At 68.7% G+C, this 55,162-nt stretch carries 60 protein-coding genes (2 of these 60 only partly in view); 42 read left to right on the forward strand and 18 right to left on the reverse strand.

The genetic code is table 11. From position 1 onward, the window contains the following. Both ACWEOW_RS11135 and ychF read left to right on the forward strand, forming a co-directional pair. A protein-coding gene (locus ACWEOW_RS11135; RefSeq protein WP_452269252.1) for a thioesterase family protein crosses the window boundary here: on the forward strand, positions 1-800 show its 3' portion. Its footprint begins 40 nt before the window's first position; only the last 800 of its 840 coding nucleotides appear in the window; the start codon falls outside the window, past its left edge; it ends in the stop codon at positions 798-800. 147 nt (positions 801-947) lie between these two features. Next, positions 948-2,033, forward strand: a complete 1,086-nt coding sequence (ychF, locus tag ACWEOW_RS11140) for a redox-regulated ATPase YchF (RefSeq protein WP_452269253.1) — start codon at positions 948-950, stop codon at positions 2,031-2,033. A 19-nt stretch (positions 2,034-2,052) separates the two neighbouring features. On the opposite strand, the gene ACWEOW_RS11145 is transcribed toward ychF, so the two are convergent. Further along, positions 2,053-3,129, reverse strand: a complete 1,077-nt coding sequence (locus tag ACWEOW_RS11145; RefSeq protein WP_452269254.1) for a tyrosine-type recombinase/integrase — start codon at positions 3,127-3,129, stop codon at positions 2,053-2,055. 1 nt (position 3,130) lies between these two features. Beyond that, complete coding sequence (locus ACWEOW_RS11150; RefSeq protein WP_452269255.1) at positions 3,131-3,448, reverse strand: hypothetical protein; 318 nt, start codon at positions 3,446-3,448, stop codon at positions 3,131-3,133. A 136-nt stretch (positions 3,449-3,584) separates the two neighbouring features. On the opposite strand from ACWEOW_RS11150, the gene ACWEOW_RS11155 reads away from it, so the two are divergent. From ACWEOW_RS11155 to ACWEOW_RS11270, 24 genes are all read left to right on the forward strand, one after another. Continuing rightward, positions 3,585-3,791: a helix-turn-helix transcriptional regulator gene (locus ACWEOW_RS11155; protein ID WP_452269256.1), complete on the forward strand. Its 207-nt coding sequence runs from the start codon at positions 3,585-3,587 to the stop codon at positions 3,789-3,791. Then, positions 3,788-4,282: an HNH endonuclease gene (locus tag ACWEOW_RS11160; protein WP_452269257.1), complete on the forward strand. Its 495-nt coding sequence runs from the start codon at positions 3,788-3,790 to the stop codon at positions 4,280-4,282. The genes ACWEOW_RS11155 and ACWEOW_RS11160 overlap by 4 nt, the downstream gene beginning before the upstream one ends. Beyond that, positions 4,279-4,572, forward strand: a complete 294-nt coding sequence (locus ACWEOW_RS11165; RefSeq protein WP_452269258.1) for a hypothetical protein — start codon at positions 4,279-4,281, stop codon at positions 4,570-4,572. The genes ACWEOW_RS11160 and ACWEOW_RS11165 overlap by 4 nt, the downstream gene beginning before the upstream one ends. A gap of 14 nt (positions 4,573-4,586) precedes the next feature. Beyond that, the gene (locus ACWEOW_RS11170) at positions 4,587-5,192 is read left to right on the forward strand and encodes a helix-turn-helix domain-containing protein (RefSeq protein ID WP_452269397.1); all 606 of its coding nucleotides are present in this window, start codon (positions 4,587-4,589) and stop codon (positions 5,190-5,192) included. A gap of 21 nt (positions 5,193-5,213) precedes the next feature. Then, the gene (locus ACWEOW_RS11175; RefSeq protein WP_452269259.1) at positions 5,214-5,342 is read left to right on the forward strand and encodes a hypothetical protein; all 129 of its coding nucleotides are present in this window, start codon (positions 5,214-5,216) and stop codon (positions 5,340-5,342) included. Then, positions 5,339-5,641, forward strand: a complete 303-nt coding sequence (locus ACWEOW_RS11180) for a hypothetical protein (RefSeq protein WP_452269260.1) — start codon at positions 5,339-5,341, stop codon at positions 5,639-5,641. The genes ACWEOW_RS11175 and ACWEOW_RS11180 overlap by 4 nt, the downstream gene beginning before the upstream one ends. Further along, a complete protein-coding gene (locus tag ACWEOW_RS11185) occupies positions 5,641-5,868 on the forward strand; it encodes a hypothetical protein (protein ID WP_452269261.1) in 228 nt (75 codons plus the stop codon). The genes ACWEOW_RS11180 and ACWEOW_RS11185 overlap by 1 nt, the downstream gene beginning before the upstream one ends. A 91-nt stretch (positions 5,869-5,959) precedes the next feature. After that, positions 5,960-6,172, forward strand: a complete 213-nt coding sequence (locus ACWEOW_RS11190) for a hypothetical protein (protein ID WP_452269262.1) — start codon at positions 5,960-5,962, stop codon at positions 6,170-6,172. Beyond that, a complete protein-coding gene (locus tag ACWEOW_RS11195; protein WP_452269263.1) occupies positions 6,169-6,441 on the forward strand; it encodes a hypothetical protein in 273 nt (90 codons plus the stop codon). Before ACWEOW_RS11190 ends, ACWEOW_RS11195 begins: the two co-directional genes overlap by 4 nt. Beyond that, positions 6,441-6,965, forward strand: a complete 525-nt coding sequence (locus tag ACWEOW_RS11200; protein WP_452269264.1) for a hypothetical protein — start codon at positions 6,441-6,443, stop codon at positions 6,963-6,965. Before ACWEOW_RS11195 ends, ACWEOW_RS11200 begins: the two co-directional genes overlap by 1 nt. Positions 6,966-7,038: 73 nt before the next feature. After that, positions 7,039-8,439, forward strand: coding sequence for a hypothetical protein (locus tag ACWEOW_RS11205; protein ID WP_452269265.1), 1,401 nt, complete (start codon positions 7,039-7,041; stop codon positions 8,437-8,439). Between the two features lie 62 nt (positions 8,440-8,501). Beyond that, positions 8,502-11,402, forward strand: coding sequence for a phage portal protein (locus ACWEOW_RS11210; protein ID WP_452269266.1), 2,901 nt, complete (start codon positions 8,502-8,504; stop codon positions 11,400-11,402). Positions 11,403-11,416: 14 nt separating this feature from the next. Continuing rightward, positions 11,417-11,590 carry a hypothetical protein gene (locus ACWEOW_RS11215; protein ID WP_452269267.1) on the forward strand — a complete coding sequence of 58 codons (174 nt, stop codon included), beginning with the start codon at positions 11,417-11,419 and terminating at the stop codon, positions 11,588-11,590. Positions 11,591-11,664: 74 nt separating this feature from the next. Further along, the gene (locus ACWEOW_RS11220; protein ID WP_452269268.1) at positions 11,665-12,180 is read left to right on the forward strand and encodes a hypothetical protein; all 516 of its coding nucleotides are present in this window, start codon (positions 11,665-11,667) and stop codon (positions 12,178-12,180) included. A gap of 1 nt (position 12,181) precedes the next feature. Then, entirely contained in the window at positions 12,182-12,580 is a 399-nt protein-coding gene (locus tag ACWEOW_RS11225; RefSeq protein WP_452269269.1) for a hypothetical protein, read from the forward strand. A gap of 4 nt (positions 12,581-12,584) precedes the next feature. Then, positions 12,585-13,004 carry a hypothetical protein gene (locus ACWEOW_RS11230; protein WP_452269270.1) on the forward strand — a complete coding sequence of 140 codons (420 nt, stop codon included), beginning with the start codon at positions 12,585-12,587 and terminating at the stop codon, positions 13,002-13,004. A gap of 50 nt (positions 13,005-13,054) precedes the next feature. Further along, complete coding sequence (locus ACWEOW_RS11235; RefSeq protein ID WP_452269271.1) at positions 13,055-13,537, forward strand: hypothetical protein; 483 nt, start codon at positions 13,055-13,057, stop codon at positions 13,535-13,537. Then, positions 13,530-14,933 (forward strand): hypothetical protein, encoded by a 1,404-nt coding sequence (locus ACWEOW_RS11240; protein WP_452269272.1) that lies wholly within the window; start codon positions 13,530-13,532, stop codon positions 14,931-14,933. Before ACWEOW_RS11235 ends, ACWEOW_RS11240 begins: the two co-directional genes overlap by 8 nt. After that, a complete protein-coding gene (locus ACWEOW_RS11245) occupies positions 14,930-15,682 on the forward strand; it encodes a hypothetical protein (RefSeq protein WP_452269273.1) in 753 nt (250 codons plus the stop codon). The genes ACWEOW_RS11240 and ACWEOW_RS11245 overlap by 4 nt, the downstream gene beginning before the upstream one ends. Further along, a complete protein-coding gene (locus ACWEOW_RS11250) occupies positions 15,679-17,388 on the forward strand; it encodes a hypothetical protein (RefSeq protein WP_452269274.1) in 1,710 nt (569 codons plus the stop codon). Before ACWEOW_RS11245 ends, ACWEOW_RS11250 begins: the two co-directional genes overlap by 4 nt. A gap of 10 nt (positions 17,389-17,398) precedes the next feature. After that, the gene (locus ACWEOW_RS11255) at positions 17,399-17,914 is read left to right on the forward strand and encodes a hypothetical protein (protein ID WP_452269275.1); all 516 of its coding nucleotides are present in this window, start codon (positions 17,399-17,401) and stop codon (positions 17,912-17,914) included. 1 nt (position 17,915) lies between these two features. Further along, positions 17,916-18,872 carry a hypothetical protein gene (locus tag ACWEOW_RS11260; protein ID WP_452269276.1) on the forward strand — a complete coding sequence of 319 codons (957 nt, stop codon included), beginning with the start codon at positions 17,916-17,918 and terminating at the stop codon, positions 18,870-18,872. Then, positions 18,872-19,222, forward strand: a complete 351-nt coding sequence (locus ACWEOW_RS11265) for a hypothetical protein (RefSeq protein WP_452269277.1) — start codon at positions 18,872-18,874, stop codon at positions 19,220-19,222. The genes ACWEOW_RS11260 and ACWEOW_RS11265 overlap by 1 nt, the downstream gene beginning before the upstream one ends. After that, positions 19,222-19,548 carry a hypothetical protein gene (locus ACWEOW_RS11270; RefSeq protein WP_452269278.1) on the forward strand — a complete coding sequence of 109 codons (327 nt, stop codon included), beginning with the start codon at positions 19,222-19,224 and terminating at the stop codon, positions 19,546-19,548. Before ACWEOW_RS11265 ends, ACWEOW_RS11270 begins: the two co-directional genes overlap by 1 nt. Before the next feature lie 335 nt (positions 19,549-19,883). Here the strand turns inward: ACWEOW_RS11270 and ACWEOW_RS11275 are convergent, their stop codons facing one another. Beyond that, positions 19,884-20,816 (reverse strand): thermonuclease family protein, encoded by a 933-nt coding sequence (locus tag ACWEOW_RS11275; protein WP_452269279.1) that lies wholly within the window; start codon positions 20,814-20,816, stop codon positions 19,884-19,886. A gap of 148 nt (positions 20,817-20,964) precedes the next feature. Continuing rightward, positions 20,965-22,167, reverse strand: coding sequence for a hypothetical protein (locus ACWEOW_RS11280; protein ID WP_452269280.1), 1,203 nt, complete (start codon positions 22,165-22,167; stop codon positions 20,965-20,967). Positions 22,168-22,432: 265 nt separating this feature from the next. Here ACWEOW_RS11280 and ACWEOW_RS11285 point away from each other — a divergent pair, with 265 nt between their 5' ends. The 5 genes from ACWEOW_RS11285 (at position 22,433) to ACWEOW_RS11305 (ending at position 29,861) form a co-directional block, all read left to right on the forward strand. Beyond that, on the forward strand, positions 22,433-23,887 hold the full coding sequence (locus ACWEOW_RS11285; RefSeq protein WP_452269281.1) for a glycoside hydrolase family 3 N-terminal domain-containing protein: 1,455 nt from the start codon (positions 22,433-22,435) through the stop codon (positions 23,885-23,887). Between the two features lie 299 nt (positions 23,888-24,186). Continuing rightward, positions 24,187-25,935, forward strand: coding sequence for an MFS transporter (locus ACWEOW_RS11290; protein ID WP_452269282.1), 1,749 nt, complete (start codon positions 24,187-24,189; stop codon positions 25,933-25,935). Positions 25,936-25,947: 12 nt separating this feature from the next. Beyond that, positions 25,948-27,717 carry a SulP family inorganic anion transporter gene (locus ACWEOW_RS11295; RefSeq protein ID WP_452269283.1) on the forward strand — a complete coding sequence of 590 codons (1,770 nt, stop codon included), beginning with the start codon at positions 25,948-25,950 and terminating at the stop codon, positions 27,715-27,717. Between the two features lie 5 nt (positions 27,718-27,722). Then, positions 27,723-29,231 (forward strand): DUF2252 domain-containing protein, encoded by a 1,509-nt coding sequence (locus tag ACWEOW_RS11300; protein WP_452269284.1) that lies wholly within the window; start codon positions 27,723-27,725, stop codon positions 29,229-29,231. A 3-nt stretch (positions 29,232-29,234) separates the two neighbouring features. Then, on the forward strand, positions 29,235-29,861 hold the full coding sequence (locus ACWEOW_RS11305; RefSeq protein WP_452269285.1) for a potassium channel family protein: 627 nt from the start codon (positions 29,235-29,237) through the stop codon (positions 29,859-29,861). A 139-nt stretch (positions 29,862-30,000) separates the two neighbouring features. Here the strand turns inward: ACWEOW_RS11305 and ACWEOW_RS11310 are convergent, their stop codons facing one another. Genes ACWEOW_RS11310 through ACWEOW_RS11320 form a run of 3 tightly spaced genes read right to left on the reverse strand, consistent with a single transcriptional unit; the run spans position 30,001 to position 31,231 of the window. After that, entirely contained in the window at positions 30,001-30,228 is a 228-nt protein-coding gene (locus tag ACWEOW_RS11310) for a hypothetical protein (protein ID WP_452269286.1), read from the reverse strand. Next, positions 30,225-30,977, reverse strand: a complete 753-nt coding sequence (locus ACWEOW_RS11315; protein WP_452269287.1) for an RNA polymerase sigma factor — start codon at positions 30,975-30,977, stop codon at positions 30,225-30,227. The genes ACWEOW_RS11310 and ACWEOW_RS11315 overlap by 4 nt, the downstream gene beginning before the upstream one ends. Then, on the reverse strand, positions 30,974-31,231 hold the full coding sequence (locus tag ACWEOW_RS11320) for a hypothetical protein (RefSeq protein WP_452269288.1): 258 nt from the start codon (positions 31,229-31,231) through the stop codon (positions 30,974-30,976). Before ACWEOW_RS11320 ends, ACWEOW_RS11315 begins: the two co-directional genes overlap by 4 nt. Before the next feature lie 208 nt (positions 31,232-31,439). On the opposite strand from ACWEOW_RS11320, the gene ACWEOW_RS11325 reads away from it, so the two are divergent. The 3 genes from ACWEOW_RS11325 (at position 31,440) to ACWEOW_RS11335 (ending at position 33,406) form a co-directional block, all read left to right on the forward strand. Further along, the gene (locus ACWEOW_RS11325) at positions 31,440-32,186 is read left to right on the forward strand and encodes a hypothetical protein (RefSeq protein WP_452269289.1); all 747 of its coding nucleotides are present in this window, start codon (positions 31,440-31,442) and stop codon (positions 32,184-32,186) included. 118 nt (positions 32,187-32,304) lie between these two features. Next, positions 32,305-32,739, forward strand: a complete 435-nt coding sequence (locus ACWEOW_RS11330) for a hypothetical protein (protein ID WP_452269290.1) — start codon at positions 32,305-32,307, stop codon at positions 32,737-32,739. Positions 32,740-32,911: 172 nt separating this feature from the next. Continuing rightward, complete coding sequence (locus tag ACWEOW_RS11335; RefSeq protein ID WP_452269291.1) at positions 32,912-33,406, forward strand: GNAT family N-acetyltransferase; 495 nt, start codon at positions 32,912-32,914, stop codon at positions 33,404-33,406. An 18-nt stretch (positions 33,407-33,424) separates the two neighbouring features. Here the strand turns inward: ACWEOW_RS11335 and ACWEOW_RS11340 are convergent, their stop codons facing one another. Further along, positions 33,425-34,156 carry a cache domain-containing protein gene (locus tag ACWEOW_RS11340; RefSeq protein ID WP_452269292.1) on the reverse strand — a complete coding sequence of 244 codons (732 nt, stop codon included), beginning with the start codon at positions 34,154-34,156 and terminating at the stop codon, positions 33,425-33,427. Then, a complete protein-coding gene (locus ACWEOW_RS11345) occupies positions 34,153-34,920 on the reverse strand; it encodes a FadR/GntR family transcriptional regulator (RefSeq protein WP_452269293.1) in 768 nt (255 codons plus the stop codon). Before ACWEOW_RS11345 ends, ACWEOW_RS11340 begins: the two co-directional genes overlap by 4 nt. 97 nt (positions 34,921-35,017) lie before the next feature. Between ACWEOW_RS11345 and ACWEOW_RS11350 the strand changes: the two genes are divergently transcribed. The 4 genes from ACWEOW_RS11350 to ACWEOW_RS11365 all read left to right on the forward strand — a co-directional run bounded on the left by ACWEOW_RS11350 (position 35,018) and on the right by ACWEOW_RS11365 (position 39,155). Beyond that, on the forward strand, positions 35,018-36,133 hold the full coding sequence (locus ACWEOW_RS11350; RefSeq protein ID WP_452269294.1) for an ABC transporter ATP-binding protein: 1,116 nt from the start codon (positions 35,018-35,020) through the stop codon (positions 36,131-36,133). Positions 36,134-36,171: 38 nt separating this feature from the next. Next, a complete protein-coding gene (locus ACWEOW_RS11355) occupies positions 36,172-37,395 on the forward strand; it encodes an ABC transporter substrate-binding protein (RefSeq protein ID WP_452269295.1) in 1,224 nt (407 codons plus the stop codon). A gap of 117 nt (positions 37,396-37,512) precedes the next feature. After that, positions 37,513-38,325, forward strand: coding sequence for an ABC transporter permease (locus ACWEOW_RS11360; protein ID WP_452269296.1), 813 nt, complete (start codon positions 37,513-37,515; stop codon positions 38,323-38,325). Positions 38,326-38,336: 11 nt separating this feature from the next. Continuing rightward, positions 38,337-39,155: an ABC transporter permease gene (locus tag ACWEOW_RS11365; RefSeq protein WP_452269297.1), complete on the forward strand. Its 819-nt coding sequence runs from the start codon at positions 38,337-38,339 to the stop codon at positions 39,153-39,155. 759 nt (positions 39,156-39,914) lie between these two features. Here ACWEOW_RS11365 and ACWEOW_RS11370 read toward each other — a convergent pair. The 9 genes from ACWEOW_RS11370 to ACWEOW_RS11410 all read right to left on the reverse strand — a co-directional run bounded on the left by ACWEOW_RS11370 (position 39,915) and on the right by ACWEOW_RS11410 (position 50,293). Further along, positions 39,915-40,628 (reverse strand): DsbA family oxidoreductase, encoded by a 714-nt coding sequence (locus ACWEOW_RS11370; RefSeq protein ID WP_452269298.1) that lies wholly within the window; start codon positions 40,626-40,628, stop codon positions 39,915-39,917. A 157-nt stretch (positions 40,629-40,785) separates the two neighbouring features. Beyond that, on the reverse strand, positions 40,786-41,850 hold the full coding sequence (locus tag ACWEOW_RS11375; RefSeq protein ID WP_452269299.1) for an ABC transporter ATP-binding protein: 1,065 nt from the start codon (positions 41,848-41,850) through the stop codon (positions 40,786-40,788). A 25-nt stretch (positions 41,851-41,875) separates the two neighbouring features. Then, a complete protein-coding gene (locus ACWEOW_RS11380; protein WP_452269300.1) occupies positions 41,876-43,045 on the reverse strand; it encodes an ABC transporter ATP-binding protein in 1,170 nt (389 codons plus the stop codon). After that, complete coding sequence (locus ACWEOW_RS11385; RefSeq protein WP_452269301.1) at positions 43,042-44,055, reverse strand: ABC transporter permease; 1,014 nt, start codon at positions 44,053-44,055, stop codon at positions 43,042-43,044. Before ACWEOW_RS11385 ends, ACWEOW_RS11380 begins: the two co-directional genes overlap by 4 nt. Before the next feature lie 102 nt (positions 44,056-44,157). Next, on the reverse strand, positions 44,158-45,942 hold the full coding sequence (locus ACWEOW_RS11390; RefSeq protein WP_452269302.1) for an ABC transporter substrate-binding protein: 1,785 nt from the start codon (positions 45,940-45,942) through the stop codon (positions 44,158-44,160). Positions 45,943-45,991: 49 nt separating this feature from the next. Further along, the gene (locus ACWEOW_RS11395; RefSeq protein ID WP_452269303.1) at positions 45,992-46,984 is read right to left on the reverse strand and encodes an ABC transporter permease; all 993 of its coding nucleotides are present in this window, start codon (positions 46,982-46,984) and stop codon (positions 45,992-45,994) included. Between the two features lie 272 nt (positions 46,985-47,256). After that, positions 47,257-48,270 (reverse strand): hemolysin family protein, encoded by a 1,014-nt coding sequence (locus ACWEOW_RS11400; RefSeq protein ID WP_452269304.1) that lies wholly within the window; start codon positions 48,268-48,270, stop codon positions 47,257-47,259. Continuing rightward, positions 48,267-49,814, reverse strand: a complete 1,548-nt coding sequence (locus ACWEOW_RS11405) for a hemolysin family protein (protein WP_452269305.1) — start codon at positions 49,812-49,814, stop codon at positions 48,267-48,269. Before ACWEOW_RS11405 ends, ACWEOW_RS11400 begins: the two co-directional genes overlap by 4 nt. 170 nt (positions 49,815-49,984) lie before the next feature. After that, entirely contained in the window at positions 49,985-50,293 is a 309-nt protein-coding gene (locus ACWEOW_RS11410) for a 4a-hydroxytetrahydrobiopterin dehydratase (protein WP_452269306.1), read from the reverse strand. A 72-nt stretch (positions 50,294-50,365) separates the two neighbouring features. Here ACWEOW_RS11410 and ACWEOW_RS11415 point away from each other — a divergent pair, with 72 nt between their 5' ends. The 4 genes in view from ACWEOW_RS11415 to mshB are tightly spaced (at most 13 nt apart) and all read left to right on the forward strand, a layout consistent with a single transcriptional unit that may run on beyond the window. Further along, positions 50,366-50,875 (forward strand): (deoxy)nucleoside triphosphate pyrophosphohydrolase, encoded by a 510-nt coding sequence (locus ACWEOW_RS11415; RefSeq protein ID WP_452269307.1) that lies wholly within the window; start codon positions 50,366-50,368, stop codon positions 50,873-50,875. Positions 50,876-50,888: 13 nt separating this feature from the next. Next, positions 50,889-52,787 carry a translational GTPase TypA gene (gene typA, locus ACWEOW_RS11420; RefSeq protein WP_452269308.1) on the forward strand — a complete coding sequence of 633 codons (1,899 nt, stop codon included), beginning with the start codon at positions 50,889-50,891 and terminating at the stop codon, positions 52,785-52,787. Positions 52,788-52,794: 7 nt separating this feature from the next. Continuing rightward, positions 52,795-54,564: an ABC transporter substrate-binding protein gene (locus ACWEOW_RS11425; RefSeq protein ID WP_452269309.1), complete on the forward strand. Its 1,770-nt coding sequence runs from the start codon at positions 52,795-52,797 to the stop codon at positions 54,562-54,564. 11 nt (positions 54,565-54,575) lie between these two features. Further along, positions 54,576-55,162, forward strand: the 5' portion of a protein-coding gene (gene mshB / locus ACWEOW_RS11430) for an N-acetyl-1-D-myo-inositol-2-amino-2-deoxy-alpha-D-glucopyranoside deacetylase (protein WP_452269310.1). 292 nt of this gene lie beyond the right edge of the window; only the first 587 of its 879 coding nucleotides appear in the window; its start codon is at positions 54,576-54,578; the stop codon falls past the right edge of the window.

The raw sequence follows: 55,162 nt of genomic DNA on the forward strand, positions 1-55,162 counted from the left end.
ACGACCCCGCGACCCGGCACGGCATGTTCCACGAGGAGTGGATGATCGGGAACGCCGTCAACGGTGGGCTCGTCATGGCCACCGCCCTGACGGCGCTGGGACAGCACCTCGCTGCCGACCCGACCGAGACCACCGAGCACCATGATCCCGTCGTGCTGAGCGCCTACTTCATGACGGCCTCACTGCCGGGCCCCTTCACCGTGACGACCGAGGTGGTGCGATGCGGCCGCAGGCTGTCGACCGGGCAGATGACCGTCCACCAGACCGGCGCCGACGGCGAGCGCGTCGAGCGCATGCGCGCCATCGGCTCGTTCGGCAACCTCACCGACCTGGAGCTGCAGCGCCAGGCGGCCCCGCCCGACCTGCCGCCGCCCGACCAGTGCCTGTCCACCGAGCAGGCGCCTCCAGACTTCCTGGCGAACTCGAAGTTCCTCGACCGCGTCGACCTGCGACTCGACCCGGCCACCGCGGGCTGGTCTGTCGGACGGCCGTCCATGCAAGGCGTCATGCGAGGGTGGTTGCGGCTCAAGGACGGTCGCGAGCCGGACACGACGATGCTGATGCTCGCCCTCGACGCGCTCCCTCCGGTCGCATTCGACCTCGGGTTGTTCGGGTGGACCCCGACGCTCGAGTTCACGGGCCACGTGCGGCGTCGTCCTGAGCCCGGCTGGCTGCGGGTGGCGCTGCACAGCGAGACGCTCGGCGGCGGGATGATGGAGGAGGACGCCATGATCTGGGACTCCGCCGGAGCCCTCGTCGCCCAGTCGCGCCAGCTGTGCGGGGTGCGCCCGGCGCGCTAGGAAACGGACGGCATACCCCCCGCCGAAACACACCCGGAAACCGTCGCCCCGGCACAGGGGCAACTCGAAGGAGCTGGAGGTTCCGGGTGCGTCGCGCATGATGACGTGGTCGGGGGCGCTTGTCGACGCAACTAGACTGCTCGTCTTGTGGCACTCACCATCGGAATCGTCGGGCTCCCCAACGTCGGCAAGTCGACACTCTTCAACGCGCTGACCAAGAACAACGTGCTCGCCGCGAACTACCCGTTCGCGACGATCGAGCCCAACGTCGGCGTCGTGCCCCTCCCGGACGGGCGGCTGGCGACCCTCGCCGGGATCTTCGGCTCGGAGCGGATCCTGCCGGCCACGGTGAGCTTCGTCGACATCGCCGGCATCGTCCGTGGCGCGAGCGTGGGCGAGGGCCTCGGCAACAAGTTCCTCGCCAACATCCGCGAGGCCGACGCGATCTGCCAGGTCGTGCGCGTCTTCAACGACGACGACGTCGCCCACGTCGACGGCAAGGTGGACCCGCGCTCCGACATCGAGACCATCGAGACCGAGCTCATCCTCGCGGACCTGCAGACGCTCGAGAAGGCCGTCCCCCGCCTCGACAAGGAGGTGAAGGGCAAGAAGGCCGACAAGGCGGTGCTCGACACCGCGCTCGCGGCGCAGCGGGTGCTCGAGGAGGGCAAGACGCTGTATGCCGCTGGGTCGGCTGCCGGGGTCGACCCGGCCCTCGCGCGCCAGCTCGGGCTGCTGACGACCAAGCCGTTCATCTACGTCTTCAACCTCGACGAGGACCAGCTCGCTGACGAGGACCTGAAGAAGGAGCTGGCCGCCTCGGTCGGGCCCGCCGACTCGGTCTTCCTCAACGCCAAGCTCGAGATGGACCTCATGGAGATGGAGCCCGACGATGCGCTCGAGCTCCTGCAGAGCTTCGGCGCCGAGGAGTCGGGTCTCGACCAGCTCGCCCGCGTCGGCTTCCACACGCTCGGACTGCAGACATACCTCACCGCCGGGCCGAAGGAGTCGCGCGCCTGGACGATCGGCAAGGGCTGGACTGCTCCCCAGGCCGCCGGGGTCATCCACACGGACTTCCAGCGTGGCTTCATCAAGGCCGAGATCGTCGGCTACGACGACCTCGTCGCCGCCGGCACGATGAACGCCGCCAAGGCCGCCGGCAAGGTCCGGATCGAAGGCAAGGACTACGTGATGTCCGACGGCGACGTCGTCGAGTTCCGCTTCAACGTGTAGTCAGCGGAGTTTGCGCAGGTCAGACGGCACGGAGACCCCGCGCGGTCCGCAGGGAGTCCGCAAGAAGGTCAGAGGCAGCCTTCCGGGTCCGGTCCTCAGCGGTCGGCCACAGGTGCGCATAGGTCGTCAGGGTCGTCGTCGCCTTCGCATGTCCGAGGGCACGCTGCACCGTCACGACGTCACATCCGGCAGCGATGAGACCCGAGGCGTAGAAGTGCCGCAGGTCGTGCAGCCGGTACTTGACCCCGTGCGCTGCACAGGCTCGACGCCACCAGTGGCCGACAGTGTTCTGGTGGGGCGGCTGCTGCCCGTCGTCGGCAAACACCCACTCGGTCCGGCTCGTCTTGGCGAGGTGGTCCGTCAGCATCGTCACGAGGCGAGCAGGGATGTAGACGACCCGCTCTGAGCCGTACTTGGGTGGCTTGATCTCGACCCCGCCACCAGTCTCGCGCTGCACCTGGCGCTCGACCGTGATGGTCTGGGCCTTCACGTCGATGTCCTCAGGACGCAGGGCGGCAGCCTCACCGAGACGCAGCCCGGCAAACGCGCACACGCCCCACAGGACGGCCATGTCGTCGGCCAGGAGCGCTCCGACCTCGGCAGGCTTGGGGATGGCCATGGCTGCCTCACGACGCCGCTGACGGGGCAGCGTGACGCCCGAGGAAGGGTCACGGACGATCCGCCTGTCCTCGACCGCTGCCCGCAACACACCGCGCACATTGGTGACCCGCGTATGGATGGTGCCGCTGGCGAGCCCACGGTCGACCATCGCCTTGACCCACGCCTGCACGTGGGTCGTGCGGATGTCCTTCAGTGGTCGGTCCTTGGCTGTGAAGTCTCCGGCTGCGAGGTCCATGGCCCGTCGCGTGCCGGTGGCCCACACCTGACCGGTTGCCCACTCGGCGTAGAACTGGGCGAAGGTCAGGCGGCTGCGGTCGGGGTCGACGTAGTCACCTCGGACCACTGAGGCCGTGACGCTGTCGAGCCACCGCTGAGCGTCGACCTTGCGAGGGAAGTGCCGCGCGTGCTCCTTGTCGTGCTCGTCGCGGTAGCGCGCACGCCACTGGCCGTTCGGTCGCTTGGCGATGGATGCCATGTCAGTTCTCCTCTTCCTCTGCTCGTCGCAGCACGTCGTCAGCCATGCGTTGCAGCCGCTCCGCTTGGACCCTTGCTCGGGCAACTCGGTCAGGACCATGAGCGAGGGCTTCCAGCGAACTGTTCAGTGCCACAGTCAGTTCCACAGCCTCCGCGAGCCTGAGTGGACGCCTGCCCAACTCAGTCCGGGCGATGAGTGTCTGCTGCCACTTGTGCCCAGTCAGGTCCGTCATGAGTCGTGCGAGGCCGTCTTGGCTCAGTCCTGCACTCTGCCGGATCGCTGCGAGGTTCAGACCGATCCGCTCGTCGTTGGTGATCATGGGGCAATGCTACTACGTACTTACCCGTGTGTATGTGTAGGTACTTGCCTTTCGAACGTTTGTACGGCAGCCTCTGTCTTGTGCAGAGGTCGAGTGACCTCAAAAGGCATTGCACGAACGAGAAGTAGAGAACCCGATGAACGACAGCACCATCACCGAACTCCCGCCCATCGTGCACACCAAGGAACTCGCCGCCTACCTCGGCGTTCCGGTCGCCACAGTCCACGCGTGGGACTACAACGGCAAGGGACCGAAGCGGTTCCGACTCGGCAAGCACCGCGTCAGCAAGCGTGAGGACGTCCTCGCGTGGCTCGACTCGCTTGCTGCGGAGGCCGACCGATGAGCACGCGCAAAGGTCGAGCCCTCACGGCTGACGACCTCGGGCCGTGCTTTTGGTTCCAGGTCGACGCGCACACCACCTCGGACGACACCGAGGACGGCTGCTGGGTCTGGCACGGCGCGACGAACAATCACGGCTACGCCCGCATGGTCCTTCGTGGCGGACGGTACGTCTACGCCCACAGGGCGACCTTCGCCGCCACGTGGGGCGAGGTCGCCGCTGACGCCGTCCTGCGGCACTCCTGCGACAACCCCCGGTGCATACGGCCCGACCACCTCATCGCGGGCACGCAGGCCGACAACCTGCGGGACATGGCCGTCAAGGGCCGGGGGACGGTCAAGATCTCCAACGCCGACGTGCCCCGTGTCCGTGCGCTCGTCGCCAGCGGCATGACGCAGCGGGCTGTGGCTGCACGGTTCGGCGTCGCGCCCTGCACGGTGTCGCACATCGTTACGGGCCGTAACCGCCGATACGTGGGCGAGGTCGTCCGGTGAGCGCAGACACCAAGCGCACTGTCCTTCAGGTCAGCAGCACCGACCTCGACGACGACACCAGGGTCGTCGAGTGCATCAACACCGAGGGCGATCTGGTGTGGATCATCGAGACGCCTCACGAGTGCACCGGCTGCTGCCTATCTGAGCCACCCGTGCACGAGCGCCTTGGGACGCTGCCGCCCGAGTTCAGGCCTCGGTGCAGCGGCACCAAGAAGGACGGTCTGCGCTGCGGCAACTTCGTTCCGCAGTGGGGCGACCGTTGCTACGCGCACCCCGAGGTGACGTCGTGAGTCGCTGGACCAAGGTGCCGGACTGGCTTTGGGGCGAGGTCGCATCCGGTCGCCTCCAACCTGCGGCTGTCGCCACATTCGGGGCCATCGCCCGTCGCGCGAACGGCAAGACTGGCATGGGCGCGTACCCGTCACAGGGCACCATCGCGGAGGAGACCGGGCAGAACGTCCGGACCGTCCGACGACACATCCGTGACCTTGAAGCGGTCGGTGCCGTGAGGACGATCAGGCGCACCATGAGCGGTCGAGGCCGCACCTCCGACGCCTTCGTCGTGACAGTCGGAGACCGGCTGACCGACCAGGCCGATGGGGCCCAAATGTCCGGTCGGGTCGAGGGGGCCGATGGGGCCCAAATGTCCGGTACCCCCGGACATCAGAGCCCTACGAATAAGAACCCTCTTAACCAGAACTCCTCTGTGGCTGATGTCTTGGAGAAGCAGCAGCAACTAGATGGTGCTGCCGCTTCCACTGAGTGGTTGAACCGCTATGCGGACCCCAACTCAGGTGGTAGCAGCAGCGGAGATGACTCCGTGACGAGTGAGCAGCCGCAGCCTCCATCCATCACGTCACGAGTTACGGCCCGTAACAGACCCGCCATTCAGATCGGCGTCTTCGACTGACCATCACGAAAGGAACCACCCATGAGCACCATGAACCCCGACGAGATGACCACCGCCCTCGCCCACATCGAGAGGAAGTGGCGACGCCGGTACGCAGCAGCAGCAGCCCTCATCACGGTCCTGGCTCTCGCGCTGTGGGTGCTGCTGTGAGCCAGCACCACAAGCGGGTCGGGTGGTCCGGCCCTCGCGTCACGGAACTGCGGCAGAAGTGGGCTCGCACCATCAGCGAGGCCGTCGCCCTCGGTGACCCGATCAAGTGCGGCTGCGGCTGCGGCGAGGTCATCGAGATCGGGCAGGAGTTCGACCTCGGCCACCGCGTCAGCCTCGCTGAGGACATCACGTCCGCGAGTGTCTGGCCCGAGATCAGGGGACACAACCGGAGCGCCGGAGCCTCACTCGGCAACAGGCTGCGTCGTCAGCGGCAGCAGCGGGTCCGGAAGTGGCTCTGATGCAGCAGGTCTACGTGAGCAACTTCCTGCCGCTCACACCGACTGACGCAGAGGTGGCAAGGCGGATCGTCCGTCACGGACTGCGTGACGTCATCGAGTGGCTTGGCGAGGACGTTGGCCCGCGACCCAAGGACCAGACGCACGCCTTGCTCGTCCCGTCCCGGTATGTCGAGGCGCTGTACGTGAGCCCCTGGCTCTATGCCCGTATGCGACACGAGATCGCCTGACCCCCAGCCAGATACCCACCCCACCAAGAAAGCCCCGTATACGCAGCGTTTACAGCGGTATACGGACCACTGAGAAGAAGGAGCAAGACCAATGAGAACGCAGCAGCAGCCCAAGACCGTCCGTGACGCAGTCGACCAGTTCATCATCGAAGCGCTCGGTCTCACCCCCAGCGGTGTCCGCGAGATCCGCTTCGAGGACGACCGCGTCGTCATCGAGAAGTCCGATTGGGTCTCCGTTGGAGGCCGCACCTACCGGACCGCACCGGTGACGGTCACGCGCGACATGAACGAGGTGCTGAAGTGAGGAAGGCCGCAGCAGCACTCGCACTCGTCGTCGCCATCATCAGCGGATGCAGCCACCCATCACCACAGGAGCAGTTCGTGGCTGACGCCCGAGCGATGCTCAACACCAAGGCTCCGGACGCAGAGATTCTGGAGGTCGGCTATCGGACTTGCAGTCTCATCAGAGACATGGGCTACGACCGAGTGCAGCGGCAGGTGAGCGAGGGAGACGTGGCACGCACGGCAGTCATCGCCTCAGCGGTCCACAACCTGTGCCCCGAGGTGCGGTGATGGACTGCATCACCGGCTGCGGTCGCCCGGCGTTCATCAAGAAGACCGGTGAGTGTAAGAGGTGCTACCACCGCGCCCGTCGATCCGGTTACTACGACAACGAACTGGCGAAGCAAGGGAAGTCACGTCAGCAGCGGAAGGTCAAGCCTGCGAGACCGGAGGGCCGACGACTGCTGAAGGTCGTGGACCTGCACCGGCCCATCGCCTACAACACCGCACATGTGCGGCTGAAGGCGTGGCGTGGCACCGCGAGGGAGTACGCCTGCGTCGACTGTGGAGGGCCAGCGGCACAGTGGTCCTACAGCGGCAGCGGCAGACACGAGATGCGCGGCACCAAGACCAATCAGTGGGGTCAGGTCATCGAGGTGTCATGGTCCACCGAGGTGGCCGACTACTCACCGAGATGCATCCCATGCCACAACACCCACGACCTGCGGACAGAACGCTGCGGCTGCGGTCACTGCAGCGCCTGTAAGTGGCGCAAGCGCCGAGCCGAACGACGGACGCGCGATCAAGTCGCGTGATCTTTCCCGCCGAGAGTCGGCTGGCAACCCCGTGCAACTGAAATCCCTCCCTCCTGACTGATGGGACCAACTCATGTCCAAGCCTCTTCACTTCTCACCGATCCCGGCCAAGGCGCAGCAGTTCGGCCCAAGCCTTGGCGAGGTCGGAGCGGGGTTGCTCGGTATCACGGACATCAAGCCGGTGCAGCGGGAGATATGGGCACTGCACGAGGCCCGGACACCGCTGGGGCTGCCGCTGTATCCGAGGGTGTCGGTCGAGGTGACGAGGCGAGCAGGCAAGACACTTGCTCTCCTCGCCCTGGCCATCGGTCGATGCAGCACCATCGACGACTACAGCGTCACGTACTGCGCTCAGTCCCTGTCGAAGTCGCGGGAACGCTTCTACGAGGTGCTGAAGATGCTGCGGCGTCACGGACAGGGTGACTGGACTGCTCGACGCTCGAACGGTGAGGAGCAGTTCGAGTGGGGCAATGGCTCCGTCTTGCGTTTCCGTGGCCCCAAGGCTGAGAACTTCCGAGGTGACGCCCTCGACTGGGCCATCCTCGATGAGGGCCAGGAGGTCGATGAGACCGACAGCGCCGACCTGATCGGGTCGCTGCTGCCGACCTTCAACACCCGTGACGATGCACAGTTGACCGTCTCGGGCACCGCTGGTGCTGTCCGCTCCGGTCTGCTGTGGGAGGCCATGGAGAAGGGCCGGAGCGGCCTGTGGGGCATCCTCGAATACGCCGCCCCCGAGGGCAGCGACGTGGACGACGAGACGGTGTGGCTGGCTACCTACCCCGGCCCTGCTGCGGGCAGCAAGGACACGCTGACGCTGCTGCGGGAGATGCGCTCCGAGATGACCGCCGAGATGTTCGGACGTGAGTACCTGGGCCTGTGGCCCATGGACACCACACGCGGAGCCTTCGACCTCGACGCATGGCAGCGACTCGGCAGAGAACTCGCGCAGCAGCAGCCACAGCGGTTCGGTTTCGCCTTCGACGTCACGCCTGACGGCAAGCGCACGGCAGTCATGGCCGCGTGGCGCAACGACGCAGGAGAGGTGTGGGTCGAGGTCATGCAGGAGAACTCCGGGCGTGACTGGGCCGTCGACTTCATCGGCCAACTCGCGCGCAAGTACCGGCTGCCGGTGGGCCACGACACGGCAGGCATCGAGACGCTGGCTCTGGCCGACGACATCAAGCGCCGGTACCCCAACACCACACTGACTGGCCTCACCACCACCGACTTCGCGGTGGCCTGTGCTGTGCTCGACGCCGCTGTCCGTGACGGGTCGCTCCGTCACTCACGGCAGCAGCCGCTCAACGAGGCTGTCTCCGTCGCATCACGCCGTGCCATCCGTGACGGTGGATGGCTGTGGGGACGACGCGCCAGCAGCGGCCACATTCACACCCTTGTGGGTGCGACCGTCGCGCTGCGGATGTTCGACGACCTCCCGGCCAAGCGGAGCGTGCGCATCATCAGTGCGTGACACACCCTTCGACATCGAACTCCTACTTGACGAGTAGGAATTAGTCGCACACCATACGGGGTATGGGTGTGTGGTCGAGAGTGCGCGATGCGCTGTCTCCGTCCCCGGCGCTCTCACCCGTCACCCTCGCCGCTGAACCGGCGCAGACGTTCTCCGTCGACATCGACCCCGTCATGCTCTACGGGCCGGGCGTCACCAGCGCCACGTACATCCCTCCGGCACCGCGCATCTCGCGCCGTGAGGCCATGGAGGTCGGCGCGGTCAAGCGCAGCCGCGAACTCATCGCCGGAGCCCTTGGATCGCTGCCGCTCGACCAGTACGACCTGAACAACGAGGTCAAGACATCGGCGCTGCTGAACCAGCCCGAGCCCGACGTGGCCCGCAGCGTCACCATGACCCGCACCTACGAGGACATGCTCTTCGAGGGTCGCGCATGGTGGTTCGTCCTGGCGCGCGACTGGACCAACTACCCGGTGTCCGTCCGCAGGCTCGACCCGTGCAGTGTCACCATCACGCCCGACTGCAAGGTCTACGTCACGCCCGGCATGAACCAGGGCACCGTCGATGAGTGGCCTGCCGACCGTGACCTCATCCGGTTCGACTCCCCGAACGACCCGCTGCTGATCGCCGGAGCGCGAGCCATCCGCACCGCTCGCGCCCTACAGGCAGCCGCCTCACGGCACTCCGATGGCGTCCCCCCCGTCGACTGGTTCACGCCCGCTGACGGTGCCGACCTCGACGACGACGAGGTGCTGGAGGTGCTGAATGCGTGGCGTGCAGCCCGGCTCCAGCGGTCCACCGCCTACGTGCCCGGCTCGCTGAAGTACAACACCGCAGGCTGGAACCCCGAGCAACTTCAGATGGCCGAGGCTCAGCAGGAGGCCGTTCTGGAGATCGCCCGTCACGCGGGCGTCGACCCGGAAGACCTTGGCGTCTCTACGACTTCGCGGACGTACCAGAACGCGCAGGACCGCTATCAGGCCCGCATCAAGGACACCCTGCGGTCCTACATGGTCGCCTTCGAGGACCGGATGCGGATGGGCGACGTGACCCCGCGCGGCAACTACGTCAAGACCAACCTCAGCGAACTGCTCCGCTCCGACGACAAGACCCGCTTCGAGACGTACCAGATCGGCCTCGAAGTCGAGGCCATCACCCACGAGGAGATCCGGGCCGCTGAGGGCAAGCCCCCGCTGACCGAGCCTGCCCCGCAGGAGGACTCCATGGCCGCATCCGCTGAGCCAGCAACGACATTCGACAGCGGACCGGTCATCCGGCTCGACGCGCCCGGCGCGCAGACCTTCGAGGTGGACGTCGAGAAGCGCACCATTCGAGGGCTTGCTGTGCCCTACGGCAAGGTCGCCACGAGTGGCGGCAGCAAGTACCGGTTCAGCCCGCGCAGCCTGAAGTTCTCCGATATCAGCCGCGTGAAGATGTGGGTCGGCCACGACCCGACACAGGCGGTCGGCGTCATGTTCGAGGCTGACTCCCGCGCCGATGGCATGTATGCCGCGTGGCGGATCGCCCGTGGCCCCGAGGGTGACCGTGCCCTGTCCATGGCCGATGACGGCGTGTGGGACGGCCTGTCTGTCGGCCTCGGTGAAGGTGGCCAGTTCACGCAGGGCAAGGACGGCGTCTACGACGTCCTCGACGCCCCATGGATGGAGACCTCACTCACCCCCGCGCCCGCGTTCGATGACGCGCGCGTTCACAGCGTCGCAGCGAGTGCTGCGCATGAAGGAAGGAGCCCGCTCATGGGCGAAAACACCACGGAGCAGGTCGCTCCGGAGACCGCGCCCGAGGCACCCGACTTCAGCGCGCTGTCCTCCACCATCGAGAAGGCCATCGCCGCAGGCTTCGCCGCTCTCGCTCCGCAGGCCCCCGAGGGTCCGCAGGTCATCCCGGCTGCTGGTGGGGCTGCTCGCTTCACCGTCACCGAGGGGCCGCTGTACCGGTTCGACGGCACGCGCGGTCAGTACGACTTCAGCACCGACATGTTCGCGGCCTACGGCCTCGGGCAGAACGGGCGTGACGCGGAGGCTGAGCAGCGTGTGCTGCGGTTCATGTCCGAGGCGTTCGGGCCCAAGTTCGTCACGACCACGGACACCGCTGCGGTCAACCCGACCGGCTACCGGCCCGACATGTATGTCGACCAGCAGAAGTTCACGACCCCGCTGCGGGACGCCTTCTTCAAGGGCGCGCTGACCGATGTCACGCCGTTCGTGTTCCCGAAGTTGAACACTGAGTCCGGCCTCGTGAATGACCATGTGCAGGGCACCGAGCCCACTGCGGGCACCTTCTCGACGGCCAACGGTGGCACCGTCACCCCGGCTGCCGTCTCCGGCAGGGCGCACATCACCCGTGAGGTGGCCGACCAGGGCGGCAACCCCCAGGTCTCGCAACTCATCTGGAACACCATCGTCTACGAGTACCTGAAGGCGCTGGAGAACAAGGCTGCTGCCATGCTCGCTGCGGCCTCGCCCGCCGAGTTCAGCGCGGCCATCGTCGCCGGTGCCAACACGGTCGCCAACCTCGCCGCCCCGATCGAGGCTGCGATTGCCGGTCTCAACTTCGCGGCTGGTGGCAACCGGTTCAACTACGTGGCCACGCACCTCGACCTCTACAAAGCCCTCGCGGCCCTGAAGGACGGGCAGAACCGGCCCTACTACCCGGTCATCAACCCGACCAACGCCAACGGTCAGACCGTCGCAGGCTTCAAGTCGCTGAACGTCGCGGGCACGCAGTTCGACCCGGTGTGGAGCATCGGCCTCGTCTCGGACGGCACGCCGCACAAGTCGTACCTGGCCGACACCTCGGTCGTCTACTTCTGGCACTCCGCGCCGACCCGGCTTGACCGGCTCCAGGAGAAGGTCGAGGGCTACGACCTCGGCGTGTGGGGCTACTGGGCCGGGGTCATCGCTGACGCCACTGGCCTCCAGAAGATCACCTACGACCCGGTGTGACCGGAGGCTGACCGATGGCTGCCAAGTCCAAGTCCGAGACCAAGAAGGTCGGAGACACCGCCGAGTTCCCCAAGGCAGGGTTCGTCACCCTGCCGGACGGGACGGTCGTCACGGCCTACGGCACGTACACGTTCCGGCACATCGGTGTGCACGTCCTCGACGGTGTCGAGGTCGAGGTCATCGAGTAACCACTTCCGCACCGGCCCCTGTCTGGAGGGTCGGGGGCCGGTGCGGAACCACAACAGAGACAAGGGAACCGGAGATGTGGGCAACGAAGGCGCAGGCAAGGGCCATCTGGCCCGATGCTGTCGCGTTCGATGACACCACGCTCGACATGATCCTGGCAGCAGCCCACCCCACGTGCGTCGCCTACGCCCCGAAACTCATCGACCGGGTCGTCACTGACGGTGTCACGACCAACGGTTCCAAGACGCTCACCAGCGCCACCGCTGCCTTCGTGCCCCGTGAGATCGGGCGCAGCATCAGCGGCAGCGGCATCCCGGCCTCCACCACCATCGAGACGGTCATCGACGCCACCACCGTCATCCTGTCGGCAGCAGCCACCGCCACTGCCACAGGCGTGTCCGTCTCCCTGAGCGGTGTCCCGATGAACTACGTGGTGGGCGAGGTCTACCAAGCGCGCGAGGTCTACGCCGCCTCGCAGCGAGGCGAGCAGGACGTCATCGGCGTCGGTGACTACGCCATCAGGGCAAGGCCGCTCACGGCTGCCGTGAAGTCGCTGCTGCGCCCGCAGCGGGTCGTGGGGGCGGTGGGCTGACATGGGTGCGATCAAGGACCTGCGGACCGACCTGAACGCCGCTCTCCTGGCGAACCTGCTGCCCGCGTCGGCCTACAACGTCATCAAGTATTCGCGGAACATCGACCCGCCGACCAAGTCGACCGTGATGCTCCGCTTCGACGGCCTCGCCCCCGGCCCGGTGCTGGGCACATGGACCTTCAAGTGGGCGCTGGTGCTTGTGGCCGCCAAGACCACGTCCGGTGCCGGTGACGACGAGATCGACGACTTGCTCGTGGATGTGGTCCACGTCCTCGACCAGATCGGCGCTGCCGTACCGGGCATCACGTGGTCAGAGGCCACGCGGAGCGTGTACCCGCCTGACACGCAGACCAACCCCGCCTACGAGGTCGCCATGACGGTGGCCACATCAAAGGAGTAACACCATGGCCACCATCACTCCGGTGCCGTTCTCGCTGGCGAGTGCCCTGCTGAACGTCGCCACCGACAACTACGAGAAGGGCGTGAGCAACGTCCTTTTCACGCCGTCCTACAGCCAGTTGACCTGGCAGGGCCTCACTCCGGACGCCGTCTACACGGACGCATCCAACCCGACGTGGACGCTTCAGTTCGACTACGCGCAGGACTGGACCACGGCCAACTCGCTGAGCCAGTACCTCCTGACGAACGCGGGCACGCAGAAGGTCGTGGTCTTCAAGCCGAACGGGGCGACGACAGGCAAGCCGATCTTCACGGCCACCGTCCTCATCGTCGCTGGGCCCATCGGTGGCGCTGCGAACACCCTGCTGACCGGCACCGTGACCATGCAGGTCATCGGCCAGCCGGTGAAGACGACTGCCCCGTAAGCCGTTACGGCCCGTAACCCACTGACAGCCATGAAGGGAGGCGAGGGCACATGGCCACTCCAGACGAGTTCGCCCGAGAGTGTGACGAGGTCGCACGGTCACTGCGGCGCGTCCCCAGCGAACTCCGCCGTGCCCTCGCCTCCGAGGTGAAGACCGAGGTTGCCACGCCCCTGGCGGCACGGGTCGCTGCTGCGGCAGCAGGCCCCTACGCACGCCCGCTCTCGGGTGCTGTCAAGGCCCGAGCCCTGGCCGACCCCACCATCGTCATCGGCGGCAGCCGCAAGGTCGTCAGCGGGGGAGCCAGCCCCCGCCAACTCATCTACGGGACCGAGTGGGGAGGCGGCAAGCGTCGCTCCTCGGTGACCCGTCGAACGCGCCATGGATCGGTCACCTACAAGCGGCGCAGCACCAACCAGTTCGTGCCCGCCCACCCGTTCGTCTTCGACACCATCGCGGAGAACGCGGACTGGGTGCTCGACCGCTTTGCTGACATCACGCTGAAGGTGCTGGACCGGGAGGTTGGCAATGGCTGACCGGGGCCGCGACCTGAAGGTCAGCATCATCAGCGATGCCGAGAAGTTCGACCTGACCAAGCCTGCTCAGGAACTCGACGCGCTCGGACAGAGCGCCAAGGACACCTCCCGCGACATCGACTCGGCCACCGACAAGATCAGCCACAGCGTCGAGTCCGTTGGGACTGACGCGCAGGAGACCGCCCGCAAGGTCGACTCAGCCTTCGACAAGATCGCCGCCTCCTCCAAGTCGAATCTGCGCAAGGTCAACGAGGACGCCGACCACGCCAAGAAGGGCCTCGACGACCTGAAGGACGAGGCGCACCAGTCAGGTCGAGAGGCCGCTGCCTCGTTCTCCGGTGGCTTCTCCGACGTGACCGACTTCGTGCAGGAGACGCTTGCCAACGCGCTCGGTGGGTTCGGTGCCATCGGCGGTGCCATCGGCATCGCGGCTGCTGCTGGCCTCGGCTTCCTCACGAGCCAGGCACAGGAGGCAGCGGACCGCATCAAGGAGGTTCGGCAGAACCTCCGAGACCTCGGCTCCAGCGCGGACACGACCAAGTTGGACCGGGTCAAGGACTTCTTCGGCTTCCTCAACGAGAACGCCGACCTGCCCGGCCTGAAGGACGCGCTCGACCGCGCGGGCGTCAGCATGTCCGACTTCATTGCAGCGGGCGTCGAGGGTGTCGGTCTCGACGAGGTCAAGCGCAAACTGCACGACCTCGGCGCTGAGGGCAGCGGTCTCGGCCAGGTCTTCGACGGGCAGGTCAGGGCCGGTCAGGCTGCCTTCGACATGCTCACGCAGTACCGCGAAGGTGCGGTCGGCGCTGCGGATGACCTCGCCATCATGGGCGACGTCACGCAGGACACCACCGAGCGCACCGAGAACTTCTCCAGCGCGCTCCAGGGCGTTTCCGACGACGCCGCCGACATGGGCAAGGCGTTCGACGAGGGCATCGACGCTGTGCTCGCTGCGCAGAAGAAGCAACTGACCGCGCAGGCCGACTTCGAGTCGAACATGAAGAAGGTCTTCGACAAGGTCGGCCAGGACGGTGTCGACTTCGTTCTGGCCCAAGGCGAGAACGCTGCTGCGGCTGCTCAGGCACTCGCTGACGCGCCGAAGAAGAAGGGCCAGGAGGCGGTCACCAACTGGAAGGCGCTTGGCACCAAGAGCAGCCAGGGCTACGCCGATGGCTTCCTGTCGCGCGAGGACGCCGTCGCTGGTGCTGCCAGCACGGTGCGCGCTGCTGCTGAGCGCATCCTCGGCAAGCCCGTCGTCATCCCCACCGTTGTCGCACCGCCTCCTCGTTCCGGTGCCGGGTCTGCCGCTGCCGCAGAGGAATCCGCTCGTCGGCGCTTGGAGCCCGTTGTGATCCAGACCTTTGTGGGCAACCCGATCTGGAGGGTGAACCCGTGACCATCGCCCTTGTCGCCACCGCCGACAACGACCTTGCTGCGGTGCTGCTCCAGGTGACCGGCGCTGCTGCCGGTGCGGTCACGATCACCCGGGTCGATGCCAACGGCACCGGGACCGTGCGTCTCATGGACGGCCAGCAGCCCATTGCGGGTGTCCTGACTGTGCGTGACTACGAGGTGGCCCTTCAGGGCACCGCCACGTACACCGTCCTTGACTCTGCATCGGGCACCGCCAGCGCCACCGCAGACATGGCGGTCGAGTTCCCGGTGATCATGGCTGCCGTGCTGCCGAACGCTCGGCAGCAGTTCGTCGCGGTCATGGACTACGACGCCGCGCAGGAGTACGCAGGCACGGTCCACTGGGTGATCGGACGCGATGACCCGCTCGTCGTCACGTCCCCGATGCGGCTGCGTGAGGGCTCAGTGACGATGTGGGCCGGGTCGTACGAGGACGCCAAGGCCATCGCTGACGTGACCCGCTCCGGTGAGGTGCTGATGTTCCGTCAGCCCACCTTCGCGGGCATGGACAAGTACCTGATCGCCCGGCGTGTGTCGGTGTCACCGCAGAGCCAGGACACGAGCCCGCGACGGTGGGAGGTCGTGCTGGACTACACCGAGGTCAAGGTGCCCTCGGGTGTCCTGCTGGCTGCTGCTGGCTGGAACTACGCGGCAGCCAAGGACTCCTTCGACACGTACGCCGACTTCAAGGTTGCCTTCGCCACGTACGCCGATGCGGTGGTGGGGCCGTGAGCACCGACCCGTTCCTGAGCGACACCGAGGCCATCTACACCGAGTCCCACGGCCAGGTCGTCCGTGCCTACGCCACCCACCCGTCGTTCGACGGGCCGGTGGACCTCGACCTGCTCGACGTGCCGGACCTCTCCTGGGACTCGACCCGAGCACCGCGTGTCACGGCGTCACTGACGTGCGAGGTGCCCGACCCCGCAACGGTGCTCGCCCTCGACCCGCGTACCGGCGTCAGAGTCACCATCGAGTGCGGCTACATCCGCCCCGGTGGCACCGAGGACGTGCACGCCATCGCGGACCTCGGGCTGAGGCGCGTCACGGTGGACCGTCCCAACAACACGATCACGCTGGAATGCGCGAGCGACGAAATGCTCGTCATCGACGGATCGCCCGCAGCCACAGCCTCGGTCACCGACAGCACCCACTCCGGGGCCATCAAGAAACTCATCAACGCTGTCATCTTCCCCAACCCGTCGTTCGTCATCACGACCACGGGTGGCTCGGTCACCGTCGACCCGGTCTTCGACCGGTGGGACACCGTCAACGACATCAAGGACCGGATCAACGCGGAGGTGTACGACGACGGACTGCGGGTGTGGCGGATCGCTCCGGTGCCGGTGGTCGCAGCAACCCCAGACCTCACGTTGACGGTGGGGGAGAGCGGGACCGTCCTGAGCGGCGTCTCGACCATCGACCGCAACAACTGGTTCAACTACGTCTACCTGCGGTACCGGTGGACCGACAGCAGCAGCGTCGACCACGAGATCGGTGCCACAGCGGTCATCTCCTCCGGCCCGTACTCAGTGGACGGCCCGGCAGGCAAGCGCATCCTGATCCAAGACCGCGAGGTGCCGACCTTGCAGGGCGTCGCCAACGCCGCTGCGGCCTCCGTGCTGACCCGCACCCTCGCCCGTGCCCGCTCGTACAGCGTGAGGGCCATTGCTGCGTACTGGCTGCGGCCCGGCATGACCGTCCTGCTGATCCTGCCCGGTGGCATCTCTGAGAACCACCTCGTGCAGCGGGTGACCTTCGACCCGCTCGACGGTTCCATGGACTTCGACACGCGGCTGCCGGACATCCCCGAGGTGTCCTTCGTGACCACCACGACGCCACCCCCGGTCATCCCGACCGACCCCTCACCGCCCCGCACTCCCGACCCTGCACCGCCCGTGACGCAGACCTACGTCAGCACGTGGGAGTCGAACTCGTCCCGGTCGTTCAAGGGCGACGGCACCGAGAACACCTTCATTGCCCCTGAGATGGGACAGGGCTACTACTCATCGAGCAACGGGAACCAGTGCGCCATCAGCCTGTTCACGGCCTCGAACTCCACCGGTGACGAGACCAGCGTGAGCATCACCTCAGCCCTGAGCGGAGCGAAACTCACCAAGGTCGAGGTCTGGCTGTACGCGAGCCACTGGTGGTCGTACGCGGGTGGCACGGGACGTCTCGGTTACTACAACGGCACGACGCTGCCCTCGACCTTCAGCAGTCCATCGCCCTACGTGAACGTGAGCGGCTGGAAGGCCAACACGGGTCGCTGGGTGACCATCACGTCCCCCGCCCTGATCTCGGCATTGCTCGCTGGCACCGCCAGGGGCATCACGGTCGGCAAGGGCGTCGGGACCGACCAGACCTACTACGGCAAGTTCAACGGCGCGTCCTCGTCGAGCAACAAGCCGAAACTCCGACTGACCTACTCGAAGTGAGGAGCCTCTGATGGCCACTACCAACTACGGATGGCCGCTGCCGACCACGGCATTCCCTGTCGACGTCCCCGCCGACCTCACCGCACTCGGTCAGGCCATCGACACCGAACTCGCTGCTGCGTGGGCGACCTACACGCCGGTGCTGTCGGGCGGGACGTGGGCGATAGGCAATGGCACCGTCGTCGGGCGCTACCGGCTGCTCGGCAAGAAGACCGTGCGCTACGACGCCATGGTCACGTTCGGCTCCACCAGTGTGTTCGGCAGTTCGCAACTGGAGATCTCGCTCCCGGTCAGCGCCAAGACCGGGGGCACCATCTCGTCCTTCTCAGCACACGGCCTCGACGTCTCAGCCGCCACCCGGTATCTGTTGCAGGCCATGGTGATTCCCGCCACGTCGACCACCAAGTGCTTCCTCTTCACCACCGGTGGAGCCTCCGGCGCGATGGGTGCGGTCACCACCAGCGGACCGTTCACGTGGGCCAACACGGACATCGTCACGGTCTCCGGCATCTACGAGGCGAACTGACATGGCGGGCCTACCTCCGAACCTCGCCATGGTGCCGCGCCCGGCATCCAAGGTGCAGTTCTTCCCCTCGGTCATCCCGGTGCAGGACGTCGAGCCCCCGTCATCGGCCATGTTCTGGGTCGACACCTCCACCGCCCCTCCGACCCTGAAGGGCTGGGACGGTGCCGCATGGGTCGCAGTCGGTGGTGGTGGCGGTGGGGTGCCCACCTCGCGGACCATCAGCGCCGGGACTGGCCTGACCGGTGGTGGCGACCTCACCGCGAACCGGACACTGACGCTCGACCTGGAGTACGTGCAGGACCAGGTCGCCGCCATGCTCGTCGCCGGGTCGAACATCACCCTGACGTACAACGACCCGGCAGGCACCATCACTGTCGCGTCGAGTGCCGCTGCCGGACTGCATGTCCCGCAGATCGCGGTGGCTGCGGGTGCCTATTGCGTCACGGACCCGTACCGCTCGGCGTTCACCACCGGTCCTGCTGGCAACGTCGGCGGGGAGGCGTCGGGCTACCAGTGGAGCACCGGGCGCACACTCACGGTCGACTCGGTGACTCTGGAGAACACCAGCGCCGGAGCGGCCAGCACCTTCAGCCGCTTCATGATCTACAGCGCCCTGGCCAACGGGAAGATCGACGCCCTCGTGTGGGACTCCGGCCAGGAGGCCCAGGACGTCACCGGCATCAAGACGCTCTCCACGAGCCTCACGATCAACCCCGGCACCTACTGGACCATCAGCGTCCGTGCAGCCGGTGGTGGCACCGCTGCGAACTACCGGGCCTTCACGTGGAACTCGATCCCATGGGGCACCGCAGCGGCTGACACCGGCAGCAACAGGTCGTTCGACCTTGGGGCGGTCTCGTCCACCTCGACCCCGCCCTCGACGTGGAGCAACACCACCTACAGCCCGCAGTCTCGTGCGCCGATCGCGCTGTGGCTGCACACGACAGGAGTGTCCTGATGGGTACTCGCGCACCTCGCTACATCGACGGCATTCTGCGTCAGTTCTGGGACGACGCGAACCGTCGATACACCGAGTGGGACGCCCAGGGCGTGCAGACGCTCCAGCGGCCCTACACGCCCGAGGAGAACGCCGCTGCGGACGCTGACGCCGCTGCTGCCCTTGCTGCCTCGAACGCGGCTGCGACCGCCAGCAAACTCGTGACCGTCGACATGCCCGCCATGGACGCGATACTCGCGCAGACCAACGCCGACCTGCGGACCGACCCGTCACAGGAGATCAAGGACATGGCCAAGGCCATCCGCCGACTCTCCCGCAAGGTCAACAACCTCACGGACGGAGTCGACTGATGCCGCAGCGAGACCGCACCATCCAACTGGCCATGCTGGGTGCCGGAACCCTCATCACGCTTGCCGTGATCGCCGCGTGGCTGTGGGGCAAGACCAACGGCATCGAGACCACCGAACTGATGGCCTTCGCGGTGCCGGTGGTCGGTGCCCTATTCCTTGTCACGCCGCTGACCAAGGCTGCCGACTCAGCGGCACAGGCTGCACAGCAGACCAACGGAGCGATGGACGCTCGGATCAAGTCAGCCGTCTCCGCTGCCCTGGCCGATCGTGATGCTGCGCGAACCCGGCAGGCCGTTGGCGACGTAGGTACGACTGAGCAGCAGTGACTTCGACCGGTTGGCCCGTTGAGGTACGTGAACCGGCCACACGAAGAGGCGGTCCCATGCGCAGGGACCGCCTCTGTGTAGTCCGCAGGGAGTCCGCAGGAGGACCACTTAGGACCATCAACGACGGTTAACGACCAGCGACGTATACGCAGGTCAGGACACAGATAGGCCCCCCGCTGAGCACGGGGGGCCTATGCATGCCACGTTCCGCTTCAACGTGTAGCCAGCGCCAACGTCCCGTCGGACATAGCAAGTCATGCGGCCCGAACGACGTCAGCTCGTATGCCGCTGCTTCGCCGGGCTTTTGTATGTCGCTCGGCCCGCGCTCGCGCTGGTCAGACCTTGGCCGGGCGGAAGCCCGCGGCGACCGCCTCGCTCATCGTCGCGAAGCACTGCTCCGGGTTCGTGATGAGGTAGTAGCGGTCGCCCGGCTCGTGGGCGATCATCGACGACTCGTTGCCCTTGACCGGTCGGGCCTGCGGGCACGGATACCTGTCGCCGGCGAGCGGCCAGGACGTCGCCGGCTTGGCAGGCGAGCCTGTCCCGGTGCCCGAGCCGGGGGCCGCCGGTGGGGTACAGCTCGCGGGGGGACTCGCCAGGTCGGCGCGAACGTATGCCGTCTCGCGGGCATGCCGCCCGTAGCCGTCCCGTGAGTCGTAGCGGGCAACGGCATATCCCCGCTTGATCTGGCGCAGGCCGGCGTCGACGCCCGCGACATCGACGTAGCGCAGCAGGCGGCCGTACCGGTCGACGTCGTCCCGGGCGCCGGCGGTCAGGGTGACGCGCTGGCCGCCGATGATGTCTCGCAGGCTCCGGGTGGCCTCCGCATAGCCGCACACGCCGATCTCCGGGGTGTCGATGCCGATGAGACGCACCTTGCGGGACACCCCGTCGCGGGAGACCCAGATGGTGTCGCCGTCGACGATCTTCGCGACCGCCCAGGTGGCGCCGGCCGCCCGCGCCTTCGCCTCGGCGGCTGCCTTGGCCTCTGCGGCGGCTTTGGCCTCTGCCGCGGCCTTGGCCTTGGCTGCGGCGGCCGCAGCGTCCCCTTCCGGGGATGGTTGCGTGGCTTCCGGCTGGTCGCCGGCCGCACCCTGCTCGGACGGGGCGGCCGCCGGACCGCTGCCGGGTGAGGTCTGGACCGTGACGGTCTCGGCGGTCGGGAGCGTCGGCTCCTGTCGTGTCGCGCCGATGACGGCGAGAGCCACGAGAATGCCGACGGTCCACAGGGCTGCCTTCTTGCCGCCCCGTGGCACTCGAGATGCCATTGAGTCCTCCGTGCCGCCCGATCGTCTCTCGCTCCGGACGCGGCGGGGCCATGATGACCCGGGGACCCTCGCCCGCGGGGCGTTTTCGGGCAATTTGGGGCCGCGCATCCTCGTCGACGAGGGCCGACGATGTCAGCCCATGGCTGAGTCACATCCGTCGTGGCCTGACCAGAGGTGCCTCGCCCGTCACCTGCTGAGGCAGCTGAAGATGTGACCCGTCCGCGTCGACGAAGGCGACGTAGCACACCCCCGGGGAGAGGCAGTTCACAAAGACGATGCGGCCGTCGGGTGTCCATGCCGGCTGCGTGCCCCAGCCGTGCGCGCCCGCGAGGTGGGTGACCGCATGCACGTCCGAGCCGTCGGCCGCCATGGTGTAGACGTTCGCGTCCTTGCTGGGTGCTTTTCCTTGCTGCTCAAGCAGATTCGTGGCGTAGACGATGCGACCGGTGCGGTGGTTCCAGTCTGCGAAGCCCGCGTCCGCCGACTTCGGAGTCAGAGTCCGGGGCCGCTGTGACGGGGGACCGGACGTGTTGACCACCGCGACCCTGTGCGAGACGAGAACGGAGTCCGCCTTGTTGCTGCTGGCCTCGTTCATGCTGAGCAGGAGACGGTGGCCATCGCCCGACCAGCGCACGCGGTCGACGCCGTCGGAGCTGGCGGTGCTCTCGAACACCGTGCGGGTGCGACCCGTCGCGAGGTCGCCGACCGCCACCCCACCCGACGCCCACACGCCGCGGGCCTCGTCGAAGCGGCCCCACACGAACGCCAGGCCCTTGCCATCGGGCGACCACGCCGGAGCGAACCGGATCGTGCACGCAGTGCCGCACTCGAAGACCTTTCGTGCGCCTGACCCGTCGCTGCGAGCGATCCACAGGTGCGACTCGGGCGGGTCCGTCGGCTGCGTCCCCCGGATGACCTCGGTGAACGCGAACCGTGCCCCGTCGGGCGACCAGTCCGCGAGCCCGACCTCGTGGAAGCGTCCTGCAACGTCAACGGTCGGGGCGGCGACATGCCGTCCGGTGCCGTCCTCCCGGACCAGCTCGAGGTGGCCGGCCTGGACGAGAAGCCACATTGACGACGGGTCGAGCGGGGTCGCCGTCTCGGCCCCCGTAGGGGCCCCGCCCGTGGCCCCCGCCGTGGACTGAAGGCTCGCGGTGGCGCTCGTCACGGGCGTGCTCGACGTCGACGCGGAGGAGCTCAGGTTGGCCGCCGCGGTGCCAAGACCCTCGGCCGGTCTGGGGTTCGGGAACCCGGACGAGCACGCCGCGAGCACAGCCGCGAGGACCGCCGCCGTGAGGACCGCCGCCACGGGGCCCAGGCGCCCCGGACGGGTCATGACAGACGCTGTCACCACGACCTCCCATGTTGTGATGCGCGCCCACCGTGCGCGACCGGCTTCGAGGCCGGACCCACCGATGCGTCCGTCAGGCGTCCCGTCCAGCGTGGCACTGCCACGCGCCTCGTGAGGGGCGTTCGACCATGCCAGGCAGTCAGGCAGGACTCAGGCTCGTCGCAGGTTAGGCGCAGGATGCACCCAGCCGGGCGGCATACGTTTCCGGTGCGGCATACAGACGTGTCCTCGGGGACGCGCGGCCGGTGAGCGGCAGGAGGCACTGATGAATGCACGACGGACCTCCGGCCTGGCCCTGGCCGCGTGTGCGACAACAGCGTTGGTCGCAGGCGCGGCGGGCGCCTCGGGCGCGCCCGAGACCGCAGCGACCGCATTGACCGCAACCACCGCAACGACAACCACCGCGACCCCTGCCAGCCAGGCCCAGGCGGTCTTCAACCGGATGTCCACGGCTCAGCGGATCGGACAGCTGTTCATGGTCGGGGGCTCGGTCACCGGCCTCCCCTCGTCGACGCAGACCGCGATCACGACGTACCACGTCGGGAACCTCATCCTCACCGGCCGCACCACGTCCGGCGCCGCACCGGTGCGGGCCCTGACGAGCCGGGCGGACACGCTCACGACGAGCGCCGCGACGGCAGGGGTGCCGCTGTTCATCGCGACCGACCAGGAGGGCGGGTACGTCCAGGTGCTCCAGGGCTCGGGCTTCTCCAGGATGCCCACGGCACTCACCCAGGGCACCTATACCGACACGACGCTGACGGCCGACGCCACGACATGGGGCCACCAGGTGTTCCGGGCCGGGGTCGACCTCAACCTCGCGCCGGTCATGGACACCGTCTCGAAGAGCTTCGCCCCCTACAACAAGCCGATCGGCTACTACTACCGCGAGTACGGCTACACCCCGTCGGTCGTCGCGGACAAAGGCAGCGCCTTCCTGAAGGGTATGCGGTCCGCCGGGCTCGCCATGACCGCCAAGCACTTCCCCGGGCTGGGACGCGTCACCGGCAACACCGACACGACCGCAGGCGTGACCGACACCGTCACGACCCGGACCTCGGCGGACATCACCCCGTTCCGGTCGGCCATCACGGCCGGAGCCCGGCTCGTCATGGTCTCGTCCGCCTACTACAGCAAGATCGACGCCGCCCGTCCCGCGGTGTTCTCACCGACGGTGATCACCGGAATGATCCGCGGCGACCTGCACTTCACCGGCATCGTGGTCAGCGACGACATCGGCAACGCCAAGCAGGTCCAGGCGTGGTCGCCGGGCAACCGGGCGATCGACTTCATCAACGCCGGCGGCGACGTCGTCCTCACGGTCAACCCCGCCGTCATCCCGGCGATGGTGAACGCGGTCACCAGCCGGGCGGCCTCGGACAGCGCCTTCCGCGCAAAGGTCAACACGGCGGCGCTGCGGGTCCTCACCGTCAAGGCCGAGGAGGGGCTGCTTGCGGCCCGCCTCCCGATCACCGGGTACCTCGGACCGCTGACCACGACGGCACTGCAACGCTGGCTTGGTGTCACCCAGACGGGGACGCTCAACGTCGCCACCATCAAGGCCCTCCAGGCGCGGATCGGGATGGACGTCGTCGGCGTCTGGGGTCCGCGGTCGATGGCGGCCCTGCAGACCTACCTCGGCATCAGCCGCGACGGCGCGACGACCTGGAACGCCCGCACGGTCAAGCAGCTCCAGATGTACCTCAACACCCAGCTCTGAGCTCGCGTCACGGAAACGTCCTCGCTCTACGTGCTCCCGCGACCGCGAGCGAGAGTCCGTGGTGTGCACGTGCTCATCGGGAAGTACCGCCACATACCCGGCGACTCGCCCACGGCATACTGCTGGGCCACCCCGTGGGGGTGATGTGGTCCCGCGCGCTGCGGCCGGACGATGGAGCCCGGCACTCAAGCGTGAGGGGTTCGCTATGACGTGTGTGCGCACTGACGCGCCCGAGGGCGCATTCGACCTCGGGCTCGACCTCGGGATCGACCTCGGGCTCGACCTCGGGGGCGGTCGGCATGGCTGAGGCCGGGACCCCTGCGGGCACCGTGGCGGTCGAGGAGTCCACCGAGCCGCAGCGCGCCGGGCTCGTCCTCGTCGCGCTCATCGCCGTCGCCGCGGTCGCCAACCTCAACCTGTCGGTCGCCAACGTCGCGCTGCCCTCGATCGGGCGCGCGTTCGACTCGTCCCAGACGACCCTCGACCTCATCGCCGTCGGGTACTCGCTCGGCCTCGCGGCGTCGGTGCTCTACCTCGGCGCGGTCGGCGACCGCTACGGCCGCAAGCTGCTGCTCATCCTCGGGATGCTGCTCTCCGTCCCGGCGTGTCTCCTGGCCGCCTACGCTCCCTCCGACGGCGTGCTGTTCGTGGCGCGAGTCCTCGGTGGCGTATCGGCCGGCATGGCGTACCCCACGACTCTCGCCCTGATCGCCGCTCTGTGGTCGGGACCGGGGCGCACCCGCTCGATCGCGCTGTGGTCGGCCGTCGGCGGCGGGATCGCCGCGCTCGGACCGCTCGTGGCGGGGTTCCTGCTCGAGCGCTTCTGGTGGGGCTCGGTCTTCCTCGTCACGCTCCCGCTCGCCGCCGTCGCGCTGGTCATGGCTGTCATGCTCGTCCCCGCGCACGTCAACGAGACGACGGAGCCCGTCGACAACCTCGGGGGAGTGCTGTCCGTCGTGCTCGTCGGCGCACTGATCCTTGCCATCAACTTCGCCCCGGTCCCGAACAAGGGCACCCTCGCCCTGGGCCTGGCACTCATCGCCGCCGCGACGCTCATCGCCTTCATCCTGCGTCAGCGACGCGCCGCAAACCCGCTCTACGACCTGCACATCGCGGGGCGCCGCATCTTCTGGGTCGCCGCCTGCGCCGGGATCATCGTCTTCGGCTCGCTCATGGCGTCGGCCTTCGTCAGCCAGCAGTACCTGCAGAACGTCCTCGGCTACACGACCTTCGAGGCGGGCGCCGCGTTCCTTCCCGCCGTCGTGTTCATGATCCTCGTCGCTCCTCGCTCGGCGAAGCTCGTCGAGTCCGCCGGGTCACGCTTCACCCTGCTGACCGGCTACGTGTTCCTGTTCCTCGCGTTCCTTTGGATGCTGCTCTTCTGGTCAGAGGGCAGCTCGTACTGGCAGATCGCGCTCGCTTACGCCTTCATTGGGATCGGCGTGGGCTTCGCCGGCACGCCGGCCTCGCACTCGCTCACCGGCGCGGTGCCGGTGACGCGTGCCGGAATGGCGTCGGGCACCGCTGACCTGCAGCGCGACCTCGGCGGCGCCATCATGCAGTCGATCTTCGGCGCGCTGCTCACCGCCGGGTATGCCGCTGCGGTCGCCGCGAGCGTCGCCGCCGCCCCCAACGGGGCTGAGATCACCAGCAGCGTGCAGAACCAGCTGACCAAGTCGTTCGCCGGGGCCGAGGCCATCGCGCAGCAGTACCCGCAGTACTCCACCCAGATCATGGCTGGGGCGAAGTCATCCTTCCTGTCGGGGGCCGACTGGGCCTACACCGCAGGCATCATCGCCATCCTCGTCGGCGCGGCGATCGTCTTCTTCCTCTTCCCACGACACGACGGCGAGCTGCAGCTGCTGGCGGGATACCAGGCGCAGGATCAGGGCACCGGCGCGGCCGTTGAAGAGGCCCCCGGGACGGCTGGCGGGACGGCTGCCGGAACGCCTGCCGGGTCGGCCGCCGGACACGCTGCAGACGGGGCTGCGGACCGGCCGGCTGGCCGGCCCGAGGACAGGCCGGAGGACCCGGCGCACCTCGCGTGAGAGGAGCTGACGATGAGCACGACGAGCACCACGAGCGCACCGAGCCCGGAGCGCCCCAGCTGGTCGGAGCGCCTCAGGCCCGAGTCCCTGCGGGGCTATCAGAGGTCCTGGTTCCGCGCCGACATCCTCGCCGGCCTGACCCTGGCGGCGGTCGCGATCCCCGAGACCATGGGCTACACCTCGATCGCCCAGGTGCCGGTGATCACGGGCCTGTACACGGTGCTCTTCCCGGCCCTGGTCTTCGCGATCATCGGCTCGTCACGGCTGCTCGTCGTCGGTGCCGACTCGGCGACGGCCGCGATCCTCGCGGCCGGCCTGGCCACGATCGGGATCGCCGGGCTGACCCCCAACTCGCCCCAGTGGCTCGCCCTGACCTCCCTGACCGCGATCATGTGCGGAGCCCTGCTGCTGCTGGCCAGGCTGCTCCGGCTCGGTTTCCTCGGCGACTTCCTGTCAGCCTCGGTGCTCATCGGCTTCCTCACCGGCGTGGGGATCCAGGTCTTCACCGGCCAGATCCCCGACATGCTCGGGATCCCCAAGGGCAAGGGGAACTGGTTCGAGCAGCAGTGGTACACGCTGACGCACCTCAGTGACGCGAGTGGGGTCACGCTGGCCTACGCGCTGGGCACGCTCGCGATCATCCTCGGGTTCAAGCGGTTCGTGCCGAAGGTCCCCGGCGCCATCGTGGCTGTGGTGCTCACGATCATCCTTGCGACGGTCACGCAGGCCTCCTCGCACGGTGTGGCGGTCGTCGGCGCCATGCAGGGCGGTTTCCCACCGATCGGCCTGCCCCAGGGTGTCGGCTGGTCCGACGTCCCCAAGCTGCTCACGGTCGCCTTCTCGTGCTTCGTCCTGATCATCGCCCAGAGTGCCGCCACGTCCCGCAGCTTCGCGACCCGGCACGGCCAGCGGGTCGACATCAACCGCGACATCGTCGGGCTCAGCGGCGCCAACCTCGCGGCCGGACTCAGCGGCACCTTCGTCGTCAACGGCAGCCCGACCAAGACCCAGATCCTCGACGAGCAGAAGGGCAAGACGCAGCTCGCCAACGCGACCATGGCCCTGGTCGTCCTCATCATCGTGCTGTTCTTCACCGGTGCCCTGACCAACCTGCCCAAGCCCGTGCTCGGGGCGATCGTCTTCCTCATCGGTGTCGACCTCATCGACATCGCCGGCCTGAAGCGCGTCCGCAAGGCCCGGCCCAGTGAGTTCTACATCGCCGTGCTCACGGCGATCGTGGTCTTCGCCGTCGGCGTGGAGCAGGGCATCGTGCTGGCGGTCATCCTCTCCCTCGTCGAGATGGTGCGGCGGCAGTACCGTCCGCACCGGTTCGTCATCGGCATCGACGCCGAGGGCCAGCCGATCTACACGCGCGCGGAGCAGGGCATGCAGAGCGCCCCCGGCCTGCTCGTCTTCCGCTACGACGCCGACCTGTTCTACGCCAACGCGAACCAGTTCTCGGACGGGGTCCAGCAGCTCATCACCAGCGCCCCGGACCCGGTGCGCTGGCTCGTCCTCGACTGCTCCTCGATCCCCGACGTCGACTACTCGGCCGGCGCCACGCTCCACCAGCTCGTGACGTTCGTCCACAACCGCGGGGCGAACGTGGCCCTGGCCAACCTCGACCCCGACCTGCGGGCCACCCTCGAGAAGTTCGGGGTCCTGCAGCTGCTCAACGTCGACCACATCTACCCGACCGTCGCGGACGCCGTCGCGGCTTTCCGCTCGTTGCCGCCGGGGCCTGGCCCCGACGACCGGGCGACCCAGCCAAAGGAGGCCTGAGCGCGATGGTGCAGGCAACACACTCCGAGCACCCCGCCGGTGCGACCGACCACGTGCACCCGATGGAGGAGACGGCGCACCTGAGCGTCGACGAGCGCCGCGCGCTCGGCAAGGAGGCCAGGGAGCGTGCGCCCCTGGAGGACCATGCCGGCTGGCGGCCACCGGCCGGACGGCCCGACCCGGTCGCCCTGCTCGAGGCGCAGAACACGACGCGTGAGCCCGATCTCGTGCCGGTCCGGCACGGTCGGATGATGGCCTCGGCGTTCACCTTCTACCGCGGGTCGGCCGCGATCATGGCCTCGGACCTGGCCACCACGCCGACCGCCGGGCTCAGGGTCCAGCTCTGCGGTGACGCCCATCTGTCCAACTTCGGCGTCTACGCCTCGCCGGAGCGGCAGCTGCTCTTCGACCTCAACGACTTCGACGAGACGCTTCCGGGCCCCTTCGAGTTCGACGTCAAGCGGCTCGCCGCCAGCTTCGCGATCGCCTGCCGCAACAACGGCTTCAGCCCGGTCGACGTGCGCGACGTGTGCCTCATCGTGGGCCAGTCGTACCGGACGGCGATGGCCGAGTTCGCCGGCCAGGACACGCTGGACGTGTGGTACTCCCGCCTGTCCGAGGACGACCTCCGCCGGGGCATGGCGGACGCGCGCCGGGCCCTGCTCGACACGACCAAGGCGAAGGGCGAGTCGGGCGACTTCAAGGTCACCGGCGCCTCGATCAAGCAGGGCGAAGCGACCTTGCGCAAGGCCCGAAGCCGGACGAACCTGCAGGCCTTGTCCAAGCTCACCGAGGTGGTCGACGGACGCCAGCGCATCGTGAGCCAGCCACCCGTGCTCATCCCGATGCGAGAGCTGGAGAAGTACTACGACCTCGACTTCGCCGACATCGAGGACGTCATCCGCCAGTTCTTCGAGCGATACCGCGCGACGCTCAGCCTGAGCCGCCGGCAGCTGCTCAACCGGTACACGATCGTGGACGTCGCGAGGAAGGTCGTCGGCGTCGGGTCGGTCGGGACGCGCGCGTTCGTCGCACTGCTCGAGGGCCGCGACGAGCGCGACCCGTTGTTCCTCCAGGTCAAGGAGGCCACCCGTTCGGTGCTCGAGGCGCACCTGCCCAGAAGCCAGTTCGCCGACGCCGGTGAGCGCGTCGTCCAAGGTCAGCAGCTGCTCCAGTCGGCCTCTGACATCTTCCTCGGCTGGTCCGCCGGCATCGAGACGGACCGGTTCTACTACTGGCGGCAGCTGCGTGACATGAAGGGGTCCGCGAGCGTCGAGACGATGATCCCGGCCGGGATGGGCTACTACGCCCGCATCTGTGGCTGGACCCTCGCCCGCGCGCACGCGCGCTCGGGCGACCCGGTGGCCATAGCGGCATACCTCGGGTCGAAGCGACGCTTCGACAAGGCGCTCGCGGAGTTCGCCGAGGAGTATGCCGACCAGAACGACCGCGACTACGCGGCATTCCTGCACGCGATCAGCTCGGGCCGGATCGAAGCCCGCCAAGGGGTCTGAGGCATGGCCGACGCCTCGCCGCCGGTCGAGCCGGCCCCCGCAGCGGACGCGGCTTCACCGGCGGGTGTCGGCCGGCCGAAGGGCAGCAGGACCGGGATCAGCAAGCCCCCACGCAGGGTGCTGCTCATGGCGCTGCTTCGGTCCTCGTTGTCGATCATCGTGGCTCTCGCGGTCTACACGCTCATCCCGCTGGGCAGCTTCGACGAGGAGCGTTCGCTCCTCAAGTTCGTCCTGGGGGTGCTGCTCGTCATCCTGGTCCTGGGCCTGCAGACCCGAGGCATCGTGGGCTCGCCTTACCCGCTGATCCGGACGGTGGAGGCCCTGGCGACGACCGGCCCGCTGTTCCTGCTCGTCTTCGCGAGCACGCACTACTCGATCGACACCGTCCAGCCGGGCAGCTACACCCAGGCGATGACGCGGCTCGATGCCCTCTACTACACGGTGACGACCTTCGCGACGGTCGGCTACGGCGACATCTCGCCGGTCTCGGAGGCCGCGCGGCTCGTGGCCACGGTGCAGATGCTCCTCGGGCTGATCTTCATCGGCCTCGTCGCGCGGGTCATCAGCGGCGCCGCGCAGCTCGGCCTGAAACGGCGTCGTGAGGAGCAGCAGGGGCCTGACCAGGCCTGATGCCCCCAGCCACATGGCCGCAGAGATCTTGGAAGAATTTCTCGGAGATCCTGTAACACTCCCGACGGTCGGGCCGATGAAGCAGGCGTACGAGGCGCCAGTCGGACCCCCGAGCGACTGGCGCCTCGTCGCGTCTGCGCTAGCGGTCTTCGCGGACCAGGGCGACCAGCGACTCGGCCTCCTCCGCGCAGGCGGGACATGCGCGCAGGTGGACCTGCATCTGCGGCATCGCCGTCGAGGCGGGGTCGGCCACGAGGAGCTCGACGTACTCGTCCATGAGCCGGAAGCAGTCGTCGCACGACAGCCATGGCTCGGTGTCGACCACGAGCTCGCGGGCCTGCTTGTCGGTCAGCTTGCGGATGCTCATGCCCCGCCTCCTTCGTCCTGCCCACCAGTCCCCGGACCATCCGCACGCCGCGGTGGCTCGAGGTGCCCGGTGCCCACGAGGTGCGCCCGCACGCGGGTGCGTGCCACGTGAAGCGTCTTGTAGAGAGCGCCGCGGGTCGTGCCGAGCCGCTCGGCGAGCACGTCGATGGGCACCTCGTCGACGAGCAGCGCGACCGCGATCCGCCGCTGGTATGCCGTGAGGGCCACGTCGAGCGCGCGCCCGACCTCCGCGGCCAGCTCGGTCGCCACAGCCAGCTCGGCCGGTCCCGCGGCCGACCAGTGCAGCGTGTCCGGGTCTTCGAGTGGCACCTCGCGCCGCGACCAGGCCTGCCGGCGCACCTCGGTCGCGGCCTGGAGGATGGCGAACTTGTACGCCCACGTCGTGAAGCGGCTGCGCCCTTCGAACGTATGCAGCTTGGAAAGGAGCGCGACGACGGCGTCGTCCGCGGCCGCCACGGCCAGGTCGTCACGGTCGCGAGCGTCGAGCCCGGGCAGCTGGCTGCGCATGCGCGCGACCTGGTGCCGGCACCCGCGGACCATGAGGGCGTGCAGCTCCCGGACCGCATCGTCCCGATCAGGTCCTAGCGACGCGAGCCGGGCCTGGAGACTCTCGTCCGAGGACCGGTCCGTGCACCCGGTGACCGCCGACCGGTCCCAGGCGTCGGCGGGCATCGGCGCGACGATGGCGACGGGGTGGGCCGCGCGGGTGTCGGGGTCTGCGGCCGTCATGCGGACCACTCATCTGGTCCGAGGATCCTGGATGCCAGCTCGGGAGGGCAGCCGCGGTCGACGAGCTGGAGCAAGGCGTGCACGTCGACCCGCGCCCGCGAGAGCCGCGTCGCCAGCGGCTCGGGGAAGCCCGCCTCGAGCAGCCGGCAGTGGCGCCATGCCGTCACGTCGGCAGGCGGGCCGTCCGAGCGGCATACCCGTGGTCGGGCGGGGACGTGCGAGGCCTGTGGGCCTGAGGCGGTGTTGACGGTCATGACTGGTTGGCGTCCGTCCCGCCCCGGCTCTTACCGGCCAGGCGGTAAGAACTGCGCGGCCTGACACGCGAACGTCCTGTGACCACCTCGGCATCACCTCTTCGCCAGTGTCGGCAGGGGTGGTCACACCGGTCAACCCACGGCAGCCGTGACAGCAGATCCCGTGCGGGTGCCTCGACGAAGGAAGGTCACAGTGATGGTCAGATCGATGGAGGATGACCAGAGCACGTCCTCGCCCTCGCGCCCACGCCGTCGGCGCGTCGCGTTCTCCGTCTCGGTCATGGGACTCGTCCTCGCCGCGCTTGCGCTCACGGTGCCGCGCAGTGCCGCCGGCGTCGTGCCCACTGCCTCGCACGCCGCGCACGCCTCGCACCTTGCGGCAGCCTCCACCTCCGTCCCAGCACGCGCCCTCACGGCCGCGCAGGTGTCCCTGCACGACGCGATGCGCAAGCTGTGGGAGGACCATGTCACGTGGACCCGGCTCGCGATCGTCGCGTTCGCGGACGGCTCGGCCGGGTTCGGTCCGACCGCGAACAGGCTGCTGGCCAACCAGTCCGACATCGGCAGTGCCATCGCGACGTTCTATGGCGCGCAGGCCGGCTCGACGCTCACCGCCCTGCTCCACGACCACATCACCATCGCGGTCGAGCTGCTCCAGGCTGCCAAGGCCGGCGACACCGCGGCCTTCGCCGACGCGAAGACCCGGTGGTACGCCAACGCCGACCAGATCGCCGACTTTCTCGCCGCCGCCAACCCCAGGAACTGGCCGCAGGCCACGATGCGCGAGTCGATGCGCATGCACCTCGACCAGACCCTCGCCGAGGCGGCGGCCGAGCTGCGCGGCGACTACACGGCCAGCATCGCGGCATACGAGCAGGTCCATGCGCACATCCTCGCGATGGCCGACCTGCTCAGCGAGGGGATCATGCGGCAGCTCCCGTCCCAGGTGCACTGACCTCGCCGCTGTCCACCTGCCCGACCCACACACCCGACACCGACACAACCAACACCGACACAACCAACACCGACACAACCAACACCGACACAACCAACACCGACAAAAGGAGCTGCTCGTGAGCCACACCACCACGCAGGCACCCACCTCGACGACGCGTGACCTCGCATCGCCGACCTACCAGGCCTTCGTCATCCTGCGGAGCGCTTTCACCATCGCCCCGATCCTCTTCGGCATCGACAAGTTCTTCGACTACATGGTCAGCTGGGACGCCTACCTGGCGCCGGGGTTCGCGTCGCTGTCGCCGTTCTCGGTGCACACGACGATGTACATCGTGGGAGTGGTCGAGATCGCCGCCGGCGTGGTCGTCGCACTGTGGCCGCGCATCGGTGCTCCGATCGTGGCGCTCTGGCTGCTCGGGATCATCGTCAACCTGCTCGTCCTCGGCGGCCACCTCGATATCGCCCTGCGCGACCTCGGCCTCTGTCTCGCGGCCATCGCCCTGGCCCGCCTCAGCGTCGACCTCGAGAAGAAATCCCCGGCGGACGTGTAACGCATCCAGCCCCGCCTCCGATGGAGCGGGTGGAAGAGGCGCCATCTGGACCCCCGAGCGGGTGGCGCCTCTCTTCCTTTCCCGCCGCCTTCCGTCCCCCGTCTCCCGTATGCCGGGTCCCGACGCGTCGGGCTGTGGCCGTTGGGTGGGCCCGGCGCCGTAAGGTGGCCGCATGAGCGCGGTCAGCCTTCGCCCCGTGCGCGCCGGTGAGCTCGCCGAGCCGCGCGTCGCCGACACCGAGTTCGACGACTTCGGCCCGCGCCCGGGCTACGACCAGCCGCCACCGTGCCGTCTCGACGATCGGGGCAACCTGGCCGTGGTCGTCGACGGCGACCTGGCAGGCAGCGTCAGCTGGATCTGGATGCAGTGGGGCCCGAGCGCCGGCTCACGCAACCCGATGATCGGCATCCACCTCGACGAGTGGGTGCGCGGGCGCGGTATCGGCACCGAGGCCCAGCGGCTGCTCGTCGACCTGTTCTTCCGGCACACGAACACGAACCGCATCGAGGCACACACTGACGTCGAGAACGTCGCCGAGCAGCGCGCCCTCGAGAAGGTCGGCTTCGCCAGCGAGGGCGTCATCCGCGGAGCGCAGTGGCGCAACGGCGCCTACCACGACGGGTACCTCTACTCGATCCTGCGGGCCGACTGGGCCGCCGCCCGCTGAGCCGCCGATGACGGGCGCTCAGCGCGGGGTGATCACGAAGAAGGGCAGGTCATGGCACCGTGTGGCGAGCCATGCCGAGGTGGGCGCGTCGGCTCCGGACGCCCACGCGTCCAGCGGAAGGTCCCGGATCAGGTCTCCCGTGACCCAGGTGGGGTCCGACGATGTGACCACGCGCCCCGCGGCGTTGACGAGGACGCAGGTGCGCCCGACGCCGTCCATCACATCGAGCGCGTGCTCCTCGAACCAGGCGACGAGGACGTCCGCCCCGATGACCCCGCCGAACAGCCCACCCACGACCAGGGGCTGGGTGAAGGTCAGCGTGTACTGGTCGGTGCAGAGGTAGTCGACGTAGGGCCCGGTGACGTGACGATCGCCGGTCTCGAAAGGCCTTGCGTACCAAGGCAGCTGGGTGTAGTCGCGGAACCCGACGGCTCGTGGGTCGGTCTCGGCCGCCAGCTTGGCGACGGTCGCCGTGCCCGAGCGCGAGTCGGAGGTCCACCACTCCAGCCAGTACGCCGCGTCGCTGAGCAGGCCGGGCGCCATGACGACGCCGGCGCCGGCGACGGGAGTCCTGGGGTCCTCGAGCATGGCGCGGCAGTACCGCTCGATGTCGAGGTCAGTGCGCCGCGGGACCTCGCCGCTCAGCTGCCGGCGGACCAGCTCACCCAGCTCGTCGAGCTCCTCGAACAGCGCCCGACCGAAGTCACCGACCCACTGGGCCACGTCGGTGCCCGTTGTCGTCGCCGTCATGCCTGCCTCCTCGACCGGGTCGTCCGGTGCAGCCTCTTGACCGCCTCGAACAGCTCCCTGACATGATCCTCCGCGGCGGCGCGGGCCGCTGCGGGTTCGCCGGACGCGACCGCCCCGACGATCCGCTCGTGCGCGCGAACGCCGCCCACGTCGGCTGACCCGGCGTCCGGGTCGGCGTCGGCGAGCCAGAGCACGGGTCCGATCTCCCGCTGGAGCGAGAGCTCCTCTCGAGTGAGCCGCGCCGACTGCGCGGTCGCCGCCAGCTCGAGGTGGAAGGTGCCCTCGTGCCGGGGTATGCCGCTCGGCTCGTCCCGGTCGGGACGCAGGGACGCGAGCCGGCGCAGCCGTGTGAGGTCGTCCGGGTCGGCCCGCTCGGCGGCCAGCGCGGCGCAGTGGCCGCTCACGGCGCAGTAGTGGTCCGACAGGTCGCGCAGCTCGCCCAGGCCCACGCGGGCCAGCCGCGCCAACAGGGCGGCCCGCCCGCCGTCCTCCGGAGCCTTGACGAACGAGCCACCGCCGCGGCCGCGGCGGGTGACGATGAGGTCGTCCTCGCGCAGGGTGCCCAGAGCCTCACGCACGGTGACCGTGGCCACGCCGAACCGGTCGGCCAGGTCGCTCTCGGGAGGCAGCATGCTGCCGTCCGGCAGCAGGCCCAGGGCGATCGCCTCACCCAGCCGGCGGCGGACGGCCTCGGCGCGGCCCTCGGCGGGCAGCGGGGCGAACACGGCGGCATACGGCCCGAGGGGCAGGGACCGGTCCGCCATGACACCACCTCCTAACAGTTTGGTGATTCCCCTTGCGCGTAAACATATGGACCCATACCTTTTCCGTCCAGCAGGCCGAACACACCCGAGGAGCACCATGACGCCTCGCCACGGGCAGGACACCCCGGCGATCAGCCTTCGCCGGCTGCGCAAGGAGTTCACCGGCACCCCGCCGGTCGTCGCCGTCGACGACATCGACCTCGACGTGCGGGGCGGCGAGTTCTTCTCCATGCTCGGGCCCTCGGGGTCCGGCAAGACGACGGTGCTGCGCATGATCGCGGGGTTCGAGGAGCCGACGTCCGGCGTCGTCGAGCTCGAGGGCGTGGACGTGACCCAGCGCCAGCCCTATGACCGCGACGTCAACACGGTCTTCCAGGACTACGCCCTCTTCCCGCACATGAGCGTGGCCGAGAACGTCGAGTACGGCCTGCTCGTCAAGAAGGTCGGCCGTTCCGAGCGGCGCACCCGCGTCGGCGAGGCGCTCGAGCAGGTCCGGCTCGGCGACCACGGCAAACGCCGGCCGTCCCAGCTCTCGGGCGGCCAGCGGCAGCGCGTCGCGCTGGCCCGCGCACTCGTCAACCGGCCGAAGGTCCTGCTGCTCGACGAGCCGCTCGGCGCCCTCGACCTCAAGCTGCGCGAGCAGATGCAGGTCGAGCTGAAGGGCATCCAGCGCGACGTCGGCATCACGTTCCTCTTCGTCACCCACGACCAGGAGGAGGCACTCACCCTGTCCGACCGCATCGCGGTATTCAACGCCGGCCGGATCGAGCAGGTCGGCACGGCCCACGAGGTCTACGAGAGCCCGCAGTCGGCGTTCGTCGCCGGCTTCGTGGGCACCTCGAACCTCCTCACTGGTGCGGCCGCCCGGGCCGTCATCAAGCGGGACGGGTCGTTCGCGATCCGCCCCGAGAAGCTCTCGGTCGCCCCGGCCGGCGCGTCGGTGGGGGCCGGCGAGCTGCATGCCGACGGGACGCTCGAGGAGGTCGTCTACGGCGGGCCGGTCACGCGCTACGTCGTCGCACTAGCTGCCGGGGGCCGGCTCACGGCGCTCGAGCAGAACACCGGGTCACGCACTGGTGGTGCCGCGCTGCGGCGGGGGGACCAGGTCGTGCTCGTCTGGAACAGCGAGCACGTGATCGACGTGCCCGCACCGCCGGCGCTCGAACCAACGGCGCCCGAGCCGTCAGCGCTCGATTCATCAACACTCCACTGATCAACACTCCACTGATCATCACCATGAAGGAGATCGGCGTGCGTACGTCAAGGAAGTCCCTCCTCGGGACCGTCGCGGTCGTGGCCGTCCTTGCCCTCGCGGGCTGCGGCAGCTCGACCCCATCCACCAGCGGGGGGACCGGCGGCACGGGTGCGCCCGGCGGCATGCAGGTGCCCGACCTCAAGGCACTGGACAAGCTGGGCACACCCGAGGGGGAGGTCAACGTGCTCGCCTGGCCCGGCTATGTCGAGGACGGCAGCAACGACCCCAAGGTCGACTGGGTCACCGACTTCGAGAAGTCGTCCGGGTGCAAGGTCAACATCAAGACGTTCGGCACCTCGGACGAGGCGGTGCAGCTGATGCGCACCGGACAGTACGACACCGTCTCGGCCTCGGGCGACGCCACCCTGCGGCTCATCGCGGCAGGCGACGTCGAGCCGGTCAACACCTCGCTCATCACGAACTACCCCGACATCTTCGACTCGCTGAAGATGAAGCCGTGGAACTCCGTCAACGGGGTCGCCTACGGCATCCCGCACGGCCGCGGCGCGAACCTGCTCATGTACCGCACCGACCTCGTCAAGCCCGCCCCCGACTCGTGGGGCGCCGTGTTCGACCAGGCCGGCGCCCAGAAGGGCCACGTCACGGCATACGACTCGCCGATCTACATCGCCGACGCGGCCCTCTACCTCATGGCGACCAAGCCCGACCTCGGGATCAAGGACCCGTACGCGCTCGACGACACCCAGCTCGCCGCGGCGGTCGACCTGCTCAAGGCGCAGAAGGCCAACGTCAGCGAGTACTGGTCTGACTACCTCAAGGAGGTCCAGGCCTTCAAGAACGGCACGTCGACCGTGGGCACCACGTGGCAGGTCATCGCCAACGTCGCCCAGGCGGACAAGACGCCCGTCGAGGCCATCCTCCCCAAGGAGGGGTCGACCGGCTGGTCCGACACCTGGATGGTCTCGGCCAAGTCGCAGCACAAGACGTGCGCGTACAAGTTCATCGACCACATCGTCTCGCCGAAGGTCAACGCGGCGATCGCGGAGTACTTCGGCGAGGCTCCGGCCAACCGCAAGGCCTGCGCCGAGACGGTCGACAAGAACCACTGCGCGACGTACCACGCCGAGGACGAGGCCTACTTCAGCAAGGTCCACTACTGGACCACGCCGATCTCCACCTGCCTCGACGGCCGGACCGACGTCAAGTGCACCGACTACGCGACGTGGACCAAGGCCTGGACCGAGATCCGCAACAGCTGACCGGCGAGCCGTCCCGGGACCGACGCCGGCCCCGGGACGGCACCCGCCGGCATACGGCCGACCAGAACCGTCGAGAGCATGTCGAGAACACGTCGAGAACACGGAGGTGGACCACGCATGAGGAACCGCAGAGGGCTCGCAGCCCTGCTCGCCCCGCCACTGCTGTGGCTCCTCGTGGTCTACCTCGGCGCGCTCGCCGTCATCTTCGCGACCGCCTTCTTCACGACCGACCCGTTCACGAACCAGGTCATCCCGACCTTCACCCTCGAGAACTTCCGGGAGATCCTCAGCCCGACGTATGCCGGCATCATCGGGCGCACGCTGCTGATCGCCGTGCTCGTCACCGTGCTGTGCATCGCTGTCGCGGTCCCGTTCGCGTTCTTCATGGCCCGGGTCGCGCCGCGACGCCTGCGCGGTCTGCTGCTCGCGGCGGTGCTCGTGCCGCTGTGGGCGAGCTACCTCGTCAAGGCCTATGCCTGGCGCACCATGCTCCAGCCCGGCGGCGTGTTCGACAGCGCTTTCGGAGCGACACCCGGGTTCGGCCTGGCCGCAGTCGTGCTCACCCTGAGCTACCTGTGGCTGCCGTACATGATCCTGCCGGTCTATGCCGCGTTCGAGCGCCTGCCGGAGAGCCATCTCGAGGCCTCGGCCGACCTCGGTGCGCGTCCCGCGACGACGTTCCGAAAGGTCGTCGTGCCCTCGCTCATGCCTGCGATCGCGGCCGGCTCGATCTTCACCTTCTCGCTCAGCCTCGGGGACTACATCGCCGTGTCCATCGTCGGCGGCAAGCTCCAGGTGCTCGGCACCACGGTGCTGCAGAACATCACGCTCGACCTGCCTTTCGCTGCAGCCCTTGGCACGTCGTCGGTCGTGATCATGGTCCTCTACCTGGTCGCGGTGCGGCGCACCGGCGCCCTGGACAACCTCTGAGGAGTGGAGGGATGAGACTCGGACGAGGGACCAAGGTGCTCTTCACGGTGTTCGCGACCATCGTGCTCACCTTCGTCTACGTGCCGATCGTCGTGGTGACGGTCAACTCGTTCAACAGCGACCGCACGTTCGGCTGGCCGCCGCCTGGCTTCACCGCCCAGTGGTGGCATGCGGCGCTGCAGGCCCAGGGCCCGCGGGACGCGTTCCTCATGTCGGTCAAGGCAGGCCTCGGCGCGACGGCCATCGCCCTGCTGCTCGGGACCCTGCTCGCCCTCGCGCTGAGCCGGTACGCCTTCTTCGGCAGGCACGCGATCTCGATGCTCATCGTGCTGCCCATCGCGCTGCCCGGGATCGTCACCGGCATCGCGCTCCAGTCGGCGATCCAGGGTGTGCTCACGCCTATCTTCGGCATCGGCGCAGGGCTGTTCACGATCATCGTCGGTCACGCGACCTTCTGCATCGTCATCGTCTTCAACAACGTGACGGCACGCCAGCGGCGGCTCGGCGCGTCGCTCGAGCAGGCGTCCGCCGACCTCGGTGCCAGGCCCCTCACGACCTTCCGGCGGGTGACCTTCCCGCTGCTGCGTTCCAGCCTGCTCGCGGGCGCGCTGCTCGCCTTCGCGCTCAGCTTCGACGAGATCGTCGTGACGACCTTCACGGCCGGCCCCGACAGCCCGACGCTGCCGATCTGGATCTTCAACAACCTCTTCCGGCCCAACCAGGCCCCAGTCGTCAACGTCATTGCCGTGGTGCTGATCGTGCTGTCGATCATCCCGGTGTGGCTGGCGCAGCGCCTCGCCGGCGCCGACGCGGCTGAGAGCCGCCTCTAGCCCGGCCCGCAGACGCCAACGCGACAGGGGTGGGGCCGTCTGGGTCGAGTGGGCGACCCGCCCCACCCGTCACACGGGGTTTTGGGGTTTTTGGGGCCGGTGGGACGCAGCGCCCACTCGACCGGCACACCCCATCTTGGTCGAGTGGGCGACCCGCCCCACCCGTCACACGGGATCACACAGGGCTTCTGGGGCCGGTGGGACGCAGCGCCCACTCGACCGGCACCCCCATCTGGTCGAGTGGCCGACCCGCCTCACCCGTCACACGGGTTTTGGGGTTTCTGGGGCCGGTGGGACGCAGCGCCCACTCGACGGGGGTGGGGCCGTCTGGGTCGAGTGGGCGACCCGCCCCACCCGTCACACGGGGTTTTGGGGTTTCCGGGGCGGGTGGGACGCAGCGCCCACTCGACGGGGGTGGGGCCGTCTGGTCGAGTGGCCGACCCGCCTCACCCGTCACACGGGATCACACAGGGTTTCTGGGGCCGGTGGGACGCAGCGCCCACTCGACCGGCACCTCATCTGGTCGAGTGGCCGCCCCGCCCCACCCGTCACACGGGGTTTTGGGGTTTCCGGGGCGGGTGGGACGCAGCGCCCACTCGACGGGGGTGGGGCTCCCGTCTTGGTCGAGTGGGCGACCCGCCTCACCCGTCACACGGGTTTTGGGGTTTCTGGGGCCGGTGGGACGCAGCGCCCACTCGACCGGCACCCACCCATCTGGTCGAGTGGCCGACCCGCCCCACCCGTCACGGGCGCTCGGGGTCAGATGGCGCAGCCGTCGGGGCCGCAGGCCGCGTCGCCGGCGGCCGAGCCGGCGCTGGCGTCGAGCATGACCAGCGGATGCGTCTCGCGCCAGACCTGGTCGAGCGCCTGGCCGAACAGCTCGGCGGGCTGGGCACCAGAGATGCCGTACGTGTCGTCGAGCACGAAGAACGGCACGCCCCGGATCCCGATCTGCTGGGCCGCCTGGATGTCGGCGACGACGGCGCCCCGGTAGGAGTGCTCGCTCAGGGCGTGGACGATCTCCTCCGGGTCGAGGCCCGCCTCGGTGCCGATGCGCACGAGCACCTCACGGTCGCCGATGTCCTCACCATGCTCGAAGTGGGCCGACAGGAGTGCCTCCTTGACGGCGTCGCCGAGCGCATGTGCCTTGGCGAGGTGGAGCAGCTCGTGGCCCGGGAAGCTGTTGGCCACGACGACCGAGTCGAAGTCGTAGGCCAGCCCCTCATCGGCCGCAATCGCCGTGACCTGGTCGAACATCTGCCGCACCTGGCCGCGGGACATCCCCTTGCGGTCGACCAGGTAGTCCAGCTCGGTGCCGTCGTGATGGTCGGGGAGCGTGGGGTCGAGCTGGTAGCTGCGCCAGTGCACCTCGACGTCGTCCCGATGCGCGAACTGCGCGAGCGCACTCTCGAAGCGGCGCTTGCCGATGTAGCACCACGGGCAGGCGATATCGGACCAGATCTCCACCTTCATGGAACGTTCAACCAAAGCCACGCCCGATTCGTTCCCTCCGCAGCCATCGGCCGGCCAACGAGGTCCTCACCGCTGTGTCAGCAACACACCCGGAAACCGACCGCTCGCCACGGTTGCAGCTATGACGGGCTGTCGGTTTATGGGTGTGTTGCGGAGGTCAGGCGTCGGCCGTGGTGGGGCGAGAGGTCGGCGTCGGCAGGTCCTGGTTCTCCGGGAAGTGGCACGCCACCTGGTGACCTGGCGCCAGCTGCAGCAGTGGTGGCTCCACTGTCTTGCAGATCTCCTGCGCCTTCCAGCAGCGCGTGTGGAAGCGGCACGCGGGCGGCGGGTTGATCGGGCTCGGGACGTCACCCTCGAGCCGGATCCGCTCGCGGTGAATGCGCCGCTGGGTGTCCGGGATCGGGACGGCCGACAGCAGTGCCGTGGTGTACGGGTGCATCGGACGCGTGTAGAGCTCGTCCCGCTCGGTCAGCTCGACGAGCTTGCCGAGGTACATGACAGCGATGCGGTCGCTCATGTGCCGGACCACCGAGAGGTCGTGCGCGATGACAACGTAGGTGAGGCCCAGCTCGTCCTGGAGGTCCTCGAGGAGGTTGATGACCTGGGCCTGGATCGACACGTCGAGCGCCGAGACCGGCTCGTCGGCCACGATCAGCTTGGGCTTGAGGGCCAGAGACCGGGCGATGCCGATGCGCTGCCGCTGGCCGCCGGAGAACTCGTGCGGGTAGCGGTTGTAGTGCTCCGGGTTGAGGCCGACGAGCTCGAGCAGCTCCTGGACCGAACGCTTGATGCCGTTCTCGGTCTTGACGTGCTGCAGCTTGAAGGGCGCCCCCACGATCGTGCCGACGGTGTGGCGCGGGTTGAGCGAGCCATACGGGTCCTGGAAGATCATCTGCACGTCGCGACGGAGCGGACGCAGCTTGCCGACCGACCAGTGCGTGACGTCCTGGCCCTCGAACAGCAGCGTCCCCGACGTCGGCTCGATGAGTCGGGTCAGCATCCGGCCAGTCGTCGTCTTCCCGCATCCCGACTCGCCCACCAGCGACAGGGTCTCGCCCCGGGCCACGTCGAACGTCAGCTCGTCGACGGCCTGGACAGCGCCGACCACGCGTTGCAGGAGCCCACGGCGGATCGGGAAGTGCTTGGTCAGCTTGGTGACCTGCAGCAGCGCGTCGCCCGAGCGCGTCTGGGTGCTCGCCTCCGGTGCGGTGGACGTGGTCACGATGCGGCTCCTTCGCTCGGGCGGGTCACAGCGTCGGCCTGATGTCGTTCTCCCAGATGGACCGTCGGTCCTCGGGGGAGAGGTGGCAGGCGGCATAGTGCCCGGGCGGCCCGGGGGCGAACGGGGGTCGTACGGTCTGGCTCAGGCCACCGGTGCGGTCGGCGAAGGCACACCGCGGGTGGAACGGGCAGCCGGCAGGGACCTTGATCAGGCTCGGGGGCGTGCCGGCGATCGGGCGCAGCCGCTCGGTGCGCTCGCGGTCGAGGCGCGGCATCGAGCCGAGCAGGCCCCACGTGTACGGATGCTGCGGCCGCTCGAAGACGTCCTCAGCGGCGGCGTACTCCACGGACCGTCCGGCATACATCACCATGATGTCGTCGGCGAGCTCCGCGACGACACCCAGATCGTGGGTGATGATGATGACGGCCGAGTTGAACTCGCTCTGCAGGTCGCGGATGAGGTCGAGGATCTGCGCCTGCACGGTGACGTCCAGCGCGGTGGTCGGCTCGTCGGCGATGAGTAGGTCGGGGGAGCACGACAGCGCGATCGCGATCATCGCCCGCTGCCGCATACCGCCCGAGAACTGGTGCGGGTAGTCGTCGACGCGGCTGTTCGGCTGCGGGATGCCCACGCGGTCGAGCATGTCGATGGCGTGCTTGCGGGCGACCGAGGTGCTCACGTCGTTGTGCACCTTGTAGGCCTCGATGATCTGGCGGCCGACCGTGTAGAACGGGTGCATCGACGAGAGCGGGTCCTGGAAGATCATCGCCATCTTCTTGCCGCGCAGCGCCCGGACGTCCTCACGGCTCGCGCCGACGAGCTCCTGGCCGTCGAGCCGGATCGAGCCGGTCATCCGCACGGTGCCGGGCTTGTGCAGCCCCATGATCGCCATGCTCGTGACGCTCTTGCCAGATCCCGACTCGCCGACGATGCCGAGGGTCTTGCCGCGGGCCAGGTCGAACGACAGGCCGTCGACCGACTTGACGAGGCCGTCATCAGTGGGGAAGTGCACGCGTAGGTCGCGGACCGCGAGGAAGGTCCCCGGCGGCGGCGCGCCGAGGCCGCCGATGCCGTCGAGCACGTTCACCGACTCGGCGCCCTTGCGGCGGCGGCGGCCGGTGCGGTCGACGGTCTCGGAGGAGTCGACCAGAGCCTCGGCCATCTTCTCGGTGCTTCGGTTCGTGGGTTCGGTCATGCGGTGCGCACCCTCGGGTCGATGACGGCGTAGAGAAGGTCCACGACGAGGTTGGCGATGATGATGAAGACGGCGCCGAGAATCGTCACGCCGAGGACCTTCGGCAGGTCGTTCTGCGACACGGCCTTGACAGCGTACTGGCCGATGCCGGGCAGCGAGAAGGTCGTCTCCGTGAGGATGGCGCCACCGAGCAGCAGGCCGAGGTCGAGGCCGAAGATCGTCACGATGGGGGTCAGGGCGGCGCGCAGGCCGTGCCGGACGACCACGTCGTTCTCGCGCAGCCCCTTGGCGCGGGCCGTGCGGATGTAGTCCTCGTTCATGGTCTCCAGCATGCCCGCGCGCGTCAGTCGGGCGTATGCCGCGGCATACAGGAACGCCAGCGTGATCCACGGCAGGAGCAGGTCGTAGGCCCACAAGAAGGGGTTCTGCTGCAAGGGGGTGTAGGAGCCACCTGGCGCGGTCCAGCCCAGGCCGTAGCTGAAGATCGACAGCGACAGCAGGCCGGTGAAGAAGATGGGGAGCGAGACACCGGCGAGCGCGACCGTCATGGCGGCGCGGTCGACGATGGTCCCGCGACGCAGCGCCGAGACGACGCCAGTCGCGACCCCGCCCAGCAGCCACAGGAATGCGGCGCCGGCCGCGAGGCTCAGGGTGACCGGGAGGCGGTCCATGAGGTCAGGCAGGACGGGGTTCTGCGTGATGAACGAGTACCCGAGACACGGGGCGGGGCAGTGGTCGTAGCCGGCGCCGGTGTAGTAGTCGCTACCGGCGAACAGGCCCTTGATGAAGCGGCCGTACTGCACCCAGATCGGGTCGGTGAACCCGAGGCGCACGGCCGTCTCGTGGATCTGGGCGGCGCCCGCCGACTTGCCGACGTAGCGCGAGGCGAGGTCCTCGACGGTGGCCCCGCCGATCCGGGGAAGCAGGAAGAAGATGGCAAAGACGACTGCCGTCACGATGAACAGCAGCACGACTGCACTGATGAGGCGTCTGATCAGGTACGCGAGCACTGTGGTCGGCGGCCCCGGCGGTGGCAGCCGACGAGATCGTCGGCTGCCACCGGGGCCACGCCTTCACCTTCTTTCGGTGGATGGGGCGGGCGGTTCGTGCTGCTACTTCTTGGTCGTGCCCAGCGTCGTGTAGTCGTAGAAGCTGAACGCGTCGGTGACGAACACGTTCGTCAGGTTCTCGGGTCGGTAGAGCAGACCCTTGCCCCAGACACCAGGCAGGACCACCGCGTTCTCCATGACGGTCTTGTCGACCTGGCCCCAGATCGAGTCACGCTTGGCGACGTCGTTCTCGCCGAGCGCCTGGTCGATGAGGGCGTCGACCGCCGGCAGCTTGATGCCGAGGTTCGTGTTGCCGGCCGGGCGGATCACGCGGCTGTCGACGATCTGCTCCATGAAGCCGAAGCCGTCAGCCCAGTCAGCGCCCCAGCTCATGATCATGAGGCCCAAGCCGTTGGCCTTGGCGTAGTCCGGCTTGCCGACGTAGAGCTTGAAGTAGTCACCCTGCGGGAAGCCCTTCAGCGTGGCCTTGATGCCGGCCTTGGCCAGCGACTGCTGGAGCGACTCGGCGGTGGCCTTCTCCTTCGGACGCTCGGTGCGGTAGGCGATGATCGTGTCGAAGCCGTCGGGCTTGCCGCACTTGGCGAGCTCGGCCTTGGCGGCATCCGGGTCGCCCTGGGGCTTCGCGGCGAAGTTGTAGAGATCCATGTCCTGGTGGCCCGGGACCGACGGGGGCATCAGGCTCGTCGCGATCGAGGCACCGATGCTGCCGCCGTACGCGCGCTGGTAGCCCGTCTTGTCGTACGCGAGCAGGACGGCCTTGCGGCAGTCGATGTTGTCGAACGGCGCCACGTCGGTGTTGATCTGCGTGTAGTTCGTCCGCTGCGTGTTCGGGTTGTCGGAGTTCTTCTTCAGGTCCGGGCTGGCCAGGATCTTGCCCTGCGCCGCCGCCTGGACACCCGTACCCGCGAGGTCGACGTCGATGTCACCCGACATGAGCCGGTTGTCGAGGTCTGCCGCGTTGACGCCGATCTCGACCGTGAGCTTGTCCGGGAGGGCCTTGCGGCCGGTGTCCGGGTCGGTAGCAGGGTCGTAGTTCGGGTTGCGGTCGAGCTCGAGGAGCTTGCCGGCCTGGTACGTCGTGAACTTGTACGGGCCCGTCGACATGACGTGCTCCTTGTACTTCGTGCCGGTGTCCTTGGCCTGCGGGACCGGAACCGTGGCAGGAAGCATGGCGAAGTAGTCGAACCCGGAGAAGGCGGTCTTCAGGTGGAAGACGATCGTCTTGTCGTCGGGCGTGGTGATCGACTTGAGGTCGTCGAGGTTCTTGTCCTTGTAGACGGAGTAGCCGTCGGGGACGTCGGCGAGGAAGTCGTTGAAGTACGTCGGACCGTTCGGGAACGTCGTCTTGTCGAGCGAGCGCGCGACGGCATACTTCACGTCCTTGCTCGTGACCGGCGTGCCGTCCTCGTACTTGACGCCGTCACGCAGGGTGTACGTCCACGTCTTGTTGCCGTCACTCGGCTTGCCGAGGGACGTCGCAAGGTCCGGGACGAGCTTTGCGCCTTCCTCACCCGGTGCCGCCTTGAACGTCACGAGGCCGCGCCCGTAGTTGCGCAGGAAGTCCCAGGACAGGCCGTAGTAGGTGTCGCCGGGGTCTACCGAGTCCCAGTCGTCCGAGATGCCGAAGCGCAATGTGCCGCCCTTGGCGTCCGAGGGGTTGACGACCTTGGTGAGTGCCGCGTCGGCAGCGACGGCTGACGAGCCGCCTCCGCCCCCGCTGCCGCCGGTGCCGCCCGTGGTGCCGCCGGTGTTACCGCCGCCACAGGCGGTCAACCCCAGCGCCAGGGCCGTCGCACCGGCGACAGCCATGATGCGCGTTTTCTTCATGTGCTTTGCGCTCCCTTGTCTTTTCTGGTGGTGCATACGGTCGCAGTGGTCACCGCGACCGAGGATCGAGGGCGTCACGTAGGCCGTCCCCGAAGAGGTTGAAGGCGAGGACCGTCACGAAGATGGCCATGCCTGCAGGGATCATGAACCAGGGGTCGATCTGGTACCACGTGGCGGCATCGGACAGCATGCCGCCCCAGGTGGCGCGAGGGGCCTGGACACCGACACCGAGGTACGACAGAGCCGCCTCGAACAGGATGTTGGTCGGGATGAGCAGGGTCGCGTAGACCAGGATCGGCGCGAAGAGGTTCGGCAGCAGCTCCCGCGTCACGATGTACGGCGTCCGCCCGCCGAGGCTGCGCGCCGCATCGATGAACTCGCGCTCGCGAAGGGAGAGCGTCTGGCCGCGCACGAGGCGGCCGATGTACGGCCAGTTGAAGAAGCCGATGATGAAGATGATGACCGCGATCCGCAGCGAGTCGCCCTTGAGGCCGAACGCCGAGTCGGGGATGACGCCGACGAGGGCGAGGGCGAACAGCAGCAGCGGGAACGCGAGGAAGATGTCCATGAGGCGGCTGATGAAGCTGTCCACCGAGCCGCCGAAGTAGCCGGCGATGAGCCCCATCGTCGTGCCGATGGCGACCGACACCAGCGTTGCGAAGAACGCGATGAGCAGCGAGACCTGCGAGCCGTACAGGATGCGGCTGAACAGGTCTCGGCCGTTCACCGGCTCCAGGCCGAACAGGAAGTCCCACGAGACCCCGCCGAAGGGGCCGATGGGGATCTGGGTGTTGGCGTCGATGAGGTCCTGGTGGAACTCGTCCGGCGGGTGTCCGAGCAGCCTGACGATGAGCGGGGCGAGGATGGCGACGACGACGAGGAAGATGACGAAGATGCCGCCGGCCAGCGCCACCTTGTCTCGCTTGAGCCGGCTCCACGCGATCTGGCCGAGCGAACGACCCTCGATGACGCCGCCGCCTTCGAGCACCGCCTCGGGGGCTGCTGACGCTCCGCCGGGTTCGAGCTCGAGGGGTGTGCTCACGTGCCGTCACCTCCGGGTGTGATCGGTGCCGGGCGGGGCCACCGTGGACCCACCGACATTATTCGGCGACAGCCGCAAACCTACGCTCCCTACGACCGCGCCGCCCATCTTTCAGCGACCGGGCGCGACCAGCAACCGACTATGCCGAATCGTGACTCGCTGGATATCTTTCGGCGATCTGGCGGGTTGAGCGACAAACCTTCCCGTGCGAGGGCCGCACGCACGCGCCGGCCGCTCGGCTGGGAACTGGGTGGTACTTTGCTGGGAGCCCGCTAGGCGTCCGTCTCGTCCTCGAACCGCCCGAGCACGCGCTCGAGCAGGTCCTCCATGGTGACGATGCCGACCGGGCCCTGGGGGCCCTCCACGAGCACCAGCTGGGCCTGGCGGGACCTCATCAGTGACACGGCGTCGAGCAGGGACAGGCCCGCATCCACCTGGAGGGCTGGCGCGGTGACGGTCGTGACCGGCGCCGAGGCGGCGGAGCGCACGACGTCCCGCACGTGCACGATGCCCACCGGGACGTCGCGGTCACGGACGAGCAGCCGTGAGCGGCCCGACTCCCGCGACACGGTCTCGGCCTCTGCACACGTCGCAGACGCGCCCACACCGACGACGTGCGCGAGCGGCACGAGCACATCGGACAAAGGGGTGGTGTCGAGGTCGATGGCGCCGGCCAGGACGCGGTGCTCCGGCTCCGCGAGCAGGCCGTGCTCCCGCGAGCTCTGGAGCAGCAGCTCGAGCTCCTTGGGGCCGTGCACCTGGGCGAGCTCGTCCTGAGGCTGCACGCCGACGAGGCGGAGGCATCCGTTGGCCATGGCGTTGAGCAGGGCGAGGACGGGTCGCATGACGCGGGCGAAGGCCCGGAACGGCAGCGCCAGCATGAGCGCGGACCGCTCTGGGTGGGCGATGGCCCACGACTTGGGCGCCATCTCGCCCACGACCATGTGGAGGAAGACGACGATGGCGACGGCGAGCACGACGGAGACGACGTATGCCGCCGCGTCGGGCAGCCGCAGGAAGGTGAACACGGGCTGGAGCAGCTCCGCGACGGCTGGCTTCGCCAGCGAGCCGAGGCCGAGGGTGCACAGCGTGATCCCGAGCTGGGCGCCCGCGAGCATGAGGGAGAGCTCACGGCTGCCGCGGACCGCAGCCCGGGCGGCGAGGCTGCCCCGCTCGGCCAGGTCCTCGAGCCGGTGCCGTTTGCTCGCCACGAGGGCGAACTCGGCCGCCACGAAGAAGGCGTTGCCGACGAGAAGGAGCACGGAGACGAGCAGCGCGGTGGTCATCGCGTCTCCTCTTCCGGGGCGCCGCCCTCGGTGGCCTTGGTGCCCTTGGTGCCCTTGGTGCCCTCGGTGCCCTTGGTGCCCTCGCCGCCATCGGCGAGCTGGGCCACCTCCGCGTCGAGGCGTTCCAGGTCACCCATGAGGTCGAGAACGGCCACGCGCACGGTCGCGGGCACGTGCCGCGCGACCGCCTCGACGGTGAGGCGGACCGTGACGCGGATCCGGCGCAGCTCGCTCTCGTCGGGATCGGCGTCCGGCTCGGGCTCGTCGCCGCCGGAGCCCTCGGGTGTCGCGAGGTGACGCCGGTCGCTGACCACCTCGCGGCGGGCGTCGGCCTCGACCATGTCGGAGACGCGTGCGGTGCGTCCGAGCCGCTCGAGGATGAGCCCGCTCAGCGTCGCGTGCTCGTCGGTGCTCGTGAGCTCGAGGTCGGTGGCCGCCTCGAGCTCGTCGAGGCGCACATGGCCGGGCACCAGCCACTCGTCGGGGGCGGTCTCGAGCACGCCGGGCTGGGGGCTGTCGTCCTCGTCGAGGATGTCGCCGACGACCTCCTCGGCGATGTCCTCGAAGGTCACGACACCGGCGAAGCCGCCGTGCTCGTCGACGACGACGGCGAGCTGGCGATGGTCGGCCCGGATCTGCTCCAGGACGCGGGGGAGTGGCGCGCTCGTCGGCACGACCGTCGGCTCGGACACGACGGAGCCGATCTGCGTGGTGGCCCGCAGCTCCGCGGGGACGGCGAGCAGCTCGGGGATCCCTGCCACGCCGACGATGTCGTCGCCGTCCCGGCCGGTGACCGGGAACCGGGACCAGCCGGTGTCGAGCAGCGTGACGAGGTCGGAGAGGGGCGCGCTGGCCCGGACGGTCGTCACCCTGACGCGTGGTGTCATGACGTCGCTGGCGTCGAGCGCGCGGAAGCGTAGGCCGCCCTCGAGCACCTCCGACAGGTCGTCGTCGAGGAGGCCCCCGGCGTGCGACTCGTCGATGATGCGCGTGAGGTCCTCGGCCGTCGCACCGTGCTCGAGCTCCTCGACCGGCTCGATACCGACCTTGCGCAGCAGGGCGGTGGAGGCGCGGTCGAAGAGCCGGACGACCGGGCCCGCGAGCCTGAGGTAGACGAGGGTGGACCGGCTGAGCGCCCGGGCCAGCGGGACGGTGCGAGCGATGGCGAGGTTCTTCGGCGCCAGCTCGCCGAAGACCATCTGGACGATGGTCGAGAAGACGAGGACGGCGGTCACCGACAGGCTCAGCCGGGCGGCATACGACATGGAAGGGTCGAGCAGCTCGGCGAGGCCCACGCCGACGAGCGGCTCGGAGACGTAGCCGACCAGGAGCGCAGTGACGGTGATCCCGAACTGCGCCGCCGAGAGCGTGAAGGACAGCTGTGAGGTGACCTGCAGCGCGCGGTGCGCGGCGGCGTCGCCGCCCTCGGCCCGCTGCCGAAGCGCGTTGCGGTCGACGGCGACGTAGGTGAACTCCTGAGCCACGAAGTAGCCCGTGGCAGCGGTGAGGGCCAGGATCAGCACGATCCCGAGAACGATGCTCATGCCGATTCACCAAGCACAGCGCCGCGACGCCGGAGCGAAGCGAGGCGCCAACAAACACGGGGCGGCCGGACCGAGTCCGGCCAGGGACTATGGCCCTCCTGAGACTCGGAGGCCGAGCCGGGACGGGTCTGTGATCGCATGCGCCAATCCTAGGTGACCGCGGGTGTGCCTCAGCCCGTCGCGCTGGCGCCCACCAGCCCGGCCTCCTGGGAGATCTGGTGCGCGAGCTCGATGTCGAGCTCGGTCAGCCCGCCCTCGGAGTGCGTCGAGAGCACGAACGTGACGGTGCGCCACCGGATGTCGATGTCGGGATGATGGTTCATCGACTCGGCCGCGGCGGCCACCTCGCGGACCAGCCGGATGCCGTCGAGGAACGACGGAGCCTCGTAGGAGACGCGGATCTCGCTGCCGTCTCGAGCCCAGCCCGGCAGGTCGCGGAGCTGGCGCTCGATCTCTTCGTCGTCAAGCAGTCGTGTCATGAGTCCAGTAAAACGCGGACGTATGCCGGACGGCTGAGTCCGCGCGAGGGCTGTGGCACGATCGGGGGCGCCATGAGCAGCGATTCCTCCACACTGCCGCCCGAGCCCGCAGACGACATGCGCCGGTCGCTACGGCTCGTCGTCGGCGCCGCCATCGTCGACAGCCTCGACCGGCCGACCCGCATGCTCGCGGCGCGCCGCACCGAGCCCGCCGCCCTCGCGGGCGGCTGGGAGCTGCCCGGGGGCAAGGTCGAACCGGGCGAGTCGCCACTGTCCGCCCTCCATCGCGAGGTGTGGGAGGAGCTCGGCGTGCGGGTCGCGTTCGGTGCGCACGTCCCAGGGCCGCTGCCGGGTGCCACCTGGGCGCTCGGCGACCGCTACGAGATGCTCGTCTGGCTCGCGGAGGTGGTCGAGGGCACCCCGGCGCCGATCGAGGACCATGACGAGCTGCGCTGGCTGCCGCTCGACGCGCTGCATGCCGTCGCATGGCTGCCGGCGGACCTGCCGATTGTCGATCGGCTCGAGTCGCTCTTGCGCTCCGGACCGCCGCAGAGCGTGGTCAAGGACATGCCGAATCCCTGAGAGACTATCCCCCATGCCCATGAAGACCCGCGCGGACATCCGCAACGTTGCCATCGTCGCTCACGTCGACCACGGCAAGACCACCCTCGTCGACAAGATGCTCTGGCAGTCGGGGGCCTTTGGCGAGCACCAGCACGTCGACGAGCGGGCGATGGACTCCGGTGACCTCGAGCGGGAGAAGGGCATCACGATCCTCGCCAAGAACACCGCGGTGCACTACACGGGCAAGGCGTCGACCGACCGCGGCCTGGCGGACGGCGTCACGATCAACATCATCGACACCCCTGGGCACGCCGACTTCGGCGGCGAGGTCGAGCGCGGCCTGTCGATGGTCGACGGGGTCGTCCTGCTCGTCGACGCGTCCGAGGGCCCGCTCCCGCAGACGCGCTTCGTCCTGCGCAAGGCGCTCGCCGCGAAGATGCCGGTGATCCTGTGCATCAACAAGGTCGACCGGCCCGACTCACGCATCGCCGAGGTCGTCGACGAGACCTATGAGCTGTTCCTCGACCTCGACGCCACCGAGGAGCAGATCGACTTCCCCATCGTCTACGCCTCCGCCAAGGCGGGCCGCGCATCGATGCAGCGGCCGGACGACGGCGGGCTGCCGGACGGCGCCGACCTCGAGGCGCTGTTCGCGACCATCCTCGAGACGATCCCAGCTCCGACGTACGACGACCAGGCCCCGTTGCAGGCCCATGTCACGAACCTCGACGCCTCCAACTTCCTCGGCCGCCTCGCCCTGCTGCGGGTCCACAACGGCACGATCAACAAGGGCCAGCAGGTCATGTGGTGCCGCCACGACGGCTCGCAGCAGCGGGTCAAGATCACCGAGCTGCTCATGACCGAAGCCCTCGAGCGCAAGCCGGCCGAGAGCGCCGGCCCCGGGGACATCATCGCGGTCGCCGGCATCCCGGACATCACGATCGGCGAGACCCTCGCGGACGCAGACAACCCGATCCCGTTGCCGCTCATCACGGTCGACGAGCCCGCCATCTCGATGACCATCGGCACCAACACGAGCCCGATGGTCGGGCGGGTCCGCGGCGCGAAGGTGACTGCGCGGATGGTCAAGGACCGACTCGACCGTGAGCTCGTCGGCAACGTGTCGCTGCGCATCCTGCCGACCGAGCGACCCGACGCCTGGGAGGTGCAGGGCCGCGGCGAGCTGGCGCTCGCGATCCTCGTCGAGCAGATGCGACGCGAGGGCTACGAGCTGACGGTCGGCAAGCCGCAGGTCGTGACCCGCGAGGTCGACGGGAAGGTGCACGAGCCGGTCGAGCGCCTGACGATCGACACGCCGGAGGAGTTCCTGGGGCCGATCACGCAGATCCTCGCCGCGCGCAAGGGCCGGATGGAGCAGATGACCAACCACGGCACGGGGTGGATCCGGATGGAGTTCCTGGTGCCCTCGCGCGGACTCATCGGCTTCCGCACCGAGTTCCTCACCGAGACCCGTGGCTCGGGGATCGCCCACCACGTCTTCGAGGACTACGAGCCGTGGTTCGGCGCGATCACGACGCGCACGAGCGGCTCGCTCGTCGCCGACCGCACGGGCGTCGTCACGGCCTACGCAATGGTCAACCTCCAAGAGCGTGGCACCCTGTTCACCGAGCCGACGACCGAGGTCTACGAGGGCATGATCGTCGGCGAGAACTCCCGAGCCGACGACATGGATGTCAACATCACCAAGGAGAAGAAGCTCACCAACGTTCGCGCCTCCTCGTCCGACAACTTCGAGAAGATCGTTCCGCCGCGCAAGCTCAGTCTCGAGCAGTGCCTCGAGTTCTGCCGCGAGGACGAGTGCGTCGAGGTCACCCCCGAAGCCGTCCGGATCCGCAAGGTCGTGCTCGACGCGACCGAGCGGTCCCGCACTGCTGCCCGCGCGCGGGCCGCGGCGAGGTCCGAGGGCTGATCCGAGCGTGCGGGTCGAGCTTCGCGGGCTGAGGCGGGGGGTCACCGCCGCGGTCGGTGCTGCCCTGCTCGCGACGGGCTCGGTCGCCTGCACGGGCGAGAGCGGCATCGGAGGGTCGGCCGGTGTCGCCGGCTCGTCGTCGGACTCCGGCGGTGCCGCCCAGCCCGGTGGCACGCTCAATGTCCTCGTCGCCGACTCGATCGCGACCTGGGACCCGCAGCTGATGTACCCCAGCCCCGAGGCGTTCTTCGCCCAGCGCACCTTCGCGCGGGGCCTGACGGCATACGGCACGGGTGAGCACCAACGTGACATCGAGGGTGACCTCGCGACCGACACGGGCACCCCGTCCAACCAGGCCCGCACGTGGACCTTCACCCTGCGCGACGGCCTCCGGTGGCAGGACGGCTCCCCGATCACGTGCGAGGACGTCCGGCACGGCGTCGCGCGCACGTTCGACCGCCGCACCCACGTCGGCGGCACGAACTACGCGAGCTACCTGCTCGATATGCCGACGAAGGTCACGGCCGAGGGGCTCGAGAAGCCTGTCTACACCGGTCCCGGCGACAAGAAGCACCAGAGCGACTTCGACAAGGCTGTCTCCTGCAAGGGCCGCACGGTGACGTTCCGGCTGCGCGACTCCGAGCCCGACTTCCCGCACATCGTCGCGATGCCGGAGTTCGCGCCGCGCAAGGCCTCGACCGACACCAAGGACGACAAGGCCAGCCTCGTGGTCATGTCGAGCGGCCCCTACAAGCTCAAGGAGCCGTGGACGGTCGGCAAGGGCGGGACGTTCGTCCGCAACAAGTACTGGGACCCTCGCACCGACCCGATCCGCCAGGCCTACCCCGACGAGATCCAGGTGACGACCGACCTCGGCGAGTCCACGGTCATCCAGCGCCTGCTCAACCAGCAGGACGACGACGCGTATGCCGTCTCGTGGGTCCAGGCGAGCCCGACCCTGCGCAACCAGGCCGGCACGGACCTCCAGGCCCGTCTCACGTTCCCGTACACCGGCAACGTCGACTACCTCGCCCTCAACATGCGCAGCAAGGTCATGTCCAATGCAACGGTGCGCAAGGCGTTCGCCCTCGCCACCAACCGCGCCACGTACGTCGCCGCGACCGGCGGCGACGGCGCCGGCACCCCGACCTGGTCGATCCTGTCGCCCGCGGTCGACGCGAGCGGCACGACGCCCCCGAGCGGCACCTACGTCGAGGGCGACCCCGAGTCGGCCCGGCTCCTGCTCGAGCAGGCCGGCCTGAAGCTGCCGGTACGCGTGCGCGTCGTGCACGCGAAGTCGGTCCTCGCCGACAAGGCGTATGCCGCCCTGGCCGCCGGGTGGGAGCGTGCCGGCTTCGACGTGCAGCTGACGGGCGTGGCCCCGGAGGAGTACTACGCCACGATCGAGAAGCCGAACTCCGTCAACACCTACGACGTGTTCCGCGGGGTGTGGACTCCCGACTGGCCGTCGGCGAGCGGGGTCCTGCCCGCCCTGTTCGACTCCCGGCTCAACATCGACTCGAGCGGTCCCGGACAGGACGTCGGGTACTTCAGCGACGACAACGTCAACGGGCTCATGGACAAGGCCGACGCCACGCCCGACCCCAAGGCGCGGGCCTCGGTCTGGGAACAGGTCGACGACGCCATCCGCGCCAAGCAGGGCTATGTGGCTCTCTCGGCGACCAAGGCGCTCTACCTGCACGGTTCGGGCGTCAAGAACTACGAGGACCACGCCGTCGGCGCCGTCGTGGACCTCGCCACGGTCGCGGTGCGCTGACTGGAGGCCCGGTGGCTCGCCTGCTGTTCGTCCACGCCCACCCGGACGACGAGACGCTGACCTGTGGCATCGCCATGGCGTACCATGTCGCCCGCGGCGACGAGGTCCACGTGCTCACCTGCACCCTCGGCGAGGAGGGTGAGGTGATCCCGGAGCCGCTCGCCCACCTCGAGGGCCATCCCGACGACACGCTCGGTCCGCACCGTCATGCCGAGCTCACCGAGGCGCTGCACCGGATCGGCGCCACGATGCACGTCCTCGGCGCGGACGCCGGACACCTGTCGCGCTTCCGCGACTCCGGCATGGTCGGGTCTGCGGCCGCGCGTCACCCGGACGCCTTCGCCGCGGCCGACGTCGACACGGCCGGAGCTCTCGTGGCCGACGTGGTCCGGTCCGTGCGGCCCGACGTCGTCGTCACGTACGACGAGCACGGCGGCTACGGCCACCCTGACCACATCCAGACCCACCGGGTCACGCGACGCGCCCTGCAGCTGCTCGACGCCGACGACCTACCGGCACACACCTACGAGATCCTGACGCCGCGCAGCTGGGCGCACGAGGACCGCGCGTGGCTGCACACAGCCGACCCCACGGCATA

Source organism: Monashia sp. NPDC004114 (assembly GCF_053603855.1).

What these genes read in the sequence shown, in the direction of transcription:
- ACWEOW_RS11220 (WP_452269268.1), top strand. Translation starts at nt 11,665, where the DNA reads ATGTGGGCAACGAAGGCGCAGGCAAGGGCCATCTGGCCCGATGCTGTC.
- ACWEOW_RS11390 (WP_452269302.1), bottom strand. Translation starts at nt 45,942, where the DNA reads ATGAAGAAAACGCGCATCATGGCTGTCGCCGGTGCGACGGCCCTGGCG.
- ACWEOW_RS11185 (WP_452269261.1), top strand. Translation starts at nt 5,641, where the DNA reads ATGCAGCAGGTCTACGTGAGCAACTTCCTGCCGCTCACACCGACTGAC.
- ACWEOW_RS11260 (WP_452269276.1), top strand. Translation starts at nt 17,916, where the DNA reads ATGGCGGGCCTACCTCCGAACCTCGCCATGGTGCCGCGCCCGGCATCC.
- ACWEOW_RS11340 (WP_452269292.1), bottom strand. Translation starts at nt 34,156, where the DNA reads ATGACGGCGACGACAACGGGCACCGACGTGGCCCAGTGGGTCGGTGAC.
- ACWEOW_RS11210 (WP_452269266.1), top strand. Translation starts at nt 8,502, where the DNA reads ATGGGTGTGTGGTCGAGAGTGCGCGATGCGCTGTCTCCGTCCCCGGCG.
- ACWEOW_RS11230 (WP_452269270.1), top strand. Translation starts at nt 12,585, where the DNA reads ATGGCCACCATCACTCCGGTGCCGTTCTCGCTGGCGAGTGCCCTGCTG.
- ACWEOW_RS11265 (WP_452269277.1), top strand. Translation starts at nt 18,872, where the DNA reads ATGGGTACTCGCGCACCTCGCTACATCGACGGCATTCTGCGTCAGTTC.
- ACWEOW_RS11200 (WP_452269264.1), top strand. Translation starts at nt 6,441, where the DNA reads ATGGACTGCATCACCGGCTGCGGTCGCCCGGCGTTCATCAAGAAGACC.
- ACWEOW_RS11300 (WP_452269284.1), top strand. Translation starts at nt 27,723, where the DNA reads ATGGTGCAGGCAACACACTCCGAGCACCCCGCCGGTGCGACCGACCAC.
- ACWEOW_RS11155 (WP_452269256.1), top strand. Translation starts at nt 3,585, where the DNA reads ATGAACGACAGCACCATCACCGAACTCCCGCCCATCGTGCACACCAAG.
- ACWEOW_RS11255 (WP_452269275.1), top strand. Translation starts at nt 17,399, where the DNA reads ATGGCCACTACCAACTACGGATGGCCGCTGCCGACCACGGCATTCCCT.
- ACWEOW_RS11205 (WP_452269265.1), top strand. Translation starts at nt 7,039, where the DNA reads ATGTCCAAGCCTCTTCACTTCTCACCGATCCCGGCCAAGGCGCAGCAG.
- ACWEOW_RS11320 (WP_452269288.1), bottom strand. Translation starts at nt 31,231, where the DNA reads ATGACCGTCAACACCGCCTCAGGCCCACAGGCCTCGCACGTCCCCGCC.
- ACWEOW_RS11310 (WP_452269286.1), bottom strand. Translation starts at nt 30,228, where the DNA reads ATGAGCATCCGCAAGCTGACCGACAAGCAGGCCCGCGAGCTCGTGGTC.
- ACWEOW_RS11145 (WP_452269254.1), bottom strand. Translation starts at nt 3,129, where the DNA reads ATGGCATCCATCGCCAAGCGACCGAACGGCCAGTGGCGTGCGCGCTAC.
- ACWEOW_RS11240 (WP_452269272.1), top strand. Translation starts at nt 13,530, where the DNA reads ATGGCTGACCGGGGCCGCGACCTGAAGGTCAGCATCATCAGCGATGCC.
- ACWEOW_RS11235 (WP_452269271.1), top strand. Translation starts at nt 13,055, where the DNA reads ATGGCCACTCCAGACGAGTTCGCCCGAGAGTGTGACGAGGTCGCACGG.
- ACWEOW_RS11410 (WP_452269306.1), bottom strand. Translation starts at nt 50,293, where the DNA reads ATGACACGACTGCTTGACGACGAAGAGATCGAGCGCCAGCTCCGCGAC.
- ACWEOW_RS11290 (WP_452269282.1), top strand. Translation starts at nt 24,187, where the DNA reads ATGGCTGAGGCCGGGACCCCTGCGGGCACCGTGGCGGTCGAGGAGTCC.
- ACWEOW_RS11380 (WP_452269300.1), bottom strand. Translation starts at nt 43,045, where the DNA reads ATGACCGAACCCACGAACCGAAGCACCGAGAAGATGGCCGAGGCTCTG.
- ACWEOW_RS11285 (WP_452269281.1), top strand. Translation starts at nt 22,433, where the DNA reads ATGAATGCACGACGGACCTCCGGCCTGGCCCTGGCCGCGTGTGCGACA.
- ACWEOW_RS11345 (WP_452269293.1), bottom strand. Translation starts at nt 34,920, where the DNA reads ATGGCGGACCGGTCCCTGCCCCTCGGGCCGTATGCCGCCGTGTTCGCC.
- ACWEOW_RS11225 (WP_452269269.1), top strand. Translation starts at nt 12,182, where the DNA reads ATGGGTGCGATCAAGGACCTGCGGACCGACCTGAACGCCGCTCTCCTG.
- ACWEOW_RS11175 (WP_452269259.1), top strand. Translation starts at nt 5,214, where the DNA reads ATGAGCACCATGAACCCCGACGAGATGACCACCGCCCTCGCCCACATC.
- ACWEOW_RS11275 (WP_452269279.1), bottom strand. Translation starts at nt 20,816, where the DNA reads ATGGCATCTCGAGTGCCACGGGGCGGCAAGAAGGCAGCCCTGTGGACC.
- ACWEOW_RS11335 (WP_452269291.1), top strand. Translation starts at nt 32,912, where the DNA reads ATGAGCGCGGTCAGCCTTCGCCCCGTGCGCGCCGGTGAGCTCGCCGAG.
- ACWEOW_RS11160 (WP_452269257.1), top strand. Translation starts at nt 3,788, where the DNA reads ATGAGCACGCGCAAAGGTCGAGCCCTCACGGCTGACGACCTCGGGCCG.
- ACWEOW_RS11270 (WP_452269278.1), top strand. Translation starts at nt 19,222, where the DNA reads ATGCCGCAGCGAGACCGCACCATCCAACTGGCCATGCTGGGTGCCGGA.
- ACWEOW_RS11350 (WP_452269294.1), top strand. Translation starts at nt 35,018, where the DNA reads ATGACGCCTCGCCACGGGCAGGACACCCCGGCGATCAGCCTTCGCCGG.
- typA (WP_452269308.1), top strand. Translation starts at nt 50,889, where the DNA reads ATGCCCATGAAGACCCGCGCGGACATCCGCAACGTTGCCATCGTCGCT.
- ACWEOW_RS11190 (WP_452269262.1), top strand. Translation starts at nt 5,960, where the DNA reads ATGAGAACGCAGCAGCAGCCCAAGACCGTCCGTGACGCAGTCGACCAG.
- ACWEOW_RS11405 (WP_452269305.1), bottom strand. Translation starts at nt 49,814, where the DNA reads ATGAGCATCGTTCTCGGGATCGTGCTGATCCTGGCCCTCACCGCTGCC.
- ACWEOW_RS11415 (WP_452269307.1), top strand. Translation starts at nt 50,366, where the DNA reads ATGAGCAGCGATTCCTCCACACTGCCGCCCGAGCCCGCAGACGACATG.
- ACWEOW_RS11365 (WP_452269297.1), top strand. Translation starts at nt 38,337, where the DNA reads ATGAGACTCGGACGAGGGACCAAGGTGCTCTTCACGGTGTTCGCGACC.
- ACWEOW_RS11305 (WP_452269285.1), top strand. Translation starts at nt 29,235, where the DNA reads ATGGCCGACGCCTCGCCGCCGGTCGAGCCGGCCCCCGCAGCGGACGCG.
- ACWEOW_RS11215 (WP_452269267.1), top strand. Translation starts at nt 11,417, where the DNA reads ATGGCTGCCAAGTCCAAGTCCGAGACCAAGAAGGTCGGAGACACCGCC.
- ACWEOW_RS11400 (WP_452269304.1), bottom strand. Translation starts at nt 48,270, where the DNA reads ATGACCACCGCGCTGCTCGTCTCCGTGCTCCTTCTCGTCGGCAACGCC.
- ACWEOW_RS11360 (WP_452269296.1), top strand. Translation starts at nt 37,513, where the DNA reads ATGAGGAACCGCAGAGGGCTCGCAGCCCTGCTCGCCCCGCCACTGCTG.
- ACWEOW_RS11150 (WP_452269255.1), bottom strand. Translation starts at nt 3,448, where the DNA reads ATGATCACCAACGACGAGCGGATCGGTCTGAACCTCGCAGCGATCCGG.
- ACWEOW_RS11295 (WP_452269283.1), top strand. Translation starts at nt 25,948, where the DNA reads ATGAGCACGACGAGCACCACGAGCGCACCGAGCCCGGAGCGCCCCAGC.
- ACWEOW_RS11370 (WP_452269298.1), bottom strand. Translation starts at nt 40,628, where the DNA reads ATGAAGGTGGAGATCTGGTCCGATATCGCCTGCCCGTGGTGCTACATC.
- ACWEOW_RS11325 (WP_452269289.1), top strand. Translation starts at nt 31,440, where the DNA reads ATGGAGGATGACCAGAGCACGTCCTCGCCCTCGCGCCCACGCCGTCGG.
- ACWEOW_RS11315 (WP_452269287.1), bottom strand. Translation starts at nt 30,977, where the DNA reads ATGACGGCCGCAGACCCCGACACCCGCGCGGCCCACCCCGTCGCCATC.